Source organism: Streptomyces sp. NPDC047981 (assembly GCF_040653315.1).
GTDB lineage: Bacteria > Actinomycetota > Actinomycetes > Streptomycetales > Streptomycetaceae > Streptomyces.
Window position 1 is genome coordinate 1 of the sequence record NZ_JBEZNQ010000013.1, and the last position, 56,478, is coordinate 56,478.

51 protein-coding genes, 1 tRNA gene, 1 pseudogene and 1 riboswitch (1 of these 54 only partly in view) are annotated in these 56,478 nt (G+C 70.4%); of the genes and pseudogenes, 22 read left to right on the forward strand and 31 right to left on the reverse strand.

What is annotated here, in order from left to right:
- Window positions 1-138: 138 nt before the first annotated feature.
- Window positions 139-1,476, reverse strand: coding sequence for an MATE family efflux transporter (locus AB0E14_RS10375; RefSeq protein WP_362414615.1), 1,338 nt, complete (start codon window positions 1,474-1,476; stop codon window positions 139-141).
- Window positions 1,477-1,900: 424 nt separating this feature from the next.
- Here AB0E14_RS10375 and dnaB point away from each other — a divergent pair, with 424 nt between their 5' ends.
- Window positions 1,901-3,385, forward strand: a complete 1,485-nt coding sequence (gene dnaB / locus AB0E14_RS10380) for a replicative DNA helicase (RefSeq protein WP_362414617.1) — start codon at window positions 1,901-1,903, stop codon at window positions 3,383-3,385.
- Between the two features lie 52 nt (window positions 3,386-3,437).
- A complete protein-coding gene (locus AB0E14_RS10385; RefSeq protein WP_362414619.1) occupies window positions 3,438-3,959 on the forward strand; it encodes an HAD domain-containing protein in 522 nt (173 codons plus the stop codon).
- 11 nt (window positions 3,960-3,970) lie between these two features.
- Here the strand turns inward: AB0E14_RS10385 and AB0E14_RS10390 are convergent, their stop codons facing one another.
- Entirely contained in the window at window positions 3,971-4,615 is a 645-nt protein-coding gene (locus AB0E14_RS10390; RefSeq protein WP_362414621.1) for a DUF4232 domain-containing protein, read from the reverse strand.
- Window positions 4,616-4,879: 264 nt separating this feature from the next.
- On the opposite strand from AB0E14_RS10390, the gene AB0E14_RS10395 reads away from it, so the two are divergent.
- Entirely contained in the window at window positions 4,880-6,262 is a 1,383-nt protein-coding gene (locus tag AB0E14_RS10395; protein WP_362414623.1) for a serine hydrolase domain-containing protein, read from the forward strand.
- 63 nt (window positions 6,263-6,325) lie between these two features.
- Here the strand turns inward: AB0E14_RS10395 and AB0E14_RS10400 are convergent, their stop codons facing one another.
- The 4 genes from AB0E14_RS10400 to AB0E14_RS10415 all read right to left on the reverse strand — a co-directional run bounded on the left by AB0E14_RS10400 (window position 6,326) and on the right by AB0E14_RS10415 (window position 8,810).
- Window positions 6,326-6,778, reverse strand: coding sequence for a GNAT family N-acetyltransferase (locus AB0E14_RS10400; RefSeq protein ID WP_362414625.1), 453 nt, complete (start codon window positions 6,776-6,778; stop codon window positions 6,326-6,328).
- A 52-nt stretch (window positions 6,779-6,830) separates the two neighbouring features.
- Window positions 6,831-7,289, reverse strand: coding sequence for a MarR family transcriptional regulator (locus AB0E14_RS10405; protein WP_362414627.1), 459 nt, complete (start codon window positions 7,287-7,289; stop codon window positions 6,831-6,833).
- 124 nt (window positions 7,290-7,413) lie between these two features.
- Window positions 7,414-8,277 (reverse strand): GNAT family N-acetyltransferase, encoded by an 864-nt coding sequence (locus tag AB0E14_RS10410; protein ID WP_362414629.1) that lies wholly within the window; start codon window positions 8,275-8,277, stop codon window positions 7,414-7,416.
- 5 nt (window positions 8,278-8,282) lie between these two features.
- Entirely contained in the window at window positions 8,283-8,810 is a 528-nt protein-coding gene (locus tag AB0E14_RS10415; RefSeq protein WP_362414631.1) for a DUF2269 domain-containing protein, read from the reverse strand.
- Window positions 8,811-8,887: 77 nt separating this feature from the next.
- On the opposite strand from AB0E14_RS10415, the gene AB0E14_RS10420 reads away from it, so the two are divergent.
- Both AB0E14_RS10420 and AB0E14_RS10425 read left to right on the forward strand, forming a co-directional pair.
- The gene (locus AB0E14_RS10420) at window positions 8,888-9,541 is read left to right on the forward strand and encodes an HAD-IB family phosphatase (RefSeq protein ID WP_362414633.1); all 654 of its coding nucleotides are present in this window, start codon (window positions 8,888-8,890) and stop codon (window positions 9,539-9,541) included.
- Window positions 9,542-9,660: 119 nt separating this feature from the next.
- The gene (locus AB0E14_RS10425; RefSeq protein ID WP_362414635.1) at window positions 9,661-10,803 is read left to right on the forward strand and encodes a globin domain-containing protein; all 1,143 of its coding nucleotides are present in this window, start codon (window positions 9,661-9,663) and stop codon (window positions 10,801-10,803) included.
- Between the two features lie 20 nt (window positions 10,804-10,823).
- On the opposite strand, the gene AB0E14_RS10430 is transcribed toward AB0E14_RS10425, so the two are convergent.
- The 5 genes from AB0E14_RS10430 to AB0E14_RS10450 form a co-directional block, all read right to left on the reverse strand.
- Window positions 10,824-11,303 (reverse strand): NUDIX hydrolase, encoded by a 480-nt coding sequence (locus AB0E14_RS10430; RefSeq protein WP_362414637.1) that lies wholly within the window; start codon window positions 11,301-11,303, stop codon window positions 10,824-10,826.
- A 35-nt stretch (window positions 11,304-11,338) separates the two neighbouring features.
- The gene (locus tag AB0E14_RS10435; RefSeq protein WP_362414639.1) at window positions 11,339-12,235 is read right to left on the reverse strand and encodes a LysR family transcriptional regulator; all 897 of its coding nucleotides are present in this window, start codon (window positions 12,233-12,235) and stop codon (window positions 11,339-11,341) included.
- 226 nt (window positions 12,236-12,461) lie between these two features.
- On the reverse strand, window positions 12,462-13,634 hold the full coding sequence (locus tag AB0E14_RS10440) for a cystathionine gamma-lyase (RefSeq protein WP_362414641.1): 1,173 nt from the start codon (window positions 13,632-13,634) through the stop codon (window positions 12,462-12,464).
- Window positions 13,631-14,119, reverse strand: coding sequence for a low molecular weight protein-tyrosine-phosphatase (locus AB0E14_RS10445; RefSeq protein WP_362414643.1), 489 nt, complete (start codon window positions 14,117-14,119; stop codon window positions 13,631-13,633). The genes AB0E14_RS10440 and AB0E14_RS10445 overlap by 4 nt, the downstream gene beginning before the upstream one ends.
- A 9-nt stretch (window positions 14,120-14,128) precedes the next feature.
- Window positions 14,129-14,506: a phage holin family protein gene (locus AB0E14_RS10450; RefSeq protein ID WP_362414645.1), complete on the reverse strand. Its 378-nt coding sequence runs from the start codon at window positions 14,504-14,506 to the stop codon at window positions 14,129-14,131.
- Window positions 14,507-14,557: 51 nt separating this feature from the next.
- Between AB0E14_RS10450 and AB0E14_RS10455 the strand changes: the two genes are divergently transcribed.
- The 4 genes from AB0E14_RS10455 (at window position 14,558) to AB0E14_RS10470 (ending at window position 16,849) form a co-directional block, all read left to right on the forward strand.
- A complete protein-coding gene (locus tag AB0E14_RS10455) occupies window positions 14,558-14,875 on the forward strand; it encodes a cupin domain-containing protein (protein WP_362414647.1) in 318 nt (105 codons plus the stop codon).
- Between the two features lie 131 nt (window positions 14,876-15,006).
- On the forward strand, window positions 15,007-15,225 hold the full coding sequence (locus AB0E14_RS10460) for a DUF5326 family protein (protein ID WP_362414649.1): 219 nt from the start codon (window positions 15,007-15,009) through the stop codon (window positions 15,223-15,225).
- 281 nt (window positions 15,226-15,506) lie between these two features.
- Entirely contained in the window at window positions 15,507-16,277 is a 771-nt protein-coding gene (locus tag AB0E14_RS10465; protein ID WP_362414651.1) for a helix-turn-helix domain-containing protein, read from the forward strand.
- A gap of 137 nt (window positions 16,278-16,414) precedes the next feature.
- Entirely contained in the window at window positions 16,415-16,849 is a 435-nt protein-coding gene (locus tag AB0E14_RS10470; RefSeq protein WP_362414838.1) for an SsgA family sporulation/cell division regulator, read from the forward strand.
- A gap of 94 nt (window positions 16,850-16,943) precedes the next feature.
- Here AB0E14_RS10470 and AB0E14_RS10475 read toward each other — a convergent pair whose 3' ends face one another.
- On the reverse strand, window positions 16,944-18,377 hold the full coding sequence (locus AB0E14_RS10475; RefSeq protein ID WP_362414653.1) for a YibE/F family protein: 1,434 nt from the start codon (window positions 18,375-18,377) through the stop codon (window positions 16,944-16,946).
- A 38-nt stretch (window positions 18,378-18,415) separates the two neighbouring features.
- A riboswitch (TPP riboswitch) is annotated at window positions 18,416-18,563 on the forward strand.
- Here AB0E14_RS10475 and thiC point away from each other — a divergent pair.
- A complete protein-coding gene (gene thiC / locus AB0E14_RS10480; protein WP_362414655.1) occupies window positions 18,557-20,350 on the forward strand; it encodes a phosphomethylpyrimidine synthase ThiC in 1,794 nt (597 codons plus the stop codon). It overlaps the preceding riboswitch by 7 nt.
- A gap of 86 nt (window positions 20,351-20,436) precedes the next feature.
- Here the strand turns inward: thiC and AB0E14_RS10485 are convergent, their stop codons facing one another.
- The 3 genes from AB0E14_RS10485 to AB0E14_RS10495 form a co-directional block, all read right to left on the reverse strand.
- Window positions 20,437-21,297, reverse strand: coding sequence for a hypothetical protein (locus tag AB0E14_RS10485; RefSeq protein WP_362414657.1), 861 nt, complete (start codon window positions 21,295-21,297; stop codon window positions 20,437-20,439).
- Window positions 21,298-21,459: 162 nt separating this feature from the next.
- Entirely contained in the window at window positions 21,460-22,683 is a 1,224-nt protein-coding gene (locus tag AB0E14_RS10490) for a metallophosphoesterase (RefSeq protein WP_362414840.1), read from the reverse strand.
- Between the two features lie 223 nt (window positions 22,684-22,906).
- A complete protein-coding gene (locus AB0E14_RS10495; protein WP_362414659.1) occupies window positions 22,907-24,013 on the reverse strand; it encodes a LacI family DNA-binding transcriptional regulator in 1,107 nt (368 codons plus the stop codon).
- 396 nt (window positions 24,014-24,409) lie between these two features.
- On the opposite strand from AB0E14_RS10495, the gene hisC reads away from it, so the two are divergent.
- Window positions 24,410-25,510 carry a histidinol-phosphate transaminase gene (gene hisC, locus AB0E14_RS10500; protein WP_362414842.1) on the forward strand — a complete coding sequence of 367 codons (1,101 nt, stop codon included), beginning with the start codon at window positions 24,410-24,412 and terminating at the stop codon, window positions 25,508-25,510.
- Window positions 25,511-25,543: 33 nt separating this feature from the next.
- Here hisC and AB0E14_RS10505 read toward each other — a convergent pair whose 3' ends face one another.
- The gene (locus tag AB0E14_RS10505) at window positions 25,544-25,924 is read right to left on the reverse strand and encodes a cyclophilin-like fold protein (protein ID WP_362414661.1); all 381 of its coding nucleotides are present in this window, start codon (window positions 25,922-25,924) and stop codon (window positions 25,544-25,546) included.
- Window positions 25,925-26,129: 205 nt separating this feature from the next.
- On the opposite strand from AB0E14_RS10505, the gene AB0E14_RS10510 reads away from it, so the two are divergent.
- From AB0E14_RS10510 to AB0E14_RS10525, 4 genes are read left to right on the forward strand one after another with little or no spacing between them, the layout of a single operon-like run.
- Window positions 26,130-27,638, forward strand: a complete 1,509-nt coding sequence (locus tag AB0E14_RS10510) for a cytochrome ubiquinol oxidase subunit I (RefSeq protein ID WP_362414663.1) — start codon at window positions 26,130-26,132, stop codon at window positions 27,636-27,638.
- An 18-nt stretch (window positions 27,639-27,656) separates the two neighbouring features.
- Window positions 27,657-28,664 carry a cytochrome d ubiquinol oxidase subunit II gene (cydB, locus tag AB0E14_RS10515; RefSeq protein WP_362414665.1) on the forward strand — a complete coding sequence of 336 codons (1,008 nt, stop codon included), beginning with the start codon at window positions 27,657-27,659 and terminating at the stop codon, window positions 28,662-28,664.
- Between the two features lie 6 nt (window positions 28,665-28,670).
- A complete protein-coding gene (gene cydD, locus AB0E14_RS10520) occupies window positions 28,671-32,345 on the forward strand; it encodes a thiol reductant ABC exporter subunit CydD (RefSeq protein ID WP_362414667.1) in 3,675 nt (1,224 codons plus the stop codon).
- A 20-nt stretch (window positions 32,346-32,365) separates the two neighbouring features.
- Window positions 32,366-34,078, forward strand: a complete 1,713-nt coding sequence (locus AB0E14_RS10525) for a GAF domain-containing protein (RefSeq protein WP_362414669.1) — start codon at window positions 32,366-32,368, stop codon at window positions 34,076-34,078.
- Between the two features lie 111 nt (window positions 34,079-34,189).
- On the opposite strand, the gene AB0E14_RS10530 is transcribed toward AB0E14_RS10525, so the two are convergent.
- The 7 genes from AB0E14_RS10530 to AB0E14_RS10560 all read right to left on the reverse strand — a co-directional run bounded on the left by AB0E14_RS10530 (window position 34,190) and on the right by AB0E14_RS10560 (window position 41,002).
- On the reverse strand, window positions 34,190-35,047 hold the full coding sequence (locus AB0E14_RS10530; RefSeq protein WP_362414672.1) for a Cof-type HAD-IIB family hydrolase: 858 nt from the start codon (window positions 35,045-35,047) through the stop codon (window positions 34,190-34,192).
- Window positions 35,048-35,150: 103 nt separating this feature from the next.
- Entirely contained in the window at window positions 35,151-36,053 is a 903-nt protein-coding gene (locus AB0E14_RS10535; RefSeq protein WP_362414674.1) for an LLM class flavin-dependent oxidoreductase, read from the reverse strand.
- Window positions 36,054-36,118: 65 nt separating this feature from the next.
- Window positions 36,119-36,571, reverse strand: coding sequence for a hypothetical protein (locus AB0E14_RS10540; protein WP_362414676.1), 453 nt, complete (start codon window positions 36,569-36,571; stop codon window positions 36,119-36,121).
- 43 nt (window positions 36,572-36,614) lie between these two features.
- The gene (locus tag AB0E14_RS10545; protein WP_362414844.1) at window positions 36,615-37,157 is read right to left on the reverse strand and encodes an RNA 2'-phosphotransferase; all 543 of its coding nucleotides are present in this window, start codon (window positions 37,155-37,157) and stop codon (window positions 36,615-36,617) included.
- A gap of 134 nt (window positions 37,158-37,291) precedes the next feature.
- Window positions 37,292-38,263 carry a MerR family transcriptional regulator gene (locus AB0E14_RS10550; RefSeq protein WP_362414678.1) on the reverse strand — a complete coding sequence of 324 codons (972 nt, stop codon included), beginning with the start codon at window positions 38,261-38,263 and terminating at the stop codon, window positions 37,292-37,294.
- A 112-nt stretch (window positions 38,264-38,375) separates the two neighbouring features.
- Window positions 38,376-40,157, reverse strand: a complete 1,782-nt coding sequence (locus AB0E14_RS10555; RefSeq protein ID WP_362414680.1) for an SDR family oxidoreductase — start codon at window positions 40,155-40,157, stop codon at window positions 38,376-38,378.
- A complete protein-coding gene (locus AB0E14_RS10560) occupies window positions 40,154-41,002 on the reverse strand; it encodes a M24 family metallopeptidase (RefSeq protein WP_362414682.1) in 849 nt (282 codons plus the stop codon). Before AB0E14_RS10560 ends, AB0E14_RS10555 begins: the two co-directional genes overlap by 4 nt.
- Before the next feature lie 283 nt (window positions 41,003-41,285).
- On the opposite strand from AB0E14_RS10560, the gene AB0E14_RS10565 reads away from it, so the two are divergent.
- The 4 genes from AB0E14_RS10565 to AB0E14_RS10580 are packed head-to-tail and all read left to right on the forward strand — an operon-like array spanning window position 41,286 to window position 44,789.
- On the forward strand, window positions 41,286-42,254 hold the full coding sequence (locus AB0E14_RS10565) for an ABC transporter ATP-binding protein (protein WP_362414846.1): 969 nt from the start codon (window positions 41,286-41,288) through the stop codon (window positions 42,252-42,254).
- Entirely contained in the window at window positions 42,251-43,147 is an 897-nt protein-coding gene (locus AB0E14_RS10570; RefSeq protein ID WP_362414684.1) for an ABC transporter permease, read from the forward strand. Before AB0E14_RS10565 ends, AB0E14_RS10570 begins: the two co-directional genes overlap by 4 nt.
- Entirely contained in the window at window positions 43,144-44,055 is a 912-nt protein-coding gene (locus AB0E14_RS10575; RefSeq protein ID WP_362414686.1) for an ABC transporter ATP-binding protein, read from the forward strand. Before AB0E14_RS10570 ends, AB0E14_RS10575 begins: the two co-directional genes overlap by 4 nt.
- Window positions 44,056-44,069: 14 nt before the next feature.
- Window positions 44,070-44,789, forward strand: coding sequence for an ABC transporter permease subunit (locus AB0E14_RS10580; RefSeq protein WP_362414688.1), 720 nt, complete (start codon window positions 44,070-44,072; stop codon window positions 44,787-44,789).
- 52 nt (window positions 44,790-44,841) lie between these two features.
- On the opposite strand, the pseudogene AB0E14_RS10585 reads toward AB0E14_RS10580, so the two are convergent.
- A pseudogene (locus tag AB0E14_RS10585) lies at window positions 44,842-46,038 on the reverse strand (MFS transporter); the annotation flags it as partial.
- A 146-nt stretch (window positions 46,039-46,184) separates the two neighbouring features.
- Complete coding sequence (locus AB0E14_RS10590) at window positions 46,185-46,868, reverse strand: FadR/GntR family transcriptional regulator (RefSeq protein WP_362414848.1); 684 nt, start codon at window positions 46,866-46,868, stop codon at window positions 46,185-46,187.
- Between the two features lie 151 nt (window positions 46,869-47,019).
- On the opposite strand from AB0E14_RS10590, the gene lpdA reads away from it, so the two are divergent.
- The 3 genes from lpdA (at window position 47,020) to AB0E14_RS10605 (ending at window position 49,396) form a co-directional block, all read left to right on the forward strand.
- Entirely contained in the window at window positions 47,020-48,423 is a 1,404-nt protein-coding gene (gene lpdA / locus AB0E14_RS10595) for a dihydrolipoyl dehydrogenase (protein ID WP_362414690.1), read from the forward strand.
- A gap of 36 nt (window positions 48,424-48,459) precedes the next feature.
- Window positions 48,460-49,146 (forward strand): rhomboid-like protein, encoded by a 687-nt coding sequence (locus AB0E14_RS10600; RefSeq protein ID WP_362414692.1) that lies wholly within the window; start codon window positions 48,460-48,462, stop codon window positions 49,144-49,146.
- 165 nt (window positions 49,147-49,311) lie between these two features.
- Window positions 49,312-49,396: transfer RNA gene (locus AB0E14_RS10605), tRNA-Ser, on the forward strand.
- 49 nt (window positions 49,397-49,445) lie between these two features.
- Here AB0E14_RS10605 and AB0E14_RS10610 read toward each other — a convergent pair.
- The 6 genes from AB0E14_RS10610 to AB0E14_RS10635 all read right to left on the reverse strand — a co-directional run.
- Entirely contained in the window at window positions 49,446-50,276 is an 831-nt protein-coding gene (locus tag AB0E14_RS10610; protein WP_362414694.1) for an HAD family hydrolase, read from the reverse strand.
- Window positions 50,277-50,281: 5 nt separating this feature from the next.
- Window positions 50,282-51,571, reverse strand: coding sequence for a serine--tRNA ligase (gene serS / locus AB0E14_RS10615; protein ID WP_362414696.1), 1,290 nt, complete (start codon window positions 51,569-51,571; stop codon window positions 50,282-50,284).
- A gap of 574 nt (window positions 51,572-52,145) precedes the next feature.
- On the reverse strand, window positions 52,146-53,081 hold the full coding sequence (gene pheA, locus AB0E14_RS10620; protein WP_362414698.1) for a prephenate dehydratase: 936 nt from the start codon (window positions 53,079-53,081) through the stop codon (window positions 52,146-52,148).
- A gap of 74 nt (window positions 53,082-53,155) precedes the next feature.
- Window positions 53,156-54,424 carry an iron uptake transporter deferrochelatase/peroxidase subunit gene (gene efeB, locus AB0E14_RS10625; protein ID WP_362414700.1) on the reverse strand — a complete coding sequence of 423 codons (1,269 nt, stop codon included), beginning with the start codon at window positions 54,422-54,424 and terminating at the stop codon, window positions 53,156-53,158.
- Window positions 54,425-54,429: 5 nt separating this feature from the next.
- Window positions 54,430-56,424, reverse strand: coding sequence for a copper resistance protein CopC (locus tag AB0E14_RS10630; protein ID WP_362414702.1), 1,995 nt, complete (start codon window positions 56,422-56,424; stop codon window positions 54,430-54,432).
- Window positions 56,425-56,448: 24 nt separating this feature from the next.
- Window positions 56,449-56,478, reverse strand: partial view of a copper chaperone PCu(A)C gene (locus AB0E14_RS10635; protein ID WP_362414704.1) — the 3' end only. It continues 453 nt past the right edge of the window; 30 of the gene's 483 nt are visible here — the last part of the coding sequence; its start codon lies off the right edge, out of view — the gene reads right to left on this strand; it ends in the stop codon at window positions 56,449-56,451.

The window sequence follows — 56,478 nt, forward strand, 5'->3', positions numbered from 1 at the left end:
GGCGGAGCCGCCGTCGGACTCATCCAGGGCTTCTTCTTCGCCAAGGTCGGCGTGCCCGCGTTCGTCGTCTGCAGTCTCAGCAGTACGGAAGGGCCGCACCCCTCGGGTGCGGCCCTTCCGCCGTTTCACGTGAAACATTCACCGCGTGGCGCCGGTGACGATCCAGCGGCCGGAGCGCGAGCGCAGCCAGAGCGTCAGCATGCGGACTGCCATCATCAGCGTCATCGCCCACCAGAGCGCGGTCAGCCCCCCGCCGAAGACGGGGACGAGGAGTGCGACCGGGGCGAAGACGGCCAGAGTGAGCAGCATGGCCCAGGCCAGGTAAGGGCCGTCGCCCGCGCCCATCAGAACGCCGTCCAGGACGAACACGACTCCGGCGATCGGCTGGGAGACCGCGACGACGAGCAGAGCCGGGAGCAGCGTGTCCTGGACCGTCGTGTCGCCGGTGAAGAGCGGGATGAACAGGGGACGGGCCACCACGAGGAGGGCGCCCAGGACGACTCCGGAGACCACACCCCACTGGACCATGCGACGGCACACCTGTCGGGCGCCGTCGGCGTCGTTCGCGCCGAGATACCGGCCGATGATGGCCTGGCCGGCGATGGCGATCGCGTCCAGCGCGAAGGCCATCAGGCTCCACAGGGACAGGATGATCTGGTGGGCGGCGACCTCGGCATCGCCCATGCGGGCGGCGACGGCGGTGGCGATCATCAGGACCGCGCGCAGGGAGAGCGTCCGGACGAGGAGGGGGACACCGGCCTGGGCGCTGGCGCGTATCCCGGCGGCGTCGGGGCGGAGGGAGGCGCCGTGGCGCTTTGCTCCCCGGACGACCACGACGAGGTACACGGCGGCCATGGCGAACTGGGCGATGACCGTGCCCCAGGCGGAGCCCGCGATGCCCATGCCGGCGCCGTACACGAGGCCCACATTGAGCAGCGCGTTGGCCGTGAAACCGCCGATGGCCACGTACAGCGGTGTGCGGGTGTCCTGGAGGCCGCGCAGGACACCGGTGGCGGCCAGGACCACGAGCATGGCGGGGATGCCCAGGATGGAGATCCGCAGATACGTGGTGGCGTACGGGGCGGCCGTGTCGGAGGCTCCGAAGACGTCGATCAGCCAGGGGGCCGTGGGCAGCGTGGCGGCTACGACGGCGACTCCGAGGAGGAGCGCGAGCCAGATGCCGTCCATGCCCTGGCGGATGGCTGCCTTCAGGTCACCGGCTCCTACGCGGCGGGCTACGGCGGCCGTGGTCGCGTAGGCGAGGAAGACGAAGACGCTGACGGCGGTGGTGAGCAGGGCCGCGGCGATGGCGAGACCGGCGAGCTGGGGCGTCCCGAGGTGGCCGACAATGGCGCTGTCGACCATCAGGAACAGTGGCTCGGCGACGAGCGCGCCGAAGGCCGGCAGCGCGAGGGAGACGATCTCACGGTCGTGTTGCCGACGGACGGCCTTGGGGGCCGGGGGAGCCTGGGTCATGGACCAAATCTAATCTTCCACAGGTAAGAGATGCAACGTGGTTGTGATCCTTACTTGTGTGCGGTGTGGAGCTGCGGGTGTGCGCCGTTTGTTCTGATCTTGGTCCGGAAGGAAAAGTTTTTCTCCCCCACAGCCCGTGGACGGAAAACACGCAGGTCAGGGTGGTGTTGTGGGGTGAGCTATGAGTTTGTCCACATGGCTGTCCCCCGGTCCGTGCACAGGTTCGGCGGGGTTCTCCACAGCATCGGGGCCTTCACCCACAGGCCCTGTGGATAACCAGATTGGCTGACGGTGCCCGCGGGCCTAACGTGGTCCGGCGCCCGACGCGCCAGAAGCGGAGTCAAAGCCTCTTGTTTGTCCGAGCCGTGGCGTAAGAAAGAGTGGCACGGCTAGGTCCGCGGAGCGGACGGGAGGAGGTGGCTTGGTGAGCATTCCCGAGCCCTTGGACGACCCCTGGGCCGACAGCGGACCGAGTGACCGGCTCCCCGTCGCACGCCCGCGCGGCGAGGGCCGTGGGCGCGGACGGGGCCGTGAGGACCAGCACGACCGCGGCAGCGACAGCGGCCCGTGGGACGGCGGCCTGACCGGCTTCGAGCGCGTCCCTCCGCAGGACCTCGACGCCGAGCAGTCCGTCCTCGGCGGCATGCTGCTCTCCAAGGACGCCATCGCGGACGTCGTGGAGATCATCAAGGGCCACGACTTCTACAAGCCCGCCCACGAGACGGTCTACGCGGCCATTCTCGACCTGTACGCGAAGGGCGAGCCGGCCGACCCGATCACGGTCGGCGCGGAGCTCACCAAGCGTGGCGAGATCACCCGGGTCGGCGGTGCGTCGTATCTGCACACGCTCGTCCAGTCGGTACCGACCGCGGCCAACGCGGCGTACTACGCGGAGATCGTCCACGAGCGCGCGGTTCTTCGCCGCCTCGTGGAGGCCGGCACGAAGATCACGCAGATGGGATACGCGGCCGACGGCGATGTCGACGAGATCGTGAACTCGGCGCAGGCCGAGATCTACGCGGTCACCGAGCAGCGCACGACCGAGGACTATCTGCCGCTCGGCGACATCATGGAGGGCGCGCTCGACGAGATCGAGGCGATCGGCTCGCGCAGCGGCGAGATGACGGGTGTGCCGACCGGCTTCACCGATCTCGACCAGCTCACCAACGGGCTGCACCCGGGCCAGATGATCATCATCGCGGCCCGTCCCGCCATGGGTAAGTCGACGCTCGCCCTGGACTTCGCGCGGGCCTGCTCCATCAAGCACAACCTGCCGAGCGTCATCTTCTCCCTCGAAATGGGCCGCAACGAGATCGCGATGCGCCTGCTCTCGGCGGAGGCCCGGGTCGCCCTGCACCACATGCGCTCCGGCACCATGACCGACGAGGACTGGACCCGGCTGGCGCGACGCATGCCGGACGTCTCGCAGGCACCGCTGTACATCGACGACTCCCCGAACCTGTCGATGATGGAGATCCGCGCGAAGTGCCGTCGGCTCAAGCAGCGCGCCGGGCTCAAGCTCGTGGTCATCGACTATCTGCAGCTGATGCAGTCCGGTGGCAAGCGGTCCGAGAGCCGGCAGCAGGAAGTCTCGGACATGTCGCGAAACCTCAAGCTCCTGGCCAAGGAGCTCGAACTGCCGGTGATCGCGCTCTCCCAGCTGAACCGTGGCCCCGAGCAGCGCACCGACAAGAAGCCGATGGTCTCCGACCTCCGTGAATCCGGCTCGATCGAGCAGGACGCGGACATGGTCATCCTGCTGCACCGCGAGGACGCCTACGAGAAGGAGTCACCGCGCGCGGGCGAGGCGGACATCATCGTCGGCAAGCACCGTAACGGCCCCACGGCCACGATCACGGTCGCCTTCCAGGGCCACTACTCCCGCTTCGTCGACATGGCGCAGACGTGACGGCTGCCCGTACGGGCAGCTGTGGCCCTTACGGCCTCGCTATCGTGCCGGGGTGACCGACACGACAGAGCTCCCCCTGTTGTTTCTCGACGTCGACGGGCCGCTCATCCCGTTCGGCGCGGGAGCCCAGCAGTATCCGACGTATTCGGCGGAGCATGAGTCGGTCGACGCCGACGTGAATCCGCTCCTTGCCAGGATCAATCCCGCGCACGGGCCCCGGCTGGCGGCGCTGCCGTGCGAGGTGGTCTGGGCCACGACGTGGATGGCGGAGGCGAACGAGTGCGTCGCACCGCGCATGGGCCTTCCGCCACTCGCCGTCGTGAACTGGCCAGACCCGTCCTACACCGAGGCCGAGGACGAGGCTAACGGGCTGCACTGGAAGACGCGTGCCCTCGTCGCCTGGGCGGCGGGGCGCCCGTTCGTCTGGGTCGACGACGAGGTCACCGACGCCGATCGGGCCTGGGTCGCCGAGCATCACCCCGGCCGCGCGCTGCTTCATCGTGTCGACGCCCGTCACGGACTCACGGACGGTGACTTCGCCGTCCTCGAGTCATGGCTGCGGCAGCCGGCCTGACTGGTAGGGGGTCAGCCGACCTTGCCGAGGGGGGTGAGCTGGAGGGGGCGGTTCGGGGCGTCGGGGTTGTCCACCGGGAGGGTGCCCGCCGGCCAGTCGAGGGTGATGGACTTCGTCTCGTTCGGGGGCGTGACCAGGAGCTTCGTCACGCGGATGCCCGAGCCGCCGCTGGTGTTGACCGGGAACGTGATGTTGAAGGCGGCGGACTCGCCGTTCTTGATGACGTCGGCGCGGGGCTTGTCGCTCGTGCGGGACACGGACAGGGTGTCGCCCGCCGCCGTCTTGAGGTCGACGCCGGCGAAGCCCTTGATGGTGCAGTCGCGGCCGCCGCCGTTCTTGAACTGCACCGTGACCACGCCTTCCTCCTTGTCGATCGTGTTGTCGACCGCGGTGACCTCCAGCTCGTCGCTACGGCAGATGCCCGCCGCCTTCCCGGTCGAGCCGGTGCCCGCGGTGCTGCCCGCGGTCGGGGCGTCGGTCGGGGCGTCGGTGGGGGTGGCGGTCGAGGGCTTGGGGGCGTTGCTCGTGGTGCCGGCGGACGGGGTCGTGGGGGGCGCGTTCGTGGTTGCCGTGTCGCCGTTGCAGGCGGTCAGGGCGAGCGTGCCGACCAGCGTGAGACCGGCAAGGAGCGTCTTGGTGGTGTGCGTGATCTTCATGGGTTCCCCCGTACTGAGACTGTGGTGATCCGCAGCCGGTCGGCGTCCCCGTCCGGCTCGGCAACAGACAATCCGTCCCAGGAACACGGCGGCAAGCCCTGGCGCGTCATCAGGGACGCCGGGATGCCGAGACCGCGCTGACCTGCAGGAACGCCGCTGCCTGGGATGCCGCGCCGGGACGCGTCCGGGCGCCGGTCGGGCCGGTTTCGGCACGCGGCGGGAAATGTGGTCGACTCCCGCCCCCACGCGGCGTTGGATCGGTCCATGACCTCACCCTTCGAAGCTCTGCTTCCCAGTACCGAACGGGCCCTGCTGCACCGCGTCGCCGTCGCCCAGTCCGAGGGGCGCGCACCCTCGTTCGTCGGGGCCGTGGCCCGCGACGGGAAGATGGTCTGGAGCGGGGCCCGCAGCTGTGTCGACGGGCACGACCCGGACGCCGACACGCAGTACCGGATCGGCTCCCTCACGAAGGTGTTCACCGCCGTCCTGGTGATGCGCCTCCGTGACGACGGGCTGCTCGATCTCAACGACCCGCTGGAGAAGCACCTTTCGGGCACGGGCGTCGGGGAGGTGACCATCGCCCAGCTCCTCGGTCACAGCGCCGGTCTCGCCGCGGAGGCCCCCGCGCCGTGGTGGGAGCGGACGCCGGGGACGGTACGGCCCGAGTTGGCCGACGTGCTCGGCGAGGAGGCGTTCCGCCACCCGGTGGGGCGGCACTTCCACTACTCCAACCCCGGCTACACGCTGCTCGGTTCGCTGGTCGAGGCGCTCCGTGGAGTCTCCTGGGAGGAGGCGCTGCGAGGCGAGATCCTGGAGCCGCTGGGCCTGACGCGGACGAGCGTCCAGCCCGTCGCCCCGCACGCCGGCGGCTGGGCCGTGCACCCGTGGGCCGATGTGATGCTGCCCGAGCCCTCCGAGGACCTCGGACTCATGGCGCCGGCCGGCCAGCTCTGGTCGACGGCTGAGGACCTCTGTCGTTTCGCGGGGTTCCTCGCCCAGGGCGACGACCGGGTCCTCGGAGCCGCCTCGGTCGCGGAGATGCGTACACCCGCGGTGGCACCCGGGGCCGGGGACAAGGAGGGGGGCTACGGTCTGGGCGTCCAGCTGCTGCGTTGGGACGACCGGATGCTCATCGGCCACACCGGATCCCTGCCGGGCTTCGTCGCCTGCCTCTGGGTGAGCGTCGAGGACGGGATCGCGGCGGTGACGCTCGCCAACGCCACGTCAGGGCCGACGATGGCTGCCGTGGCGGGCGAACTCGTGCAGATCGTGGCGGAGGCCGAGCCCCGCTTCCCCGAGCCCTGGCGGCCGCTTCCCGCGGCGGAGGTGGACCAGGAGCTGCTGGAGCTGACCGGGCCCTGGTACTGGGGGACTTATGCGTTCGGGCTGCGTCTCGGTCCGGACCGGAGTGTGACCCTGGAACCGCTGCGCGGTCCTGGGCGGCGTGCGACGTTCCGGGCGCTGCCCGAGGGCGGCTGGGTCGGCCTCAATGGCTACTACCTGGGCGAGACCCTTCGAGCCGTACGGCGTCCTGACGGCTCGGTGAGCCACCTCGATCTCGGCTCCTTCGTCTTCACCCGAGAGCCCTACGAGCAGGGCGACGCCGTGCCGGGGGGAGTGGACGAGGCGGGGTGGCGCGGCCTCTGAGCCGCATGTTTCACGTGAAACACCGTGGCCGAGGACCGTGTCCCCGGCCACGGCCCTCCGCGATCACAGGGCCATCTTGAAACCCAGATGCGTGGCCTCGAACCCGAGCCGCTCGTAGAAACGGTGGGCATCGGTGCGTGTGGTGTCGGAGGTCAACTGGACGAGTTGGCACCCCTGGCGACGGGACTCCTCGACGGCCCACTCGATGAGCCGCGTTCCCAGGCCGCTGCCCCGCTCCTGTGCGTGGATCCGGACGCCCTCGATGATCGACCGGGTGGATCCACGGCGGGAGAGCCCGGGGATCACGGTGAGCTGGAGCGTGCCGACCACCATCGGGCCGCGCACGGCCACCACTAGGTGCTGGTGGGGGTCATGAGCCAGCCGCTGGAACGCGGCGGTGTACGGAGTGAGGTCGTCGGGGGACTCCCGTTGGGCGCCCAGCGGGTCGTCGGCGAGCATCGCGACGATGTCCGGCAGGTCGCCGGTGGTGGCGGGCCGTATCTCAAGATCGCTCATGAAGCGCAGCGTACGCCCCGACGCACGGCGACCCGGCCCGAGGACGCGGAGGTCAGGCGGGTACGTGAACGCCCTCGACCACGCGGACCAGGGGAGCCAGCTCCGGGTTCTTCGCCGCTTCGTCGAGGGCCTCGCGCAAGGCTGCGTCGTTGGTGGGACGGGCCTCCGCGAGCAGCTTCATGCCGGACTCGGTGACATCGGTGTAGATGCCGCGCCGGTCGGTGGCGCACAAGTAGCGGGTGAGGAGGCCTCGGTCCTCCAGGCGGGTCACCAGGCGGGTGGTGGCGCTCTGGCTGAGGACGACGGCGTCTGCGACCTGCTTCATCTGGAGGTGTCCGCCCGGGCCGCTGTGCTGGCGGCTGAGCACATCGAGCAGCGAGTACTCGCGCACGCTCAGCCCGTGCCGGGACTCCAGCGCGCGCCCGATGTGAGCTTCGATCCGGCCGTGCAGCAGGGAGAGCGCGCACCAGCCCTGGGAGAGGGCGGTGAGAGCGGGGTCGGTCGCGGTCATGGTCTCTCCTCGGTCCGGAGCGGCTCCTCCCAGGGTAGACGAAAAATGCAAAAGCCCGCGTGTGCAATTACTGGCGGCTCTCCGACGGCTCCGCCCCGCCCCGTGCCCGCCCGCCCACCCCGGGCTATCCCGCCGCGACGGTGAGAGGGGCGAACCTGCGGTTCCAGTCGCCCGGGAGGTCGGGCAGGGAGCGCACCATGACGGCGTTGAACGCGATCGGGGCGAGCCCGTTCGCCTTGAGCCAGCTCACCAGAGCCTCGTGGCGCACATCGATGTCCGTGCGGAGCGGGCGGTCCGTGGCGGCAGCCAAGGAGGCGACGAGGGCCTGGGCGGTTGCCGTGTCCCGGGCGATCAGGGGGCCGATGACATGGGTGTCCATGTTCGGCCAGGCCGCCGCGAAGCCGGTGATCTCGCCGCCTTCCTCGGCGACGCGGAGCTGGTCCGCGAAGGCCGGCAGGCGCGTGAGCATATGAGTGCGGTCCAGGCCGAAGACCTCGTTGTCCAGGCGCAGGATCGTCTGGAGGTCCTCGGCCGTGGCGGCGCGGGTGACAACCTCGGGCGCCGGCTCCGTCGCGGTGAACCGGCCGCGGAGCATCTCGGCTCGGCCGGTCTGGACGAAACCCAGCTGTTCGTAGAGGGGCTGACCGTTCGGAGTCGCGTGGAGCGTGAGCGGGGTGTCGCCGGCGCTCGCGATGACGTGGTGCATCATCCGGCGGCCCACGCCTTGGCGGGCGTACCGCTCGGCGACCAGCACCATGCCGATGGCGGCGAGTTCGGGCCCGTACGAGGTGACCACGCTGGCTGCCACGAGCCCCTTGCCGTCAGGGTCGTCGATGCCGTAGCCGGTTCCCGCCGTCAGCAGGAGGCTCCACTTGTGTTCCTCCCGTAGCCAGCCCCGGTCCTCGGAAAGGTCGGCGCAGAGGGTGACGTCCTCGGGAGTGAGGATCCGGATGGGGAGCTGGTCGAGCGAGGCGGGCGACGTCGGCATGAGGATCAGGCTGTCCGATGCAGTGATCGTTCGTCCACTGTTTTGCGGGAACTGACCGATCCCCGCAGGTGGCGGCCTCGGCGAGTCAATCCCCAGGGCTTCAGCACCGAGATCGCGGTCATGAAGAGGTAGGCCGCCGTCGACACGGTCGGAGCCGCCACCAGACTGGGGTCCGGCACGCCGGCCGTCGCCGCGTGCACGATCTCCGGCCGCAGGGCGAAGACGGTCGCGGCTGCGGTGGCCAGGGTGAGCCAGAACTTGATCCACACCCAGCGGTGCCGGGCCAGGCCCCAGGGCGTACCGAGGGAGAGGACCAGTCCGCTCACCAGAGTCACCACGGCGACCGGAGCGAGCAGCCAGTCCGCGAACACCTTCATCGCACGGTAGGCCGCCTCGGTGAGCGTGGGGTCGGCCGTCGTGTACGCGGTGATGCCGAGCGTCAGCAATCCCACACTGAGCCCGAGCCACGCCACGGAGACGGAGACATGGACGACGAGGAGAGCCCGCCGAGCGGGCCGCTTTAGATGTTTCACGTGAAACACGGTGCCGTCCCGCCCGGTCGTCCCGCGTCTGACGACGGGAGTAGCCGCACGTACTAGCCTCGGCGTACATGACGCGATCCATGGGCCGGGGCAGGCTGCACCTCTTCGATCTCGACGGCACGTTGATCCGGGGGTCGGCGGCCTCCGTGGAGATCTCACGCCAGCTCGGCCTGACCGAGGAGATCGACGCCTTGGAGCGGGGCTTCCTGGTGGACGGGCTGGCCCCCGACGAGTTCGCGGTCCGGGCCCACGCCCTGTGGACCGCTCTCACACCGGAGCACGTCACCGCCGCCTTCGAGGGCGCTCCTTGGCTCGCCGGCATTCGCGAGGTCTGGGCGGACATCCATGCCGAAGGAGGACGCTGCGCCGTCATCTCGCTCTCACCGGACTTCTTCGTCGAGCGGCTCCTCGGCTGGGGAGCCGACTCGGCCCATGGATCGCGCTGGCCCTCGGTGCCGTTCAGCCAGCCCATCCATCGGCCGGGCATCCTCGACGCGGCCGCGAAGGTGAGCATCACCCGCCGTCTCTGCGCGGAGTACGGGCTGGGTCTGGCGGACTGTGTGGCCTACGGGGACTCGATGTCCGACGCGCAGCTCTTCGCCGCCGTTCCCTTGACCGTGGCGATCAACGCCGACCACCACCTGGCCGGTCTGTCGCGCCATGCCTACACGGGGAGCGATCTGCGGGAGGCCTACGAGCTGGTCCGAAAGGATGCAGCCTAGTCCTGGTCGCGGGGTGAATGCCCGAGAATTCCACTTTCTGTCCGAACCCGTGGTCGAAGCTGTCAAGCTGCGACGACAAGAGCCGCAGGCGCGAGGCGAGGCACACGATGGAAGAGGCCGTGCACGACGACCGCGAGGCACTACCCCCGACAGCTCCGGGACCCTCCCCCGACGCGATCCTCATCCGCCGCACCCTGGCCGAGATCGCGCCCGTCGCCGACAAGGTGACCTCGTACTTCTACGCCTTGCTCTTCGTCCGCCACCCCGAGCTGCGCGACATGTTCCCCGTCGCCATGAACACCCAACGGGACCGCCTGCTCAAGGCTCTGCTGACGGCGGCCGAGCACATGGACAACGCCCCTGTCCTCACCGAGTACCTCCAGAACCTGGGCCGCGGGCACCGTAAGTACGGGACCCGCTCGACCCACTACCCGGCCGTCGGTGAGGCGCTGATCGGTGCGCTGATCCGGTACGCCACTCTGACCTGGGACGAGGAGACCGAGGCCGCCTGGGTGCGGACGTACACCACGATCTCGCAGATCATGATCGACGCGGCGGCCGAGAACGAGCGCCACGCGCCCGCCTGGTGGCACGCCGAGGTCGTCTCGCACGATCTGCGCACGCCGGACATCGCGGTGATCACGCTCCGCCCCGACCAGCCCTACTCCTTCCTGGCCGGGCAGTACACGACGCTGGAGACCCCCTGGTGGCCGCGCATCTGGCGGCACTACTCCTTCGCCTCGGCGCCGCGGCCGGACGGGCTGCTCTCGCTCCACGTCAAGGCGGTTCCGGCGGGCTGGGTGTCGAACGCGCTGGTGCACCACGCGCGCCCCGGCGATGTGCTGCGCCTCGGACCGCCGACCGGATCGATGACCGTCGACCACTCCACGGACAACGGCCTGCTCTGTCTGGGCGGGGGGACCGGCATAGCCCCCATCAAGGCCCTGGTCGAGGATGTCGCCGAGCACGGGGACCGGCGTCCGGTGGAGGTGTTCTACGGTGCGCGCAGCGATCACGACCTGTACGACATCGACACGATGATGCGGCTCCAGAAGACGTTCCCCTGGCTGTCGGTGCGGCCGGTCACCGAGGACCAGGGACAGCTCCCGGACGCCGTGCGTGAGTACGGCCCGTGGAACGAGTACGAGGCCTATCTGTCGGGCCCGCCCGGCATGGTCCGGCGCGGGGTGGACACCCTGCGGGGGATCGGCATACCGGCGGAGCGGATCCGCCACGACTTCCTGGCGGACCTCGCTTCCTAGACCCGGCTCGTGCCTCGCCGCTACCCGAGGTCCGGCGCGTGCATGGCGCGCACGCCCTCGATGTTGCCGTCCAGGTAGTGACGCAGGGAGAGCGGTACGAGGTGGACGGCCGCGATCCCCATCCTGGTGAAGGGCACACGGACGATCTCGTACTCGCCCACGGGTTCGTCGACTTCGGGCCCGTGCCGAAGCGAAGGGTCCATCGAATCGAGCCGGCACACGAAGAAGTGCTGGACCTTCACCCCCGAGACACCGCCGTCGACGATGTGCTCGACGGTGTCGACGAAGCAGGGGACCACATCGGTGATCTTGGCGCCGAGCTCCTCGTGCACCTCACGGTGCAGGGCCTCGACGACGGTGGTGTCGGAGGGCTCGACCCCACCACCCGGCGTCAGCCAGTAGGGATCGACCCCCGGCTTCGTGCGTTTGATGAGAATGAGGTCGTTTCCATCGAGCAGGATGGCGCGTGCGGTGCGCTTGACCACAGGTCGTTCGGTCATGGGAAGAAAATGGCCCGCCGTAGGTGTCCTGAAACTCACCAGTCGCCGGAGGCCCGCAGGAGCCACTCGTGGGCTCTCGCCAAATGCGGCAGCGCGAGCGTGCCGGCGCGGACGACCAGGAAGTAGGTCCGCAGCGGTGGCACCGGCGGGTCGAGCAGGGCCACGAGGCGGCCCTGTTCCAGCGCCTCCTCGCACAGGTAGCGCGGCAGGACGGCCAGCCCCGCCCCGGCGGCGGCGGTTTCCAGCACGGCCCGTAGATCGGGCGCCACGACCGTGGCGGTCGCGGCCGGCTTGCTCTCGAAGACGGCCGCCCAGTAGCGCGCGACAAAGGGCAGCGACTCGTGCACCTCCACCACCGGCAACTGCTCCAGGACCACGGCGCCTTTGCGCAGCAGCAGATCCGGCGCCAGTCGAGCGGCCCAGCGCGGCGCGGCGACCAGGACGTGCTCCTCGTCGCAGAGCGGCGTGGAGCCGAAGAGCCCTCCGCGCGGGCGGGCGGTGGCGATGGCGAGATCGTGGTGGCCGGCGGCGAGACCGTCGAGGATCTCCTCCGTCGTGGCGGGGAAGGCGGCCCGGACGGCGAGCCCCTGGGAGACCAGAGGGGTGAGGGCGGGCAGAGCGCGCGCCGCGGTGAACTCGGGAGGCCCGGCGAGATGGAGGGTGCGGGCCCGGTTCTGCTCGTCCAGACCGGTCTCGGCGATCTCCACGAGCGCGTCCAGATGCGGCGCGGCGCGGTGGGCGAGTTCGTCGCCGATGGTGGTGGGCGTGACCCCACGGGCCTGTCTGAGGAAGAGCGGTCTGCCCAACTGCCGCTCCAACGTGCGGATCTGGCTGGTCACCGCGGGCTGGGAGAGCCCGAGAAGCGCTGCCGCGCGGGTGAAGGAGCCGGCCCGGTGCACCGTGACGAAGGTGCGCAGCAGGGCGAGATCCATGTCCGCCCCCTCCCGGCCGGTGCGGCCGTTCGACTCAGGCGGTCGGCTGACGGCGCCTCAGGACCGTCCAACTATAAATAAGTCGATAGGTCTCTGTCGCTACCGTGATTGGACACTGACGCAGAGTCAACTAGCCTTGTTCAGGCGGTTGTCCGCACAGCCGACGCGGGGCGTTCCGAGCCATGAGGGGGGAGGCTCGGAGCGCCCCGACTCCGTGAGCTCCCGCTCAGCGGCCCGGAGCCGACTGCGTCGCGTCCAGGGCGCGCAGCACGTCCGCGATCAGGTCCTCGGGGTCCTCCGCCCCGACGGAGAAGCGGATGAATCCCTCCGGCACGGCGTCACCGCCCCACCTGCCGCGCCGCTCGGCCGTCGAGCGGACCCCGCCGAAGCTGGTCGCTTCCTCGACGAGCCGCAGCCCATCGAGGAAGCGCTCGGCACGGTCACGGTCGGGGAGCACGAAGGAGACCACGGAGCCGAAGCGGCGCATCTGCCCCGCCGCCACCGCGTGCGAGGGATCGCCCGGCAGCCCGGGGTACCGCAGCCCGGACACCTCCTCCCGCTTGGACAGCGCTTCGGCGAGCGCCAGCGCGGAGGAGCACTGGCGCTCGATGCGGAGCTGGAGCGTGGCGAGGGAGCGGTGGGCGAGCCAGGCCTCCATGGGGCCGGGGATCGCACCGACGACCTTGCGCCAGCGCCGTACCTCCGCCGCGCGCCGCGGATCGCGGCAGCTGACATGGCCGAGAAGGATGTCGCCGTGCCCGGTCATGCCCTTGGTGTCGCTCGCGACGGAGAAGTCCGCGCCGAGCTCGAGCGGCCGCTGGCCGAGCGGGGTGGCCAGCGTGTTGTCGACGGCGACCAGCGTCCCGCCCTCGTGCGCCGCGCGCACGAGGCGGCGGATGTCGCAGACGTCGAGTCCGGGGTTGGAGGGTGTCTCGATCCACAGCAGCCGCGCGCCGTCCAGTACGGACAGCTGGGCGTCGCCTCCCGTCGGAGCGGTGCGGACCTCGATCCCGTACGCCCTGAGCTGCTCGTGCAGCAGCGGAAGCGCCTGGTAGCCGTCATCCGGCAGGACGACCGCGTCCCCGCTCCTCAACTGGGAGAAGAGGACGGCGGAGATCGCGGCCATGCCGGACGCGAAGACGAGCGTCTCGACCCCCGGCTCCCCCGGCGCTTCCAGCTCACCGATGGCACGTTCCAGATGGGTCCAGGTCGGGTTCTCGTCCCGCCCGTACGTGTAGGGGCCGGTGGGGTCGCCCGGCAGATGGAAGTGGGCGGCGAAGACCGGCCCCGGCAGGGTCGGCTCGTACTTCACCGGCTCGGGGAGCCCCGCCCGTACCACCCGTGTCCCGTCGCCGACGGCGCCGAGGCCCTCGGCGCCGTCGATCGCGTCCGTGCTCATACCGCCCGCTCCTCCGCACTCTCACGTACGGCGGCGAGCAGTCCTTCGCTCGCCGCCTCCACCATGTCCAGGCATTCCTCGAAGCCCTCGGCCCCGCCGTAGTACGGGTCCGGCACGTCGAGGCCGTCGGCCGCCGGGTCGTACGAACGCAGCAGCCGGACCTTCGCCGCGTCCTCGGGCGTCGGGGCGAGCCGCCGCAGCTCCCGCACATGCCCCTCGTCGAGGGCGATGACCAGGTCGAGTACGGGGAACCAGGAAGCGCGGAACTGCCGGGCCGTGTGCTCCGAGGCGTAGCCGTGGTCCTCCAGAACGGCGACAGTACGCGGGTCGGCGGCGTGGCCCTCGTGCCAGCCCCCGGTGCCCGCGCTGTCCACCTCGACGGTGTCCGCCAGGCCGGCCTCTTCCACGCGGGCGCGGAAGACGGACTCGGCCATCGGCGAGCGGCAGATGTTGCCCGTGCAGACGAAACAGACGCGGTACGTCATCGGGCGCACTCAGTCCCCGTCGGGGAGCACGACATTGAGCGCCCAGGAGACGACGGAGATGATCAGGCCGCCGAGGAGCGCGGTCCAGAAGCCGTCGACATAGAAGTCCAGGCCGATCGTGTCGGCCAGCCAGGACGTGAGCAGCAGCATCAACGCGTTGATGACCAGCGTGATCAGGCCGAGGGTGAGGACGAACAGCGGAAGCGAGATCAGCTTGACGATCGGCTTCACCAAGAAGTTCACCAGCCCGAAAACCAGGGCGACGAGGATCAGCGTCAGGGCCTTGTCACCGGTGCTGTCACCGGTGAGGTCGATGTCCGGGACGAGCCAGACGGCGACTCCGAGGGCGCCCGCGTTCGCGAGCGTCTTGACTACAAAATTCTTCATGTGTCTGATCGTGGCAGACACGATCGGGCCAACGGCAGGGGCGAACGCACCATGAAAGCATTCCGACTGGACGAGCTGGAGGCGGAGCGCGCCGCCAACGACGGTGCGTATCTCCAGTTTCTGCGCGAGCGGAACATGTCCGTCGGTCTGTACGCGCTCGACGCAGGCTCGCTCGACCCGCAACAGCCGCACAGCCAGGACGAGGTGTACTTCGTCGTCAGCGGGCGGGCCGCGATCACGGTGGGCATGGAGACGACGCAGGTGGCGCGGGGCAGTGTGGTCTACGTGCCGGCCGGGGTGGCCCACAAGTTCCACCACATCACCGAGGACCTGCGGGTCATGGTGGTCTTCTCGCCGCCGGAGGGCTGAATTCCCCTAGGGGGTCGATCAGGGGAGAGCAAGGGCTCCGGGGCCTCCGTGGCGCAGGCGGCGCACCTAGCATCGAAGGTGTCCGGCGCAGAGCGCGCGGGACGGATTCTTCGGGAGATGAGGTAAGCGCGATGGCGGTACGAGAGATTCTCGCGGGGATGCCCTGGTGGGTGAAGTGGGTCGCCATACCCGTCATCGCCCTGTTCGTCTTCGGTGGCCTGATCATGAGTGTCGCGACGTTCGTGATCGGTCTGCTTTTCAAGGTGTTGATCTTCGTCGCTCTGGTCGGTGGACTGATCTACGTCGTACGGAAGTTCATGTCCTCCTCGACCTCACGCGAGGACTGGTAGCACGATCTACCCGCCGGTACAGGGGCGTCGGGCGGGCGTTAGCCCGCCCGAGGGACGCGGTCCTGGAAACCAGGGGCAGGCTTAGGAGCTGCCATTAGAGTGGAAAATCTCTGCCGCACCGGGGAAATCCGGCCACGCCTTCCGCGCTGATATTCGCGGATGTCCACCGTCCCGGGCGGGTCCGCCACCGGACCCCACCGGTTCCCGGGCCGCGGCGGGCGCGCGGGGGCGGCCCCCGCGGGCGGGTGCACGGCACCCGTCGTGACGCCTGGGGGTGACCTTTGGCCACGGCTACGCAGTCCGCTGCTCCTACGTTGATCGGCTCGGTGCAGCGGGCACTGAGACTCTTGGAGGCCGTGGGTTCCCACGAGGACGGGGCCCCTGCCAAACAGCTGGCGCGCGAGGCCGGCCTCCCGCTGCCCACCGCGTACCACCTGCTCCGCACCCTGACCCACGAGGGCTATCTACGCCGGGAGAAGGGTGTGTTCGTCTTCGGCGACGCGGCAGGTCGTCTCGCCGGTGGCGGAGTTCTGCAGAATCGTCGCACCAAGATCGAAGACTCTCTCGCGCACTGGCGCGACGAGATCGGGGTCCCCGTCTACTTCGCGATCTACCGCGAGGGCGAGATCGAGCTCGTCGCCGTCGCCGACACCCCCGCCGCACCCGCCGTGGACGAGTGGGCCGACTTCCGCGAGACGGGACACGCGCACGCGATCGGGCAGTGTCTGCTCAGCCAACTGGATTTGAAGAGTCGTCAAGACCACCTCGACCGCCATCCCGTGGAAGCCATCACTCCGTACACGGTGCGTAACCGGAGTGCCCTTTTGGATCGTTTGGGCGGAATGGGGCGAATGGAACCCCTGGTAGAGCGTCAGGAATATGCGCTCGGCACGGTCTGTGCCGCGATCCCCATCACTGCGGGGTCCACGGCGGCCGCCATGGCGATTTCCCTCCCCCTTCACCAGGCAGAACGGTTGCTGCCCGCAGTCGACCGGCTACGGAACGAGATCGGAATGCTCCTCAGTTCCTTCGCGTTCTCTATCAGTATCTGAAAAATCACTCCTTGTGATCTGCTAGCCGTTCCAGCACGATTGCGTCAAGAGGGCCATGGGGGATCATTCCTGGCCGTTTTGATCACGCTTTCAGCAGCCGTGTTTACACAACTGCTCCATCTACTGCGGGGTACATGATGCGAGAGTCGGTTCAGGCCGAGGTCCTGATGAGCTTCCTCGTCTCCGAGGAGCTCTCCTTCAGGATCCCGGTGGAGCTGCGTTACGAGACCCGGGATCCCTACGCGGTGCGAATGACGTTCCACCTTCCCGGAGACGCCCCTGTGACCTGGGCATTCGGCCGCGAGCTGCTGCTCGACGGGATCAACAGGCCGAGCGGCGACGGCGATGTGCACATCGCGCCGACCGACCCCGAGGGCCTTTCGGACGTCGCCATCCGGCTCCAGGTCGGCGGCGACCGCGCCCTGTTCCGGGCCAGCGCGCCGCCGCTCGTCGCCTTCCTCGACCGGACGGACAAGCTGGTGCCGCTCGGTCAGGAACGGACACTGGGCGACTTCGAGGACAACCTCGAGGCAGCGCTCGGTCGGATTCTCGCGGAGGAGAACGCCGGCTGACCGGTCGGCGCGCTCCGGCGCGCTGCGGGGCCGGCGGTCCCGGACGGATCCGGACGGACCCGGTCACCGGACGGCGGCCGGCAGCCGACCCCGGCTACTTCGCCCGGCGCCGGCGCCCGCCCCTGGATGAACGCTTCTCCAGCCCGCCGGCTCGGCCTCGGCCCAGCCCACCCGGTCCGCCCGGTGCGCCAGGTCCGCCCGGCCGGTCCGCCGAGACGACGAGCGCGGCGAGAGCGGTCGTGACCGGCACGGAGGCGACCAGGCCGATCGATCCCACCAGCGTGCGGACGATCTCCTCCGCGACCAGCTCGCTGTTGGCGACGGTCCCCACGCTGCTCTGCGCGATGGAGAAGAGCAGCAGCAGCGGCAGGGCCGCGCCGGCGTACGCGAGGACCAGCGTGTTCACCACGGACGCGATGTGGTCACGGCCGATCCTGATGCCCGCCCGGTACAGCCCACGCGGGCCCAGACGGGGATCGGCCTGGTGCAGCTCCCACACCGCCGAGGTCTGGGTCACCGTCACATCGTCGAGGACACCCAGCGAACCGATGATGATGCCCGCGAGCAGCAGACCGGACATGTCGATGTCCGGGTAGAGGCCGTGGATCAGGCCGGTGTTGTCGTCCGTGTTGCCGCTCAGCGAGGCCCAGCTGATGAAGAACGAGCCGAGCAGACCGATCAACAGCAGCGAGATCAGCGTCCCGAGCACCGCGACGGAGGTCCGGGCGGACAGGCCGTGGCACATGTAGAGCGCGATCAGCATGATCGCGCTCGACCCGACCACCGCCACCACCAGCGGATTCGACCCCTGAAGGATCGCCGGGAGGATGAAGAAGGTCAGCAGCAGGAAACTCACGGCGAGCGAGATCAAGGCCATCACCCCGCGCATCCGGCCGACCAGCACGACCGCCACGGCGAAGATCAGGGCGAGCACCGCCAACGGCACCTTGCGGTTCACGTCCGTCACCGAGTACTGCAGATCACGCGGAGCGTCCGGCGCGTACGCCACCACCACGCCCTGGCCCTCGTCCAGTTGGCGCGGCGCGTCCGGCTGCACGATCTCGGTGAACGTACGGCCCTTGTCCGGACCGCTCGTGACCTCGATCGTCGCCTTCTCGCACTCTCCCTGCTGGGCGTTGACCGCCTCGCGCCCCTGGGGGGTCGAGGTGTCGCCGGTCGGCGGGACCTGGGCGGCGTTCACATCCTGGCAGTCGACCTTCTCCACCGAGACGACCTTGCCCTGGTACGTCTGCCGGTCGAAGCCGACGCCGGTGCGCTCGTGCTCCGGAGCGCCGCCCGGCCACAGCACCACGAGCCCGACCACCACCGCCGTGGCGAACGGGATCAGGACAGCCGCGATGACCCTGCGCAGATGCCGGGAGACGGGCGCGGCCGGCCCATGACTGTGCGTATGGCCGTGCCCGTGACCCGCGTCGCCATGGGTGGCAGGGCCGTCATGACGGTCGGGTTCGGGGGTCTGCTGCTCGGAAGTCACCGACCGATCATCGCAAGAACGGTGGGGGCCCACTGTTCAGCACGGCCGGATTGACGCTAGCGTGGTGACACCTTTGCACACGCGGGAGCTCGGAGCACCGGGCTGAGAGGGCGCTGATCACCGTACACGCGTACTGGACGTACGTACGGGAAGAGGCTGCGCCGACCGCCGAACCTGTTACCGGGTAATGCCGGCGTAGGGAGATCGGTCTCATGACCATTCAGGATGCACGCACGCCTGCCACCAGCGAGAACGACGGCCAGGACGAGCGCAAGCCGGGCTGGCACAAGGGATACGTCGAGGGCTCGCGCCCCGACATCCGCGTGCCTGTCCGGCAGGTGCACCTCACCAACGGCAAGGACGTGACGCTGTACGACACGTCCGGTCCGTACACCGACCCCACCATCGACACCGACGTACGGCGGGGCCTGCCGCCGCTGCGCGAGAACTGGATCATCTCTCGGGGCGACACCGAGGAGTACGCGGGCCGCCCGGTCCGTCCCGAGGACGACGGCATCAAGCACACCTCGCCGCGGGGCGGCGGGCTGAAGAACCTCGACGCCGTCTTCCCGGGGCGGCCGCGGCTGCCGCGCCGGGGCCGCGGCGGCGAGGCCGTGACCCAGCTCGCGTACGCCCGCCGGGGCGAGATCACCCCTGAGATGGAGTACGTCGCGATCCGCGAGAACGTCTCCCCCGAGGTCGTACGGGAGGAGATCGCGGCGGGGCGGGCCGTGCTTCCGGCCAACGTCAACCACCCGGAGATCGAGCCGATGATCATCGGCAAGCGGTTCCTGGTGAAGGTCAACGCCAACATCGGCAACTCCGCCGTCACCTCCTCGATCGAGGAGGAGGTGGAGAAGATGACCTGGGCGACCAGGTGGGGCGCCGACACGGTCATGGACCTCTCCACCGGCCGCAACATCCACACCACGCGCGAGTGGGTGCTGCGCAACTCTCCCGTGCCGATCGGCACCGTGCCGCTCTACCAGGCCCTGGAGAAGGTCGACGGGAAGGCCGAGGAGCTGACCTGGGAGATCTACAAGGACACCGTCATCGAGCAGGCCGAGCAGGGCGTCGACTACATGACGGTCCACGCCGGCGTGCTGCTGCCGTACGTCCCGCTGACCGCCCGTCGCAAGACCGGCATCGTCTCGCGCGGCGGCTCGATCATGGCCGCCTGGTGCCTCGCGCACCACAAGGAGAACTTCCTCTACACGAACTTCGAGGAGCTCTGCGAGATCCTCGCGACGTACGACGTCACGTACTCGCTGGGCGACGGCCTGCGCCCCGGCTCGATCGCGGACGCCAACGACGACGCGCAGTTCGCGGAGCTGCGCACGCTGGGTGAGCTGAACACGATCGCCAAGCGGCACAACGTGCAGACGATGATCGAGGGCCCGGGGCACGTCCCGATGCACAAGATCAAGGAGAACATCGACCTTCAGCAGGAGATCTGCGAGGAGGCGCCGTTCTACACGCTCGGCCCGCTGACCACGGATGTCGCGCCCGCGTACGACCACATCACCTCGGGCATCGGCGCCGCGATGATCGCCTGGTGGGGTACGGCGATGCTCTGCTACGTCACGCCCAAGGAGCACCTGGGGCTGCCCAACCGCGACGACGTGAAGACGGGCGTCATCACGTACAAGATCGCGGCGCACGCCGCCGACCTGGCCAAGGGGCACCCGGGGGCGCAGGAGTGGGACGACGCGCTGTCGGACGCGCGGTTCGAGTTCCGCTGGGAGGACCAGTTCAACCTGGCGCTCGACCCGGACACGGCCCGTGAGTTCCACGACGAGACGCTGCCGGCCGAGCCCGCGAAGACCGCGCACTTCTGCTCGATGTGCGGTCCGAAGTTCTGCTCGATGAAGATCAGCCGCAGCATCACGGAGCAGTTCGGCGGCGACGCGGACGCCACCCCGGCGGAGATCGAGGCCGGGATGCTGGAGAAGTCCAAGGAGTTCGCGGCCTCCGGCAACCGCGTCTACCTTCCGCTGGCTGACTGAGTCCGCGCGAACGAGGCTGACCGACGGCATTCCGGGGGGAGTCGTCGGTCAGCCTTCGCCATGCCGCGGCGCTCCGCGCCGTCCCCTCACGCCGGGCCGGTGTAGTCCGGGCCGGTGGCGTCGGGACTGGTGAAGTCCGGGCTCGTGAAGTCGGGGCCCGTGTAGTCGGGGCTCGTGAAGGTCGGACGGGTCGTGGACGAGCCTTCGTTCGGGCTGGAGAAGTCCGGTCCGCTGTAGCCGATCTTCGGTATGCGGTCGGTGCGGGGCGCGGGCACGGGCGGCGGGGCCGACGGTCCGGGCGCGGCCAGGGCCTCGCGCAGGAACGGCAGGATGCCCCGTTCCAGCAGGGCGCGACGCCATGCCTCCCGGGCGCGGGACAGTTCGTCGTCCTCTTCCCGGTGGTGTGGATCGCTCGCGGCCACCTCCGTGGAGCGGTTGCGCAGTGCCGTGACCAGCAGCCCGACGGCGGCGCAGAACAGTCCGGCGGCGGCGACGGCCCCGAAGAACCAGCCGGCCGTCAGCAGGGTGTCGGCGACCGCGAGCGAGGGCGCGATGAGCTTGAGCACGGCCCCGACCAGCAGGAATATCAGCGCGGCGGGCCCGGCGAGGACCGGCGCGAGGACGGTGACGATCGCGACGATGCCCGCTCCCGGGCCGCCGCTCGCCCCGTCGCCGTCCGCCGTCAGGACGGCGCCCATCACGCTTGTACCGCTCGGTGACCGGGCCTCTTCGCGGACCTTCACGAAGTGGTCGTACTCGACCGCCGCCGCGGCGGTGATCAGGGCCGTCGCGTTCAGCGCCATCGTGCGCAGTTGGCCGGCCGTGAGCCGTTTCCCGATCTCGGCGAGATCCGGATGGTCGTACGCGTTGCGCAGTGCGTCGTCGAGGATGCGCTCGTACTCGGCACGATCCTCGGTCAGCAGGTGCGGAGCCACGTTCATGTGCATCCCCCGATGCTCCGTAGGGCCCGCGTCGACCGTGGAATTTACGGCCGGTCGGGCGGAAACGGAGGAGAGCCTGCTACGGATGGTCCGATCGTATTGCGGTTATGGCACAGGGTGACAGGGGGTTTCCCGAATTCGACTTCCCCGGATGCGGAGCGTTATGCGTCAGCCCTGCAGGGGGAGTTGGACGACCAGCAGCTTTCCGGCCATGGTCACACCGCCGTCCATGGCGATGGCCAGTCCCTCCGCGTACACGTGCGGACCGTCGACGCCCGGGCCGGAGCCGCCCTCGCCGTCCTCGGTGCCGACCTGGCCCAGGAGGTACGGAATGGGGCTGTGGCCGTGCACGACGCGGCTGCCGCCGTAGGTGGCGAGCAGCTCCTGGACCGCCTGGGGGCCGCCGTCGTCCCGGAAGGCGAAGCGCTTGGTGAACTTACGGAACAGGTCCCAGACCTCGTCCGCGTCGTTCCGGTTGAGGATCTCGTGGACGGTCTCGTTGACGTCCTCGATGGTGCTGCCGTAGTCCAGGTAGGCGGTGGTGTCGGAGTGCATCAGCAGGTGCCCGTCCTCCTCCACCACGGCGTCGAGCCGGGACATCCACTGCAGGTGGACGTCCTGGAGCCGGTCCATGTCGTGCTTCTGGCCGCCGTTGAGCAGCCAGGCGGCCTGGAAGGTGGCGGTGCCGGCGCCGGAGTTGACGGGGGTGTCCCCGAAGCGCTTGGCGCCGATCAGGAGCAGTTCGTGGTTGCCCATCAGGGCCTTGCAGTAGCCGCCCGACGCGGCGGCCTCCGCGGAGAGGCGCATGACCAGGTCGATGACGCCGATGCCGTCGGGACCGCGGTCCGTGAAGTCGCCGAGGAACCAGAGCCGGGCGTTACCCGCCGACCAGGCGCCGTTGTCGTCGATGAGCCCCTGCTCGCGCAGGGCGACGACGAGCTCGTCGAAGTAGCCGTGGACGTCGCCGACCACGTACAGCGGGCCGGGGCCCTCGCCGGCGGCCGGGGGGGGCGCGGGGGACGGGACCGGGTCCACGCGGACCTGGACGGTGTCCCCGCGGTTGATCACCGGGAGGTCGCGCTCGGTGGGGGTGTAGCCCTCGGGGAACTCGTCGTCCGGGAAGGCGTTCCCGGGGTGGCCGGGGACGGCCGCGGAGAGCGAGACCGGGGGCGTGAGCGGGACCGGGGAGGAGGCGCCGAGGCCGAGATTGAGCGTCGGGTCGGCGACGGGCCGCGCGATCTCGTCGAGGGCGCCGGGGTGCCCGGCCGGGGGCTCCTCGGGTCGGCCCTGCACGGGCACGCGGGCGTACGGCGGTACGCGGAAGTCACGCAATGTCGCCGTGCGCACCACGGGTTCCTGCCCGGCCCCCTGAGTCATCGACCCCTCCACCACCGTCGCGATGCCCTGCACATCGCGGACCGGCCTGGTCGGGGTGGTCCGCGGTGTCGTGCGCCCATCATAGGAATGAGGGTCCGCCTGTGTGACGCACCAGGGGTGGTGAATCCGGGTCCACTCCGGGTTCACCGGTTGTTTCGCCCGAATTGAGAAGGTCCGGACCAGGGTCGGAGCAGGGCCGGGCCGGAGTTTGTGCCCGGCACGGCCCCGGAGCCGACCCTCAGCCCTTCGCGGGAGACCGGGGCGGGCTGACCGTCGTACGCGGCGAACGCCTCTGGGAGGACGTCCGGACGATGAGTTCGGTCGGTATCACCTGCTCGACCGGTCCGTCGGTGTCGATCCCCTCGATGGCGTCGATGAGGAGCTGGACGACGGCCGTGCCGATGCGGCGCGGTTTGAGCGAGAGGGTCGTGATCGGCGGTTCGGTGTTGGCGTAGACGGTCGACTCGCTGCAGCAGACCAGCAGCAGGTCGTCCGGTACGCGCAGTCCGTAGCGGCGGGCGGCCGCCAGCAGATCGGTTCCGTTGGGGTCGAAGAGTCCGTAGACGGCGTCGGGACGGTCGGGGCGGGCGAGCAGCCGGTCGGCCGCGACGGCGCCCGCGCACGGATCGTGCGCCGGATAGGCCTCGTAGACGGGGTCCTGGCCGACCCGCTCGCACCAGTTGAGGTACGCGGTGGTGGACAGGCGGGTGTACGTGTCGGTGGTCGTACCGGTGAGGAGGCCGATCCGGCGGGCGCCGGCGGCGGCGAGGTGGTCGAGGAGGTCGAGGACGGCGGCTTCGTGGTCGTTGTCGACCCAGGCGGTCACCGGGAGGGTGCCGGCGGGGCGCCCGTCGGAGACGACGGGCAGGCCCTGGCGGACCAGCTCGGTGACGACCGGATCGTGGTCGGAGGGGTCGATGACGACGGTGCCGTCGAGGGCGACGTTCGACCAGACGTCATGGCGGGAGGTCGCGGGCAGGATGACCAGGGCGTAGCCCCGGGCGAGCGCGGCCGATGTGGCGGCTCTGGCCATCTCCGCGAAGTACGCGAATTCGGTGAAGGTGAAAGGTTCATCCCCGTAGGTGGTCACGGTCAGGCCGATGAGGCCCGACTTGCCGGTGCGGAGCGTGCGGGCCGCCGCGGATGGGCGGTAGCCCAGCCGGTCTGCGACCTCGCGGACGTGGCGGCGGGTGGCGTCCGGGAGCCGGCCCTTGCCGTTGAGCGCGTCGGAGACAGTCGTGATGGAGACTCCGGCGGCGGCGGCCACATCCCGGATGCCCGCTCGCCCCTGCCGGCTTCCCCGGGTCTGTGCCCGGCTCACCTGGTGCTTCCCTGCTGCTGTCATGGCGAGCCGATAGTAGGGCGAGGGCGGGTGGTTGGGACGCCCGCATATTCACTCGTTGACAGGCACGTTTCTGCATGGTCGAGAACCCTTAAAAACCTTTGAAGGCAAAGGAGTTAAGGGGTCTAGCAAGCGATCTATGGTTGTCGACCCGTATGGGCCTGCCCAGGAGTCCATGTCTCGAAGAGGTCTCAACTCACCTCTACGGGCGATGCGCGCCACGGCGCCCGCCACCAGCGCGCGCCACCCGGTCGCGCGCTCCCCCGGTTGTCCACAGCGTCCGCCATCCGTTGTCCACAGCCCATTCGCAGCGGAGGCGAATCCTCATAAGGTGAGGAGTATTGGTGGTACGGACGGTCGAGGAGGACCACAGTGAGCGCAGTGAACGACGCCGCAGGAGTGGGCGGAGCCGGCGGTACGGACGGGGCGGGCGGCCCGAAGCTGCGTTCCGTGCTTGACGGCATCCCCACCTACAAGCCGGGCAAGCCGGCCGCCGCCGGCGGTCCGGTCGCCTTCAAGCTGTCCTCCAACGAGAACCCGTACCCGCCGCTGCCGGGTGTCATGGACAGCGCGCTGGCCGCGGCCGGCGCCTTCAACCGGTACCCGGACATGGCCTGCACCGGCCTGATGAACGAGCTGGCCGACCGTTTCGGGGTGCCGCTCGCGCACCTGGCCACCGGCACGGGTTCGGTGGGGGTGGCACAGTCGCTGATCCAGGCCACCTCGGGCCCGGGCGACGAGGTCATGTACGCCTGGCGGTCCTTCGAGGCGTACCCGATCATCACGCAGATCAGCGGGGCGACCTCGGTGCAGGTGCCGCTGACCGACGGCGAGGTGCACGACCTCGACGCGATGGCCGAGGCGATCACCGACCGCACCCGGCTGATCTTCGTGTGCAACCCGAACAACCCCACGGGCACCGCGGTCCGCAGGGCCGAGCTGGAGCGGTTCCTGGACCGGGTGCCCTCCGACGTCCTGGTGGTCATCGACGAGGCGTACCGCGAGTTCGTCCGCGACCAGGACATCCCGGACGGCATCGAGCTGTACCGCGACCGTCCGAATGTCGCGGTGCTGCGCACCTTCTCCAAGGCGTACGGCCTGGCGGGGCTGCGGGTCGGCTTCGCGATCGCCCATGAGCCGGTGGCTGCGGCGCTGCGCAAGACGGCTGTGCCGTTCGGTGTGAGTCAGCTGGCGCAGGACGCGGCGGTGGCCTCGCTGCGCGCCGAGGACGAACTGCTCGGACGGGTCGGCTCGTTGGTGGCCGAGCGCGAGCGCGTCCACGCGGGGCTCGTGGCCCAGGGCTGGACCGTGCCGGACACCCAGGCGAACTTCGTCTGGCTGCGGCTCGGTGAGCGGACGCTCGACTTCGCGGCGGAGTGCGAGCGGCACGGCGTGGTGGTGCGGCCGTTCGCGGGTGAGGGCGTGCGCGTCACGATCGGTGAGAGCGAGGCGAACGACCTGTTCCTGAAGACGGCGGAGGGCTTCCGCCGGGAGGGCTGACGGGTCGGGCGTGAGCGTGCCGGGCGGCGGCTGTCAGCCCTCGGCGCGCTCGACGCGGATCGGGTCGCCGTCCCTGACGGTGGCCAGGACGCGGGGATCGCCGTCGAGCGAGCCCAGCAGGTTGCACGGGCTCGCGAGCCGACACTCGTCGCCCCGGGAGATCGGGGTGGGGCCGTAGGGGAGCGCGAGGGCGTCGCCCTCGGTCCAGAACGCGACCGTGCCCGGCTCCACCACCTGCCGTGCGTCGGCCTCGACGGCGGTGGAGACCGGAGTGTCGAAGTAGACCTCCTCGCCCCATGTACGGGCGGTGGAGATGATCGGGAGAGCCCCCGCGAGCGCCTTGCTCGTGGGGGTTTCGTCGAGGGTCGCCGTGGTGTGTCCGGCGGGCCAGGAGATGCGGATCCGAAGGGTCATGCCCCGGATTCAACAATATGTTGAAGGTCTTGGGAAGGGGTGACCTTCGGTAGGGGGACCCCCGGCTGAAGGTACGGATTTCGTATGAGCCATAATGCTTGTGAATGTGAACGCGTTCACAAGCGTGTCCCTGTTCCTCCCGTAATAGGTGGGATTAAAGGGGCAAACTGCCGATGTGACCACGGCGATGTAAGGAGAAGACGACGTGGACCTAGCTCTGGCGCCAGAGACTCTGGCGCGATGGCAGTTCGGCATCACCACCGTCTACCACTTTCTCTTCGTCCCCCTGACGATCTCCCTTGCCGCGCTCACAGCCGGCCTTCAGACGGCCTGGGTGCGGACGGAGAAGGAGAAGTACCTCAAGGCGACGAAGTTCTGGGGCAAGCTCTTCCTGATCAACATCGCGATGGGTGTCGTCACCGGCATCGTGCAGGAGTTCCAGTTCGGCATGAACTGGTCCGACTACTCGCGCTTCGTCGGAGACATCTTCGGTGCGCCGCTCGCCTTCGAGGCGCTGATCGCGTTCTTCTTCGAGTCCACGTTCATCGGCCTGTGGATCTTCGGCTGGGACAAGCTGCCGAAGAAGATCCACCTGGCCTGCATGTGGATGGTGTCGATCGGCACCATCCTCTCCGCGTACTTCATCCTGGCGGCCAACTCCTGGATGCAGCACCCGGTCGGCTACCGGATCAACGAGGAGCGCGGTCGGGCCGAGCTCACCGACTTCTGGCTGGTCCTGACGCAGAACACCGCGCTCACCCAGTTCTTCCACACCATGACGGCCGCGTTCCTCGTCGGTGGCGCCTTCATGGTGGGCATCTCCGCCTTCCACCTGGCCCGCCGGAAGCACATCCCGGTCATGCGGACCTCGCTGCGGCTCGGCCTGATCACCCTGATCATCGCCGGACTCGGCACGGCCATCAGCGGCGACCTGCTCGGCAAGGTCATGTTCAAGCAGCAGCCGATGAAGATGGCCGCCGCCGAGGCGCTCTGGGACGGCGAGGAGTCCGCGCCGTTCTCGATCTTCGCGTACGGCGATGTGGACAAGGGTCACAACACGGTGGCCATAGAGATCCCGGGACTGCTGTCCTTCCTGGCCAATGACGACTTCAACTCGTACGTCCCGGGCATCAACGACATCAACAAGGCCGAGCAGGAGAAGTTCGGGCCCGGTGACTACCGGCCCAACATCCCCGTCGCTTACTGGGGCTTCCGCTGGATGATCGGCTTCGGCATGGCCTCGCTTGCGGTCGGCATGATCGGCCTCTGGCTGACCCGCAAGAAGTTCCTGCTGTCGCCGGGGATGCGGACCGGTGAAGACGAAGTGCCGAATCTGGTGCTGTTCAAGCGGAAGGCGCTCAGCCCCCGCTTCGCCAAGTGGTACTGGATCGTCGCTCTCTGGACCACGGCCTTCCCGCTCATCGCCAACTCGTGGGGCTGGATCTTCACGGAGATGGGCCGGCAGCCGTGGGTCGTCTACGGCGTGCTGCGCACCAGGGACGCGGTCTCCCCCGGCGTCTCGCAGGGCGAGGTCCTCACCTCGATGATCGTCTTCACCCTGCTCTACGCGGTCCTGGCCGTGATCGAGGTCAAGCTGCTGGTGAAGTACGTCAAGGCCGGACCGCCCGAGCTCACCGAGGCCGACCTCAACCCGCCCACCAAGATCGGCGGGGACCACCGTGACCCCGACCGGCCCATGGCCTTCTCGTACTGAGGCTCAGGAGATCGAGGCATGGAACTCCACAACGTCTGGTTCGTACTGATCGCCGTCCTCTGGATCGGCTACTTCTTCCTGGAGGGCTTCGACTTCGGGGTCGGCGTCCTGACCAAGCTGCTCGCTCGCGGCCGCGCCGAGAAGCGGGTCCTGATCAACACCATCGGGCCCGTCTGGGACGGCAACGAGGTGTGGCTGCTCACCGCGGGTGGCGCGACCTTCGCCGCCTTCCCCGAGTGGTACGCCACGCTCTTCTCCGGCTTCTACCTGCCGCTGCTGATCATCCTGGTCTGTCTGATCGTCCGCGGTGTCGCCTTCGAGTACCGGGCGAAGCGGCCCGAGGAGAACTGGCAGCGCAACTGGGAGGAGGCCATCTTCTGGACCTCCCTGATCCCCGCGGTGCTGTGGGGCGTGGCCTTCGGCAACATCGTGCGCGGCGTGAAGATCGACGCCGACATGGAGTACGTCGGCACCTTCTTCGACCTGCTCAACCCGTACGCGATCCTCGGCGGCCTCGTCACGCTGGCTCTCTTCACCTTCCACGGAGCGGTCTTCGCCGCGCTCAAGACGGTGGGGGACATCCGGGCCCGGGCCCGGGCGCTCGCGCTGAAGCTCGGTCTGGTCACGGCCGTCCTCGCGCTGGGCTTCCTCATCTGGACCCAGGTGGACAAGGGCGACGGCTGGAGCCTGGGCGCCATGCTCGTCGCCGTCGTGGCGCTGGTCGGCGCCATCGGGGCGATCAAGGTGGGGCGCGAGGGCTGGTCGTTCGCGCTCTCGGGCATCACGATCGCCGCGGCGGTGGCGATGCTCTTCTTCACCCTGTTCCCGAACGTCATGCCGTCTTCGCTCAACCCCGAGTGGAGTCTTACCGTGACGAACGCGTCATCGAGCCCGTACACCCTGAAGATCATGACCTGGTGTGCAGCGATCGCCACTCCGCTGGTGCTGCTCTACCAGGGCTGGACGTACTGGGTGTTCCGCAAGCGGATCGGCACGCAGCACATCGCGCCTGACGCCGCTCACTAGTGGGGGATGTTTCACGTGAAACCGATCGATCCGCGTCTGCTCCGGTACGCCAGGGCCACCCGCTTCTTCCTCGGAGCGGTCGTGGCGCTCGGCCTGGCGGGGGCGGCGCTGGTCGTCGCCCAGGCCATGCTCATCGCCGAGGTCGTGGTGGGCGCCTTCCAGAAGGGTCTGTCGGTTTCCGATCTGACCACGCCCCTGCTGCTGCTCGCCGGAGTGGCGGCGGGGCGGGGGCTGGTCTCCTGGCTGACCGAGCTGGCCGCCCATCGGGCCAGCGCGGCGGTCAAGTCCGAACTGCGGGGCCGGCTCCTGGCCCGGGCGGCCACGCTGGGCCCGGGCTGGCTCAGCGGCCAGAAGGCGGGTTCGCTCGCCGCCCTCGCGACGCGCGGAGTCGACGCGCTCGACGACTACTTCTCGCGCTACCTCCCGCAGTTGGGGCTCGCGGTGGTCGTGCCCGTGGCGGTGCTCGCCCGGATCGTCACCGAGGACTGGATCTCGGCGGCGATCATCGTCGTCACCCTGCCGCTCATCCCGCTCTTCATGGTCCTCATCGGCTGGTACACCCAGGCCCGGATGGACCGGCAGTGGAAGCTGCTGTCCCGGCTGTCGGGCCACTTCCTCGACGTTGTGGCCGGCCTTCCGACGCTCAAGGTCTTCGGCCGTGCCAAGGCGCAGGCCGAATCCATCCGCGTCATCACGTCCGAGTACCGGCGGGCGACGATGAAGACGTTGCGCATCGCCTTCCTCTCCTCCTTCGCCCTGGAACTCCTCGCGACGCTCTCGGTGGCGCTGGTCGCGGTCACGATCGGCATGCGGCTGGTCCATGGTGAGCTCGACCTGTACACCGGACTGGTCATCCTCGTCCTGGCTCCCGAGGCCTATCTGCCCATCCGCCAGGTGGGGGCGCAGTACCACGCTGCTGCGGAGGGGCTGGCCGCCGCCGAGGAGATCTTCGAGGTCCTGGAGAACCCCGCGCCCGAGCACGGCACGGCCGCGGTGCCGTCCTCGACCCGTATCGAGCTGGAGAACGTGACCGTTCGTCACGCGGGCCGTTCCGAAGCTTCCTTGGACCGGTCCTCGCTGGTGGTGGAGCCCGGTGAGACGGTCGCGCTGGTGGGGCCGAGCGGCGTCGGCAAGTCGACGCTCCTCGACGTGGTGCTGGGGTTCACCGCTCCGGAGGCCGGCGGCTCGGTCCGTGTCGGCGGCGCGGAACTCGGCTCGCTGGACGTGGAGGAGTGGCGGTCGCGGATCGCCTGGGTGCCGCAACGGCCGTATCTCTTCGTGGGCACCATCGCCGAGAACATCCGCCTGGCCCGCCCGGACGCCTCCGACGAGGCGGTACGGCAGGCCCTGCGGGACGCCGGTGCGGACGGCTTCCTCGATGCGCTGCCGGAGGGTGTGGACACCCTGCTCGGCGAGGACGGCGCGGGTCTCTCCGCCGGTCAGCGCCAGCGTCTCGCGCTGGCCCGCGCGTTCCTGGCCGACCGGCCGGTGTTGCTCCTGGACGAGCCCACGGCAGCGCTGGACGGTGAGACCGAGGCGGCGGTGGTCGACGCGGTCCGTCGGCTCGCGGCCGGCCGCACGGTCCTGCTCGTCGTGCACCGCCCGGCCCTGCTCGCGGTCGCGGACCGCGTGGTCGAACTCGGCTGGGCCGGCGCTCCTGACGAGTCGGTGCCGGCCGAGCGGGGCGGGTGGGAAGAGCCCGCCGCTGCTACGGGTCCCGCTGGTTCTGACGGCTCTGTCGGCTCCCCCGGGTCCGCCGGTGAGGGCGTGCCTGCCGCGGCGGGCCCCGTCGAGGGGGCCGACGCGGCAGGGGGCCGGTCGGTCTTCGGGCGCATCCGCGCCATGGCCGGAGCGCTGCGAGGCCGGATGGGACTCGCTCTGCTGCTCGGCAGTCTGGCGCTGGGATCGGCCGTGGGGCTCATGGCGGTGTCCGGGTGGCTCATCTCCCGCGCCTCCGAACAGCCCCCGGTGCTCTACCTGATGGTCGCCGTCACGGCGACGCGGGCGTTCGGCATCGGCAGGGCCGTGTTCCGGTACGCCGAGCGGCTCGTCTCCCACGACGCCGTTCTGCGGATGCTCGCGGAACTGCGGGTCGCCGTCTACCAGCGCCTCGAGCGCATCGCCCCCGCCGGTCTGCGCCGCAGCAGGCGCGGCGACCTGCTGTCCCGGCTCGTCCAGGACGTCGATGCGCTCCAGGACTACTGGCTGCGCTGGCTGTTGCCCGCGGGCGCGGCCCTCGTCGTCGGTGTCGGTTCCGTCGGGTTCACCGCCTGGCTGCTGCCCGAGGCCGGGGCCGTCCTCGCCGTGGGCCTGCTCGGTGCCGGGGTGGCCGTGCCGCTGCTGAGCGGGGCGATCGCCCGCCGCGCCGAGCGTCGGCTCGCCCCCGCCCGAGGCGCCCTCACCGTCACGGTCGTGGACCTGCTGCGCGGCTGCGCGGAACTGACGGTCGCCGGAGCGCTGAAGGACCGTATCGACCGGGCCCGCGGGGCCGACCGTACGCTCACGTCCATCTCCTCGCGGCAGGCCGTCGCGACCGCCATCGGGGCCGGGCTCTCCGCGCTCGCCTGCGGTCTGACGGTGGCCGCCGCCGCGCTCGTCGGCGTCCAAGCGGTCCGTGACGGCCGCCTCGACGGTGTCACGCTCGCCGTGCTCGTGCTGACCCCGCTCGCCGCCTTCGAGGCCGTCACAGGACTGCCTCTCGCCGTCCAGTACCGCCAGCGGGTCAAGCGCAGCGCCGAGCGGGTGTACGAGGTGCTGGACGCACCCGTCCCCGTACGAGAGCCCGAGCGACCTGTCGCAGCCCCGTCGCACCCCTTCCCACTGGAGGTCGACGGTCTCTCCGCGCGCCACGCGGGCCGTCGGACCGCCGCGCTCAGCGACTTCGCCCTGACCCTTGAAGCCGGGCGGCGCGTCGCCGTCGTCGGCGCGTCCGGATCGGGCAAGACCACGCTCGCCCAGGTGCTGCTGCGCTTCCTGGACGCCGAGTCCGGTTCGTACCGGATCGGCGGAGTGGAGGCGGCCGAGCTCGACGGGGACGACGTCCGCCGACTCGTCGGGCTCTGCGCCCAGGACGCCCACATCTTCGACAGCTCCATCCGCGAGAACCTGCGGCTCGCCCGCACCGGCGCGAGCGACGACGAGCTGCGTGCGGCGCTGGGCCGGGCACAGCTCCTGGGCTGGGTGGAGAGCCTGCCGGAGGGTCTGGACACCCTGGTCGGCGAGCACGGCTCGCGGCTCTCCGGCGGCCAGCGGCAGCGCCTCGCGCTCGCCCGCGCCCTCCTCGCCGACTTCCCCGTCCTCGTCCTGGACGAGCCGGCCGAACACCTCGACCTGGCCACGGCGGACGCGCTCACCGACGATCTGCTGCGGGCCACCGAGGGGCGTACGACGGTCCTCATCACCCACCGGCTGCACGGCCTCGACGCCGTCGACGAGGTGGTGGTCCTGGACGCGGGCCGCACAGTGCAGCGCGGGCCGTACGCGGAGTTGGCGCGGGCCGAGGGGCCGCTGCGGCGGATGCTGGAGCAGGAGCACGAGACGGACCTGCTGCTCGCGCCGGGAGGACCGGTGGGGCGGACCGCGGCAGGACCGGTGGGGCGGACCGCGGCAGGGGCGGTGGGACGGACCCCGGGGCAGACGACGAGCGCGACATCGGAGCGCCCGACTTTTCTCGCCAAATAGGACTTACTAGGCTCAAGCCCATGACCGCCGCCGTGCCCGATCTCCCGGACCCCCTGGAAGCCGCCACCCAGGCCACCCGCAGCCTCCAGGGGCTGTCCACGGAGCTCACCGCGCGCGTGCCGCAGCTCCTGGAGGCCATGCGCTCGGTCGGTACCGGGCTCGAACTGCACTCCACGCTCGACCGGATCTGCGAGACCGCGGCCGAGCTCGCCGGTTCCCGCTACGCGGCGATCGGTGTCGTCGACGAGGAGGGCAAGGGCCTCTCCGACTTCGTCACCTTCGGTGTCGACGAGGAGACCGCCCGTCGGATCGGCCGGCGACCCGACGGACACGCGGGGCTGCTCGGTGCGCTGATCCGCGACCCGCAGACCATCCGCCTCGCCGATCTGTCCACCGACCCCCGCTCCGCCGGGTTCCCGCCCGGACATCCGCCGATGCGGACCTTCCTCGGGGTTCCGATCAAGGTCCAGGGCGAGACCTTCGGCAACCTGTACCTCGCGGAGAAGATCGACGGCGGCGACTTCAACGACTACGACGTGCACATGGTCCGCGTCCTGGCGACCGAGGCGGGTATCGCCATCGGCAACGCCCGGCTCTACGAGGCGGCCCGGCAGCGCGAGCGTTGGATCGACGGGTCCGTGGCCGTCACCACCGCCCTGCTCTCCGGCGGTGACGCGGACGACGCCCTGACGGTGGTCGCCGAACAGGCCCGCAGGCTCGCGGACGCGGCCGCCGGGATCGTCCTGCTGCCGGCGGAGGACGGCGGCCTGGAGATCGTCGCCGTCTCCTCCGACGTGCCGAGCAAGTCGCTCGGCGTCGTGATTCCGCCCGAGAGCGTTGTGGTGGACCGGCTCCTGGAGGGCGAGGCGGTGTTCGTGGACGACGCCTCGACCGACCCGCGCATGATCAGCCGTGTGGCCGCCGAGTACGGCCCCAGCATGCTGCTGCCCCTGCACAGCGGCGGAAGGGTGCTCGGGGCGCTCGCCACACCACGCGCGCGTGGCGCCCGGCCGTTCACGGAGGCCGAGCGGACGCTCGGGACACAGTTCGCCTCGCAGGCGGCGCTCGCCCTGATGATGGCCGAGGCCCAGCGCGACCGGGAACGGCTCGCCGTCTACGAGGACCGCGACCGGATCGCCCGCGACCTGCACGACCTGGTCATCCAGCGGCTCTTCGCCACCGGGATGATGCTGGAGAGCGCCCAGCGGAAGTCGATCGTGCCCGCGGTACGCGAGGGCGTCGGCAAGGCGGTCGACGAACTCGACGTCACCATCCAGGAGATCCGTACCGCGATCTTCGCCCTCCAGCAGGGGCCCGCCGAGGCCCCCTCCGGGCTGCGCACCCGCGTGCTGCGGGAGATCAACATGGCCGCCGTGCCACTCGGCTTCAAGCCCGCGCACCGCTTCCTCGGTGCGATCGACTCGACGGTCGGCGAACTCACCGGCAAGAACCTCATCGCGGCGCTGCGCGAGGCGCTGTCCAACGCCTTCCGGCACTCCCAGGCCACCAGGATCGAGGTCGTGGTCGACTCGGGCGTGGAGCTGCCGGACGGCACCGCCGGCGTCCGGCTCTCGGTCGCGGACGACGGCGTCGGCATCCCGGAGGGCGGGCGACGCAGCGGACTGCGGAACCTGGCGCGACGCGCGGAGTCGCTGGGCGGGTCGAGCTGGTGCGGACCGGGCATCGGCGAGGACGGCGGCGGTACGACGGTGGTCTGGCAGGCGCCCCTGTAGGCGGCCACCGGGGTCGCCCTGGAGGGGCCCGGGCCTCGCGGGGCCCGGAGGGCACGGCCTCTCTGCGGGCCCCGAGGGTACGGGCTCTGCGGGGCCTGGAGCGGGCCCGGTTCAGTCGTCGAGGGTGCCGGCGAGGATCCGCTCGATGACGGTGGCCACGCCGTCCTCGTTGTTGTCGACCGTACGACCGGAGGCGGCGGCGACCACGTCCGGGTGCGCGTTGCCCATCGCGTAGGAACGGCCGGCCCAGCTGAGCATCTCGATGTCGTTCGGCATGTCACCGAAGGCGACGACCTCCTCGGCGGAGATGCCGCGTTCGGCGCAGCAGAGGGCCAGGGTGGAGGCCTTGGAGACGCCGGGCCCGCTGATCTCCAGGAGGGCGGTCGGGCTGGAACGCGTGAACGATGCCAGATGGCCCGCGGCCGCCCGTGCCGTGGCGAGGAAGGCGTCGGGGTCCAGGTCCGGGTGCTGGGCGAGGAGCTTGAGGACGGGGGCGGCGGCACCCGGCTCCTCCTCGAAGAGCAGCTTCTCGGCGGAGGCGACGGTGGCACCCGGGTCGAGGAAGAACGGCGGGTACAGCGGCTCGTAGTGGATGCCTGTCGTCAGTTCGACGGCGAACGAGGTGCCGGGGGCGGCCTCACGCAGCGCCGCCACGACGTCGAGCGCCACGTCCCGAGGCAGCGGGCGTACCTCCATGAACGTGCCGCCGGAGTGCAGGTCGACGACGGCCGCTCCGTTGGCGCAGATCGCGAGGCCGTGGCCGTGGACATGGTCGCTGACGACGTCCATCCAGCGGGCCGGGCGTCCGGTGACGAAAAAGACCTCGATGCCGGCCCGCTCGGCCGCGGCGAGTGCGGCGACCGTGCGCTCCGAAACGGACTTGTCGTCGCGCAGCAGGGTGCCGTCGAGGTCGGTGGCGATGAGTCGGGGGGCCGGGGCGGCGCGGCGCGCGGAGTGGGGTGAGGTCACCGATCCATTGTTCCGCACTTCGTGCACGGGCGTGCGAAGGGGCGCACATCTGAGAGGACGGTGCTGCCTCCTCCCAGACGTGCGTCGGACGATCGGTGGCTCGTCAGGCGAGCTGGGCGAGAGCCTCGGTGGCGATCTGCTCGAAGACGCGCTGGTCGGCGGCGAAGTCCGAGTCGGGGATCGGCCAGTGGATCACGATCTCGGTGATCCCGAGCTCCTTGTGCCGTCCAGCGAAGTCGACGAAGGCGCCCAGGGACTCCAGGGGCCGTCCTCGGTCCGGGGTGAAGCCGGTGAGCAGGATCTTGTCCAGCTCGGCGACATCCCGGCCGATCTCCGCGCACGCCTTGCCGAGCTTCTCGATCTGGCCCCGGATGGCCGCCACGGACTGCTCGGGCGTGCCTTCCTCGTACAACTTCGGGTCGCCGGTCGTCACCCAGGCCTGGCCGTGGCGGGCGGCGAGCTTCAGACCGCGCGGCCCGGTCGCCGCGACGGCGAAGGGCAGGCGCGGGCGCTGGACGCAGCCGGGGATGTTGCGGGCCTCGACGGCGGAGTAGTGCGTACCCTGCTCGGTCACGGCGTCCGTGGTGAGCAGCCGGTCGAGCAGCGGTAGGAACTCGCCGAAGTGATCGGCCCGCTCCCTGGGCGTCCACGCCTCCTGGCCGAGCACGGTCGCGTCGAAGCCCTCGCCGCCGGCTCCGATGCCGAGGGTGACCCGGCCGTTCGAGATGTCGTCGAGGGAGATCAGCTCCTTGGCGAGCGTCACCGGGTGGCGGAAGTTGGGCGAGGTGACCAGAGTCCCGAGGCGGAGCCGCTCGGTGGCCGTCGCGGCGGCGGTGAGCGTGGGCAGGGCGCCGAACCAGGGTCCGTCGCGGAAGGTCCGCCAGGACAGGTGGTCGTAGGTGTAGCCGGCGTGGAAGCCGAGCTCCTCGGCACGCTGCCAGCGCTCGCGGCCGCCGTCGTGCCAGCGGTGGACGGGAAGGATCACGGTGCTCAGGCGCAGGGTCATGGACCCGAGCCTACGGCGGGCCCGGTCGCCTCCGTCGGACTCGGCCCTGGCGATGGGCGTCCCCGTCAGCGGACCCGTCCGCTCATCCAGGGGGTGAGTGTGCCGCGCAGGACGAGTTCTTTGTACGTCTCGTCGCCGGGCAGGGGCACGATCAGCCACCAGCCGGGCGGGAAGAACTTGCCCTTCACGTGGGCCAGGCCGCCGTGGACGGAACGGACGAAGGCGGGGACGGCGTCGCGGGGGATGTCCGCGAACTCCACGCCGTCGACGTCGATCTTCGCGTCGTCCTCGGGGAAGAGCTGGACGGTCATGGCGGGGCTGCCGCCGAGCTCGACGAAGGCCTCGTGCGGGAGCGAGCCGTCCGCGTCGAGCACGGTGAAGGCGCCTGCGGAGGTCCGGCGGGAGGTCTGGTCGGCACCGATGTCGTCGGTGACCTTCATCTCCAGGCCGAACTCGCGGGCGGTCTCGCGGAGCGCGGTGACGGCCGATTCTGTGGTGGGCAGGTGGGGGTGGGCCATGGGAACGATCATGCCCGAGGGTTCCGGGCTGGGCCCGCCGGATTCAGCCGGGGAAGCGGAGGAACTCCGGGGGTACGGCGTCGGTCAGCCAGACGCCGTTGGCGCTGACGTGGAAGACGTGGCCTGCCTGGTGCATCGCGCCCGCGTCCACGCTCAGGACCACCGGGCGGCCCCGCCGTGCGCCGACGCGGGTCGCGGTCTCCCGGTCGGGGGAGAGGTGGACGTGGTGACGGGCCATGGGGCGCAGGCCCTCGGCTCGGATGGCGTCCAGACTGGCGGCGACCGTACCGTGGTAGAGGTACGCGGGCGGTTGCGCGGGCGGCAGATCGAGGTCGACCTGGACCGTGTGGCCCTGGCTGGCCCTGATCCGGTCGCCGTCGATGGCGAAGCGCTTCTTGTCGTTGGCGGCGACGACGTGGTCCAGCTCGGCCCGGGTGATCGGGAAGCCGTGGTCGCCGGCCGCGCGCAGGAGGGCGTCGATCTCGGTCCAGCCGTTCGGATCGAGGACGAGGCCGATCCGCTCGGGTTGGTGCCGCAGGTGCTTCGAGAGGTACTTGGACACCTTCACGGTGCGTCTCTCGTCCATGGGTGGGTTCATGGCGCCAGCATGACGGAGCGCGGATCCCGCGACCAATGATTTCGGTTCGGATGTTTGATCCACAGCCAACTTGAGTTATCCACAGGGGAATTGGCGATTCTGTGGACAACGTCCGCCCGCTATCAGATGACTTGGTCTATTGATCCTTTTTCAGGGCCATTTGAGGAGAGTGCATCCAATGTCCTTGCCTGTACCTCTCTTTCGGTGGCGGCAGTGACGAAGGCCGCCACGTTCTCCGCGCCAACCAGCCGCTGAACCGACCGAATCGTCCCGGCCGGGAGGGTCACCGGGCGCGGCTCGTCGCCCCGCAGGGGCGGGGGTGCGGAGGACAGATGGTGCTGGAGGTGCCGGGTGGCGAACAGGCGCATCGCACGGGCGAGTTCCGCGTCCACGGTCTGCTGCGCGAGGGGCCGCAGCCGGCGCACCATCGCCGCCGCCTCGGCGGCATCGGCGTCCGTCGGCGGCCGGTGTTCCAGATAGCGGGCGAAGACGTGCTCGGTCGTGAACTCCAGGAAGCGCGAGGCGATGTGCTCGACCTGGACGCGAAGTTCCCTCAGGTGCCCGGAGATCGCGGTCAGGGGAACGCCCGCCTCGTACAACTCGGCCGCGACAGCCAGCTCTTGGGGGCTCGGGACCAGGAACTCGTCGTCCCGGTCCGGGATCCGCTCCAGGACGCCGAGCTCGATCGCCTCTCTGATCGCGTCCTCGTCGGGCTTGCCGCCGAAGGTGGCGTCCAGCTCCGCGCGGGAGATCCGGTCGGCCTCCTCGTCCGTCCACGGCCCGTCGACCTCGGCGACCAGACCCAGCACGCCGCCGAGCCCGCGCCCCGCGTCCCAGGCCTCCAACAACTCCTTGATCGAGGCCAGGGTGTAGCCGCGGTCGAGCAGGTCGGCGATCTGCCGGAGCCGCGCCAGATGGGTGTCCCCGTACACGTTGGACCTGCCGCGGCGCTCGGGGCGGGGGAGCAGACCGCGGTCCTGGTAGGCGCGGATCGTCCGGACCGTGGCACCGCTGTGGTGGGCGAGGTCCTCGATCCGGTACTCCACCGGGGATCCCTGCGCCGAAGGCGCCCCTTGTGCCGTCTGCTCCGCCACGCCCACTCCCAGCCGCTCGCTCCTGCCGCCCCCGATCGCGTTCCGCGTCGCGCTCTCACGCACGGGTCGGCCCGCCACGGATCGTACGGTCCCTACGCCGCCCGTACGCCCCTCAGGCGGGCGGCTCGAGCCGGGCTATCGCGCGCAGGGCCCTGGGCGCGATGCGGGACAGCGCGTGGGCGCCGCGCGCCTCGGGGGTGACGGGGACGACGGCCTCGTTGCGCACGACCGCCCGAAGGATCGCGTCCGCGACCTTCTCCGGAGGGTAGTTGCGCAGCCCGTACAGCCGGGAGGCCTTCTTCTGGCGGCGGCTCTGCTCCTCCTCGCCTACTCCCGCGAAGCGGGCGGTCGCCGTGATGTTGGTGTTCACGATCCCCGGGCAGATCGCGGAGACACCGATGCCCTGGCCGGCCAGCTCGGCGCGCAGGCACTCGCTCAGCATCAGCACGGCGGCCTTCGACGTGCTGTAGGCCGGCAGGGCGCGGGAGGGCTGGAAGGCGGCGGCGGAAGCGGTGTTGACGATGTGGCCGCCCTGGCCGCGCTCGGCCATCTGACCGCCGAAGATCCGGCAGCCGTGGATGACGCCCCAGAGATTGACGTCGAGGACCTTCTTCCAGTCCTCGCTGGTCGTCGCGAAGAACGAGCCCGAGAGGCCGATCCCCGCGTTGTTGACGAGGACGTCGACGACTCCGTACTCGCTCGCGACCTTCGCCGCGAGCTTCTCCATGGCCTGCTCGTCACTGACGTCGACGGTCTCCCCCCAGGCCTCCGGGGCGCCGATCAGCCGGGCCATCTCGGCCGTGCGGACCGCGCCCTCGCCGTCCCGGTCGACCGCGACGACCCGCGCGCCCGCCTCGGCGAAGGCGAAGGCGGTGGCCCGGCCGATACCGCTGGCCGCGCCCGTGACCAGGACCAACTGGCCGCCGAACCGTTCGGCGTACACGGGGTCGGCCGTGCTCTTCGCGGCCGTGACCGGGGCCTTGGCCGCCGGGTCCTCGTTCGCCCGCACGAAGTCGCCGATCCAGGCGGCCAGCTGGTCGGGCCTGGTGCGTGGGACCCAGTGCTTGGCCGGCAGCGAGCGTCGGGTCAGCTCGGGGACCCAGGTGGCGAGGTCGTCGTAGAGCCGCTCGGAGAGGAACGCGTCACCGGTGGGCGTGATCAGCTGCACGGGAGCGTGGGCGTAGGCGTCGGCGCGGGGCCGGCTCAGCCGCGGGCGGACGTTGTCCCGGTACAGCCAGGCGCCGTGCGCGGCGTCGTTCGGCAGCGACGGCGTCGGATACTCCCCGGCCGGGACCTTCTCGACCCGCTCCAGAAGCCTCGGCCACCGCTTGCCGAGCGGTCCGCGCCAGGCCAGCTCGGGCAGGACGGGGGTGTGCAGCATGTACACGTACCAGGACTTGGCGCCCTGGCCCAGGAGCTGGCCGACCCTGCGCGGGGTGGGCCTGGTCATGCGCTGCTTGATCCAGTGCCCGAAGTGGTCCAGGGAGGGGCCGGACATCGAGGTGAAGGAGGCGATGCGGCCTTCCGTTCGGGGCACGGTCACGAACTCCCAGGACTGCACCGAGCCCCAGTCGTGCCCGACCAGGTGCACCGGCCGGTCCGGGCTCACCGCGTCGGCGACGGCGAGGAAGTCGTCCGTCAGCTTCTCCAGGGTGAACCCGCCCCGCAGCGGGGTCGGCGCCGTGGACCGGCCGTGGCCCCGGACGTCGTACAGGACGACGTGGAACCGCTCGGCGAGCCGGTGGGCGACCTCCGACCAGACCTCCTTGGAGTCCGGGTACCCGTGCACCAGGAGGACCGTCGGACGGTCGGCGGCGCCCAGCTCGGCGACGCACAGTTCGATCCCGCCCGTCCGGACCCAGCGCTCCCGCGCCCCCGTCAGTCCCGCGCTCATACCGCCCCCTCCTCGTTCCAGCGCCGCACGTGCGGCAGGTCGTCGTCCAGCCAGAAGGCGCTCTGCTCCGGGTCCTTCGAGTCGGTGACCACAAGGATCTCCTCGAACTTCGCGCCCGTACCCCGGAAGCCGAGGTGCGGCTCGACCGCCCACAGCCCCGGCTGGGGCGGGTGGTCGGAGAACGTGTACGGCGACCAGAGCGGCGACCAGCCGTCGCGGTGGCCGTGGATCGCGTCGCTCGCGAGGCCCTTGAGCGACTGGGTGCCGAAGCCGAAGAGCGTCGGCGACCAGCGGCGCTCCCTGACCCGGTCGATCTTGTGGGCGATCACGCCGAAGGGGTACGCGCGGTGCCGGTTGGCGTAGCCCTGGCGGACCATGAGCCGGTCCACGTCCTCGTAGATCTCCCGCAGCGAGCGGCGCTCGCGGACCTCGGTCAGGATCAGCTCGCGGTGCGCCTTCAGATCGGTGAGCAGCTTGTCGTGGACCGGGTTGAGGCCCAGGCAGCCGGAGTAGCCGATGTCCGCGGTGTAGCCCTTGAAGACGGGCGCCATGTCGAGGATGAAGGGCATCCCCGCTTCGAGGCGCCGGTTCGTGGGGAAGAACTGCAGCGGGATCTTGAAGTCGACGAAGGCCGTGCGGTCGCCGAACCAGGCGAAGGGACGGTGGAACCAGTCCCGTACACCCCGCTCGTGCAGCCAGTCGCGCTGCATCTTCGCGGCCTCGCGCTCGGTCACACCCGGTCGCAACTGCGCCGCGACGGCTTCCGCGCACGCGTACGACAGGCGCTGCACTTCTCTGAACCCGCGCAGTTCCGCGGTCAGTTCGCTTGCCACTGCTGAGGTCATGCCACCCGTCCGTCCCGTGAACATACGTGTGCGCTACGTGCCCGTAACGTGACACTGATGAATGTGACAATGGCTGACGGCTGCGTCAAGGGGTGTGCAGGAGCCCCTGTGGAAAACCAGCCGCGCGGGACCCGGCGCCGGACCGGCGACGGGCCCGGCACGGGGTCGGCGAAAGACTTTGGTCTCGACTCCCCTACGGGCTTGTACGTCTGGAGTCGGATACGGATCGAGCCGTTGGGCTGACGACTGCTGTGGCGCACACCACTACCGTCGAAGCGTGACTGTGATCGCTACCGAAAGCCTCAGCAAGCGGTTCCCCCGGGTGACCGCTCTTGACCGGCTCTCCCTGGACATCGGGCCCGGTGTGACCGGACTTGTGGGTGCCAACGGAGCCGGCAAGTCCACGATGATCAAGATCCTGCTCGGTCTGTCCCCCGCCACGGAGGGTCGCGCCGAGGTCCTGGGTCTCGACGTCGCCACGTCCGGCGCGCAGATCCGCGAGCGCGTCGGCTACATGCCCGAGCACGACTGCCTCCCGCCGGACGTCTCGGCCACCGAGTTCGTCGTCCACATGGCGCGGATGTCCGGCCTGCCCGCCGACGCCGCCCGTGAGCGGACCGCCGACACCCTGCGCCACGTCGGCCTGTACGAGGAGCGCTACCGCCCGATCGGCGGCTACTCGACGGGCATGAAGCAGCGGGTGAAGCTCGCCCAGGCGCTGGTCCACGACCCGCAGCTGGTCCTCCTCGACGAGCCGACCAACGGCCTCGACCCGGTCGGCCGCGACGAGATGCTCGGCCTGATCCGCCGGGTCTGGACCGACTTCGGCATCTCCGTCCTCGTGACCTCCCACCTCCTCGGCGAGCTGGAGCGGACCTGCGACCACGTCGTCGTCATCGACGGCGGGACCCTGCTGCGCTCCAGCTCCACCAGTGACTTCACGCAGATCACCACGACCCTCGCGGTCGAGGTGACCGACTCCGACACCCACCCCGACGGCACGGCCGCGCTCCGCACGGCCCTCGCCGCGGCGGGGGTGACGCTCCACGCGAGCGAGGAGGAGGGACTGCCCGGCGCCGGCCACATCCTCCTCGTGGAGGCGGCGGGCGAGGAGACGTACGACCTGGTCCGCGACACGGTCGCCGACCTCGGCCTCGGCCTCGTCCGGATGGAACAGCGTCGCCACCACATCGCCGAGGTCTTCCGGCCCGACGCGCAGCCGCAGCAGCAGGAGGAGGTGTCGGCGCGATGAGCACCCCGGCCCCCGAGACCACGCAGATCCACAACATCGGGTACCGCAACTACGACGGCCCCCGCTTCGGCCGCGCCTACGCGCGCCGGGCGCTCTTCTCGCAGTCCCTGCGCGGCTCCTACGGACTCGGCCGCAGCGCCAAGTCCAAGGTGCTGCCGATGATCCTCTTCACCGTGATGTGCGTCCCGGCGCTGATCATCGTCGCCGTGGCGGTCACCATGAAGAGCAAGGACCTGCCGGTCGACTACACCCGGTACGCGATCATCATGCAGGCCGTGATCGGGCTCTTCCTGGCCTCCCAGGCCCCGCAGTCGGTCTCCAGGGACCTGCGCTTCAAGACCGTCCCGCTGTACTTCTCGCGCCCCATCGAGCGCGTCGACTACGTCCTTGCCAAGTACGGCGCGATGGCCTCCGCGCTCTTCATCCTGACCGCGATCCCGCTGCTGATCCTCTGGATCGGCTCCCTGCTCGCGAAGATGAACTTCGCCGACCAGACGGCGGAGTTCGGCCAGGGCCTCGCCTCCGTCGCCCTCCTCTCGGTGCTCTTCGGCGGCATCGGCCTGGTCATGGCCGCGCTCACCCCGCGCCGCGGCTTCGGCGTCGCCGCCGTCATCGCCACCCTCGTGATCTCCTACGGCGCCGTCTCGACGCTCCAGGGCATCGCCTACAGCACGGACAACGCCGACGCCATCCAGTGGCTCGGCCTGTTCTCCCCGATCACCCTGATCGACGGAGTGCAGACCGCCTTCCTCGGCGCGACCACCGCCTTCCCCGGAGGGGACGGGGTCGGACCCGGCGCCGGCGCCGGAGTCGTCTATCTGCTGGTCGTCCTCGCGCTCATCGCCGGTTCGTACGGAGTGCTGATGCGCCGCTACCGAAAGGTCGGGCTGTGACTGTCCTGAACATCGACCACGCCTCTCGGTGGTTCGGCAACGTCGTCGCCGTCAACGACGTGACGATGACGATCGGCCCCGGCGTCACCGGACTCCTCGGCCCCAACGGTGCCGGAAAGTCCACCCTCATCAACATGATGGGCGGCTTCCTCGCCCCCTCCACCGGCACCGTCACCCTCGACGGGCAGCCGATCTGGAAGAACGAGTCGGTCTACACGCAGATCGGCGTCGTCCCGGAGCGAGAGGCGATGTACGACTTCCTCACCGGCCGCGAATTCGTGCTCGCCAACGCCGAGTTGCACGGACTGGGTGCCAAGGAGGCCCAGCACGCGCTCGCCACGGTCGAGATGGAGTACGCGCAGGACCGGAAGATCGCCACGTACAGCAAGGGCATGCGGCAGCGCGTGAAGATGGCCTCGGCCCTCGTCCACGAGCCGTCCGTGCTGCTGCTCGACGAGCCGTTCAACGGCATGGACCCGCGCCAGCGCATGCAGTTGATGGATCTGCTGCGCCGGATGGGTGCGGCGGGGCGCACGGTGCTCTTCTCCTCGCACATCCTGGAGGAGGTCGAGCAGTTGGCCTCGCACATCGAGGTGATCGTCGCCGGCCGGCACGCGGCCTCGGGCGACTTCCGCAAGATCCGCCGGCTGATGACGGACCGGCCGCACCGCTACCTCGTCCGGTCCAGTGACGACCGGGCGCTCGCGGCGGCCCTCATCGCCGACCCCTCGACGGCCGGCATCGAGGTCGACCTCGCCGAAGGCGCCCTGCGCGTCCAGGCGGTGGACTTCGGACGGTTCACGGAGCTGCTGCCCCGGGTCGCCCGGGAGCAGGGCATCCGACTGCTGACGGTCTCGCCCTCGGACGAGTCCCTCGAATCGGTCTTCTCGTACCTCGTAGCGGCCTGAAAGGAGCCTGACCGATGTACAACCCCACAGTCGCCCGGCTCACCTACCGGGCCCTCCTCGGCCGCAGGCGGGCGCTGATCCTCTTCGCGCTGCCCGCCCTCCTGCTGCTGATCGCCGCCGCGGTACGGCTGTTCAACGGCGCCGACGACCAGGTCGCGGCCGATGTCCTCGGCGGTTTCGCGCTCGCCACGATGGTGCCGCTGATCGGCGTCATCGCCGGAACGGGCGCGATCGGACCGGAGATCGACGACGGCTCGATCGTCTATCTGCTCTCCAAGCCGGTGAAGCGGCCCTCGATCATCTTCACCAAGCTCATCGTGGCGATCGCCGTGACCATGGCCTTCTCGGCCGTTCCCACGTTCATCGCCGGCATGATCCTCAACGGCAACGGCCAGCAGGTGGCGGTCGCGTACACGGTCGCGGCGCTGGTCGCCTCCATCGCGTACAGCGCCCTCTTCCTCCTCCTGGGCACCGTCAGCCGGCACGCGGTGGTCATCGGCCTTGTCTACGCACTGGTCTGGGAGTCCCTGTTCGGCTCCCTGATCGACGGGGCGAAGACGCTCAGCGTGCAGCAGTGGTCGCTCGCGGTCGCCCAGAAGGTCAGCGGCGAGGGGCTCGTCACCTCGGACGTCGGCCTTCCGCTGGCCGTGTCGCTGCTGGCCGGCGTGACGGTCCTGGCGACCTGGTACGCGGGCCAGAAGCTGCGGACGCTGAAGCTGGCGGGCGAGGAGTAGTCGAGTCGAGGGGCCTCGGGAGGGGCCCCTCGGGCCGTCGCTCGCGGGAGGCTCAGACCTTGCGGTCCCTGGCCGCCAGGAGCCCGACTCCCAGGGCCGCCGCGCAGACGCACAGCACCAGGGCGATCGGCACGGTCCACGAACCGGTCGCCTGGTGCACCGCCCCCGCCGCCAGCGGTCCGGCGGCCGCCAGCAGGTAGCCGACGGTCTGGGCCATCCCCGAGAGCCGGGACGCCGTCACCGCGTCCCCCGCCCGGAGCACGATCAGGGTGAGGGCGAGACCGACCGCCCCGCCCTGCCCGACACCGAGGAGCGCGCTCCACAGCCAGGCGCCCTGCACGGGCGCGGCCAGCAGACCCGCGTACCCCGCCCCGACCAGCGTCGTGACGAGGACGACCAGCGGACGCTGGCTCCGCATCCGGCCGGCGAGCAGCGGCACCGCGAAGGCACCCGCCACCTGGGTCAGGTTGTTGAAGGCGAAGATCACGCCCGCCGTCGAACGGCTCATGCCGTGGTCCGTGAAGATCGTCGGCATCCAGGCGATCAGGACGTACGTCCAGAGGGACTGCAGGCCCATGAAGAGGGTCACCTGCCAGGCGAGCGCCGACCGCCAGACGCTCCGTGTCGAGGGCGCGGCGGTGGTGCGTGTCCCGTGTCCCGTACGACTCACCCGGCGCGTAGCGCCCTTGGCCATCAGGACCTGCGGCAGCCAGGCCGTCGCCGCGAGCGCCGCAAGCAGCGACCAGAACGCGAGCGACGCCTCCCAACTCCCGCCGAACGCCTCCTCCAACGGCACCGAGGCCGCCGCGACGACCGTGGCGCCCGCGATCATCGCGCCCGTGTAGAGCGAGGTCATCGACGCGGCCCGGTCGGGGAAGTCCCGCTTGATCAGGCCCGGCATCAGCACATTCAGCAGGGCGATCGCGGTACCGACCAGGACACCCCCGCCGTACAGCGCGTACACCGACGGCAGGACCCGTACGAGGATGCCGGCACCGAGCAGCACCAACGCCCCCATCAGCACCGCTTCGACGCCCAGGCGCCGCCCCAGCCACGGCGCGACGAGCGCGCCCGCGCCGAGGAAGAGCACCGGCACGGACGTCACCAGCGAACTGGCGGTCGACGACAGACCGAACTCCGCCGCGATCTCGCCCACCAGCGGCGCCACGCTCGCCAGGGCCGCCCGCATGTTGAGCGAGGCCAGCACGATCGCGGCCATCAGCAGAAGCGGGTGGGCGAGCCGCGCCCGTCCCCCCGCCGTCCCACGGCCTGTGGACGCTCCCTCCGCCCACCCGCCGCGGACGGAGCCGGCCTCGGCACTGGCCCTTACCGCGACGTCCCCGTCGGCGGCACCGGGCTTCACCGCGACGTCCGTGTCGGCCCCGGCACCGGCCCTCACCTCGACTCCCCCGTCAGCGCCGCCACCGTCTCCATCGGTACGCGCAGCAGCTCCCGCGCGCCCGCCTCAGCGGCCTCCGGGTCGCCCGACTCGATCGCCGTGACCAGCGCCTCGTGCGCGTCGATGTCGACCGGCGGCATCTCCCGGTCGCCGAGCGCCTCCACGAGGACCTCGTGCACCTGGGTCGAGAAGAACCGGTACACCTCCATGAAGGCCGCGTTGTGCGTGGCGGAGACGACGGCCAGGTGGAAGGCGAGGTCGGCGTCCGCGTCGCGGTCGCCCTCCTCGCGCAGCGTGGCGAGCGCGGCCCGCAGCCGCAGCAGGTCGTGTGTGTCCCGCCGTACCGCCGCCAGGCGCGCCGCCTCCGCCTCCAGGGCCACCCGCAGCTCCAGGACGTCGCGCGCGCCCGCGTGGCGCACGCCGCGCAGCACGGCCGCCGGGTCGGCGGTCGACCGCACGAAGGTGCCGTTGCCCTGGCGCGGCTCCAGGAGCCCCGCGTGGACCAGGACCCGGATCGCCTCGCGGACCGTGTTGCGGCCGACGCCCAGCTGCTCGGCGAGTTCGTGCTCGGTCGGGATGCGCTCACCGACCGGCCACTCGCCCGCCGCGAGCTGCTCGCGCAGCTGCTCGACGACCGAGTCCACCAGGGAGGTCCGCCCCGCCGCCTTCAGCGCCGCCATCACCACTCCGTTCACCTTCACCAGCCCAGTTGCCCGGTCATCCTACAAGTTATCCACCGACCGCACCGGCTCCCGGGGCCGCACCGCAGGCGCCGGACTACTGTGGGCCCGTACGGGACACGAACACCCTCACCACCCTCGGGAGTCAGTCATGTCAGACCGCTTCGACGTCGTCGTACTCGGAGCTGGCCCCGGCGGCTACGTCGCCGCCATCCGCGCAGCCCAGCTGGGCAAGCGGGTCGCGGTCGTCGAAGAGAAGTACTGGGGCGGTGTCTGCCTGAACGTCGGCTGCATCCCCACCAAGGCGCTGCTGCGCAACGCCGAACTCGCCCACATCTTCAACCACGAGGCCAAGACCTTCGGCATCAAGGTCGACGGCACGGTCTCCTTCGACTACGGCGAGGCGTTCCGCCGCAGCCGCACGGTCGCGGACGGCCGGGTCAAGGGCGTCCACTTCCTCATGAAGAAGAACGGGATCACGGAGTTCGACGGCCGGGGCACGTTCCTCGACGCGCACACGATGCAGGTCGCCAAGTCCGACGGCACCACGCAGACGATCACCTTCGACAACTGCATCATCGCCACCGGTGCCACCCCGCGGCTGCTGCCGGGCACCGCCCTCAGCGACCGCGTCGTCTCCTACGAGCAGCAGATCCTCGCCGAGGACGCCCCGAAGTCGATCGTCATCGCCGGCGCCGGCGCGATCGGCATCGAGTTCGCGTACGTGCTGAACAACTACGGGACCAAGGTCACCATCGTCGAGTTCCTCGACCGGATGGCCCCGCTGGAGGACGAGGAGGTGTCCAAGGAGCTCGCGAAGCAGTACCGCAAGCTCGGCATCGACGTCCTCACCTCCACCCGGGTCGACGCCATCGACGAGTCCGGCCCGCAGGTCCGCGTCACCGTCACCGCCAAGGACGGCACGCAGAAGGTCCTGGAGGCCGACAAGGTCCTGCAGGCCATCGGCTTCGCGCCGAACGTCTCCGGCTACGGCCTGGAGAACACCGGTGTCGCCCTCACCGAGCGCGGCGCGATCGACGTCGACGGCCGCTCCCGTACCTCCGTGCCGCACATCTACGCCATCGGTGACGTCACCGCGAAGCTGATGCTCGCGCACACCGCCGAGTCCATGGGTGTCATCGCCGCCGAGACCATCGCGGACGCCGAGACGATGGAACTCGACTACGTGATGATCCCGCGTGCGACGTACTGCCAGCCGCAGATCGCCAGCTTCGGCTACACCGAGGCGCAGGCGCGGGAGAAGGGCTACGACGTCAAGGTCGCCAAGTTCCCGTTCATGGCGAACGGCAAGGCGCACGGCCTCGGCGACTCGACCGGCTTCGTCAAGATCATCGCCGACGCCCAGTACGGCGAGATCATCGGTGCCCACCTGATCGGCCCCGATGTCACCGAGCTGCTGCCCGAGCTGACGCTGGCCCAGCAGTGGGACCTGACGGTCAATGAGGTCGCGCGGAACGTCCACGCCCACCCGACCCTGGGTGAGGCCGTGAAGGAAGCGATCCACGGTCTCGCGGGGCACATGATCAACTTCTGAGTGGTTTCTCCCGGCCCGGGGTGATAGGCACGGAATGTGCCGAGCGAACCCCTCCCCGCCGCCGTACCGGGTGGCGAACCGTCCCGACCGCTCAGGTCGTGGGTGCGTTCGTCACCCGGTACGCATCTGTGGCTGCTCGTCATCGCGATCACCAGCCTGGTCATCGCACTGTCCTCCGACGGCCTGGAGCACTACCTCCTCCACCGCAACAGCAGCAACCTCTACCAGCTCTCGCACCACCCGGTGCGGGCCCTGGTCGGCAGCGCGTTCTGGATCGCCGACCCGGCGGACTTCCTGCTGTACGCGGTGCTGTTCGAGGTCTTCCACGCGCCGGTCGAGCGCTGGCTCGGCACCCTGCGCTGGTTCGCCGTGGTCGCCACGGCGCACATCGCGGCGACGCTCATCAGCCAGAAGGTCGTCCTGGAGGCGATCCAGGACCACGACGTGCCGCGCAGCATGGCGCATGTCGTCGACATCGGGGTCAGCTACGGTCTTGCGGCCTCGATCGGCATCCTGACGTACCGGATCCCACGGCCGTGGCGGTGGTTCTACCTGGCGGGGGCGGTGGCCTTCTTCGCCGTGCCGCTGTGCACGAGTCATACGTACACGGATCTGGGGCACGCGATCTCGCTGGCCATCGGGCTCGCGTTCTGGCCTCTGACCAGGGGCGTCGGCCCGCGCGGTAAATCATTGGCCTACGAAGCTCCGCCGCCCGCACACTAGTTGTGCGGGAGACACCCGCCACGAGGCCGGGGAGGAGCACGACGATGACCGACACCAGTTCGAGCCGGAGTTCGAGTCCGTCGAGCTCCCTGCAGGGCGGCGCCCCCTAGCGCCGCCGGGGCGGCCGCTTCGAGCGCGCGGGTTCTCCGCGCGGGCCGCCCACCCGGAGGATTGGCCGAGTGGTAAGGCAGCGGCTTGCTAAGCCGTCGTCGGGGTCACCCCCGCGCGCGTTCGATCCGCGCATCCTCCGCGCAGCCCAACGACCCGCCCGCGCAGCCGCGACGACCCGCCATGGACGCCTACGTCGCGCTGTCGGACAGGCCCTGGCCCGCGAGCAGGCGCTCCAGGACCACCGCGATGCCGTCGTCCTCGTTCGAGGTCGTCACCTCGTCCGCGACCGCCTTCAGGTCGTCGTGCGCGTTCGCCATGGCCACGCCCCGCGCCGCCCAGCCGAACATCGGGATGTCGTTCGGCATGTCGCCGAAGGCGATCGTGTCCGCGGCCTTCACGCCGAGACGGCGGGCGGCGAGCGAGAGGCCGGTGGCCTTGCTCAGACCGAGCGGGAGGATCTCCACGATCCCCGGGCCCGCCATGACCACGTCCACCAGCCCGCCGGCCGTCTGCCGGGCGGCGCCCGCCAGCTCGTCGTCGGAGAGCGTCGGGTGCTGGATGTAGACCTTGTTCAGCGGCGCGGCCCAGAGCTCCGCCGGGTCCTCGAACGGGACGTACGGCAGCGGCCCTTCCTGCACCCGGTACCCGGGGCTGATCAGCACCTCGCCGTCCAGCCCGTCGCGGCTCGCGGCCAGCGCCAGCGGGCCCACCTCGGCCTCGATCTTCGACAGCGCCAGACCCGCGAGCTGCCGGTCCAGGGTCACCGAGGTCAGCAGCCGGTGCTCGCCCGCGTGGTAGACCTGCGCGCCCTGTCCGCACACCGCGAGGCCCTCGTAACCGAGGTCGTCGAGGATGTGCCGGGTCCAGGGGACGGCCCGGCCCGTGACCACGATGTGTGCGGCCCCCGCCGCCACCACGGCGGCGAGGGCGTCACGCGTACGGTCCGAGACCGACTCGTCGGCGCGCAGCAGCGTGCCGTCGAGGTCGGTCGCGACGAGCTTGTACGGGAACGGGCTCACGGGGCTCACTTGGAGATCGGCTCCAGGACCTCGCGGCCGCCCAGGTACGGCCTGAGCACCTCCGGCACGTGCACCGAGCCGTCCGGGAGCTGGTGGTTCTCCAGGATCGCCACGATCGTGCGGGGCACGGCGCACAGGGTGCCGTTGAGCGTGGCCAGCGGCTGGACGACCTTCTTGCCGCCGCGCTCGTCGCGCATCCGCACGGACAGGCGGCGGGCCTGGAAGCCGTCGCAGTTGGACGCGGAGGTCAGCTCGCGGTACTTGCCCTGCGTCGGGATCCACGCCTCGCAGTCGAACTTGCGCGAGGCGGAGGCGCCGAGGTCGCCGGTGGCCACGTCGATGACCTGGAAGGGCAGTTCGAGGCTGGTCAGCCACTGCTTCTCCCACTCCAGGAGCCGCTTGTGCTCGTTCTCGGCGTCCTCGGGAGCGACGTACGAGAACATCTCGACCTTGTCGAACTGGTGGACCCGGAAGATGCCCCGGGTGTCCTTGCCGTACGTGCCGGCCTCGCGGCGGAAGCACGGCGAGAAGCCGGCGTAGCGCAGCGGGAGCTTGTCGGCGTCGATGATCTCGTCCATGTGGTACGCGGCGAGGGGCACCTCGGACGTGCCGACGAGGTAGTAGTCGTCGCGCTCCAGGTGGTACACGTTCTCCGCGGCCTGGCCGAGGAAGCCGGTGCCCTCCATCGCGCGCGGGCGGACCAGCGCGGGCGTGAGCATGGGGATGAAGCCGGCCTCGGTCGCCTGCGCGATCGCCGCGTTGACGAGGGCCAGCTCCAGCAGGGCGCCGACGCCCGTGAGGTAGTAGAAGCGCGAGCCGGAGACCTTGGCGCCCCGCTCGACGTCGATGGCGCCCAGCGCCTCGCCCAGCTCCAGGTGGTCCTTGGGCTCGAAGCCCTCGGCCGCGAAGTCGCGGATGGTGCCGTGCGTCTCCAGGACGACGAAGTCCTCCTCGCCGCCGACCGGCACGTCCGTGTGGACGATGTTGCCGAGCTGGAGCAGGAGGGCGCGCGCGGTCTCGTCGGCCTCGTTCTGCTCCGCCTCGGCGGCCTTGACGTCGGTCTTGAGCTGCTCGGCCCGCTGCAGGAGCTCGGCGCGCTCCTCGGGGGAGGCCTTGGGGATCAGCTTGCCGAGCGCCTTCTGCTCGGAACGCAGTTCGTCGAAGCGGACGCCGGACGACCTGCGCCGCTCATCGGCGGAGAGCAGGGCGTCGACGAGTTCGACGTCCTCTCCACGGGCGCGCTGGGAGGCGCGAACACGGTCGGGGTCCTCACGGAGCAGGCGAAGGTCAATCACCCCACCAGGCTACCGGTGCGGGCTCGCGCCACCCCACCCGATATAGCCGTGCGTGTCGCTTTGCCCGAATTGCCGGTATTGGGAAATGCTCTCCCTATTCGTCAATAAACGGTACAGGGACCCCCGAAAAGGGGCGGATCGGTGTGCACTCCTTGACCGAACCGCCCTGTGGATCAAGGGACTTCCAGGGGACTCCTCCGGACTTCTCCACAGTCGGGGTGGGGCTCGCAGAGTTTTCCACAGGCTGTGCGGAACTTCTGTGGATGGTGAACGAATTCCTGGGCGTATTGATGATCAAACCTGCTGCGCACACTCGTCCGAGTGGGAATTCCTCGCTCTATAGAGTTGATCAATGGAACGAGGGTGACGCGGGCTGATCTGCGCCCTGTGGGTGAACGGATGCCGACTGGGGCGATTTGTCGACCTTGGCCGACCGCCGTATCGACTTGTCCCCAGGGTGGTCCGAGCGCCTGTGGATAACTCTGTGTGGGAGTCGAAAATATGCAGGTAGGACTAAAGGTCCGTGCCTGTGGAAGACCGCCCCCGGCAGTGGGGGCGGTGGGGCACGATCGGGTCAGGCCCGACCGTCCTGGGCCCTCGCCAGCCAATCGGAGGCCGCCATGAATTCCGCGTCCGACGTCCCACGCCGCAGCGCGGCCACATCACCCACCGCGATGCCCGCCCGCGGATACGAGCCGAGGAACCGCACCTTCGGGCAGATCCGCTTGAGCCCCATCAGCGCCTCGCCCACGCGCCGGTCCGAGATATGGCCCTCGGCGTCCACGGCGAAGCAGTAGTTCCCGATACCGGCCCCCGTCGGACGGGACTGGATCAGCATCAGGTTCACCCCGCGCACCGCGAACTCCTGAAGCAGCTCGAGGAGGGCACCCGGATGGTCATCACCCAGCCACAGCACCACCGACGTCTTGTCCGCCCCGGTCGGCGCCGAGGGCCGGGCCGGCCGGCCCACCAGGACGAACCGCGTCTCGGCGTTCTCCGCGTCGTGGATCTCCGTGACCAGGGCCTCCAGGCCGTACGTCGTCGCCGCGAACTCGCCCGCGAAGGCCGCGTCGAACCGACCCTCCTGCACCAGCCGCGCGCCGTCCGCGTTCGAGGCCGCCGACTCCCACAGGGCGTCCGGCAGATGAGCCCGCAGCCAGTTCCGCACCTGCGGCTGCGCCACCGGGTGCCCGGTGACCGTCTTGATCTCGGCGAGCGTCGTCCCCGGCCGCACGAGCAGCGCGAAGGCGATCGGCAGGAGCACCTCGCGGTAGATCATCAGCGGTTCGCCGGAGGCCAGCTCGTCCAGGGTCGCCGTGACCCCGCCCTCCACCGAGTTCTCGATCGGTACGAGAGCGGCGGCCGCCTCTCCGTTGCGCACCGCGTCCAGGGCGGCCGGGACGGAGACCATCGGGACGAGCTCCCGGGTCGCGGCCTCGGGCAGCGTACGCAGCGCGGCCTCCGTGAACGTGCCTTCGGGACCGAGATACGTATACCGGGTGGCTGACATACGGTCACCCTAATAGGCGCGGGCGTCCTCGGGTGCGCCGTCGCAGGAGGCCGGGCACCCCCGCCGAGACGGCCTCAGGACTCCAGAAGCCGCTGACCCACGTATTCGCCCTCCGCGGCCCCGCCTGGGACGGCGAAGAGACCGCTCGCCTCGTGCCGGACGAAGGGCGAGAGGGCGTCGCCCCGGTCGAGCTTGCGCTGCACGGGCACGAAGCCCCGGAGCGGATCCGCCTGCCAGCAGATGAAGAGCAACCCGGCGTCGGGTGTGCCGTCGGGGCCGATGCCGTCGTGGAAGGAGAAAGGACGCCGGAGCATCGCGGCCCCGCCGTTCTGTTCGGGGGCGGAGATCCGGGAGTGGGCGTTGTCCGGGATGACGAGCTTGCCGTCGGCGCCGGTCTTGTTCAGGTCGAGCTCGGTGGTCTCGCTCCCGCCCGTCAGAGGCGCGCCGTCGGACTTCCGCCGGCCGATGACCTTCTCCTGCTGGTCCAGCGGGAGCCGCTCCCAGTCGTCGAGCAGCATGCGAATCCGGCGGACGACGGCGTACGAACCGCCGGCCATCCACTCCTGCGCCCCCGAAGCCCCCTGGGGGACGAAGATCCGCCGGTCGAAGTCGGGTTCCGAGGGCTTCGGGTTGCCCGTGCCGTCGACCTGGCCCATGAGGTTGCGCGCGGTCATCGGCTTGGCGGTGGCGCCCGCGGAGCGGTTGAAGCCGTTCATCTGCCAACGGACCTTGGCGGCGGCCCCGGCGTCCTTCTGCAGGGCGCGCAGGGCGTGGAAGGCGACCAGGGCGTCGTCGGCGCCGATCTGCACCCAGAGATCGCCCTCGGAGCGCTGCGGGTCGAGCGCGTCGGAGGAGAAGGCGGGCAGCGCGTCGAGCTGCGTGGGGCGGCGGGCCGTGAGTCCCGTACGGCCGAAGAAGGAGTGGCCGAAACCGAAGGTGACCGTGAGGGAGGAGGGTCCGGCGTCGAGGGCGATGCCGGTGTCGTCGGCCGAGGGCTCGCCGGCCATCAGGGCCTTGGCCGTCGTCGACCAGCGGCGCAGCAGCGCGGCGGCTTCCTTGCGGCCCGCGCCCGGCGCGAGGTCGAAAGCGATCAGATGGCCACGTGACTGGAGAGGAGTAGTGATCCCCGCCTGATGTTTCCCGTGAAACAACGCCTCCGTCGCACCGACCGACGTCAGCGCGGTCGCGTCGCTCGCGCCGGAGGCCGAGGAGCCGGAGTCGGCGGCAGCCGCGTACACCCCGGCACCGCCGGCGGCACCGAGCGCGATGCCGGCCGCGCCCGCCGCGCCGACCGTGCCGAGGAGCCGCCGCCGGGAGATCTCAAGGTTGTCGTCGTTGCTCACGAGGCTCAGCCGATCTTCACGTTCTTGTCGATGGTGGTCTGGTCGATGTCGGAGGTGCGGACCGTGACCTGGATCTGCCACTCGCCGGCCATCGGGATCTGCACCCCACTGGCGCTCCAGTGACCGGCCTGGATGCGGTCGGGGACGACCGGCAGCGGGCCGATGCTCTTCGCCTTCAGGGTGAAGGCGACCTTGAGCTCGGGAACGTCCAGCGGGCGGGAGTCAGGGCCGTCGATGAAGACGTGCAGCGCGTTGGCGCCCGTCCGCCCGGGGTCGAGGCTGAGACGTACGGTCCCCTTGCCGTTGACGCCCCCGGTGTCGAACGGCAGCCGGACGTCCACGGGCCGCTCGGGCACGGCGGTCGAACCGGACGCGGACTGCGAACGCCCCGCCTCCTCCTGCGTGCGGCCGGGTTCGGTCGAGGTCAGGACCGTCGTCACGGCGAGCAGGACCACGGCGACCACGGCCTCGGTCATTACGGAACGGCGCAGACCGGTCCGCTCGGGGTCGGCGTCGCGGTCCCGCTTCGTGCGCGCGGTGGCGACGGCCACCCGCTGCCGGGCGAGCTGAGCGGCCCGCACGGGGTCGATCTCGGCGTCCGCGTCCGGGGACTTCTGGGGTTCCTCGGCCGTCTCGGCCGTCTCGTCGGTCTCACCCGCGTCAGCTGCCTCAGCCACCCCGTCTGTCTCGTCAGCCTCGTCGCCCTCGGCAGCCTCGTCGGTCTCAGCCGTTGCGGCCGTCTCCGAGGTCTCCGCCGGTGCTCCCAGGCGCTGGGTCCAGCGGCGGGATATCCAGGCGATGCCCAGCAGGACGGCCACGAGGCCGATCTTGACCAGGAGGAGCTGTCCGTACGACGTGCCCGTCAGGGCGGACCAGGAACCGACCTGCCGCCAGGACTGGTACAGCCCGGTCGCCGCCAGGACGACGACGGAGCCGAAGGCGATCTTCGAGAAGCGTTCCACGGCGGCCCGCTCGATGCCGGGTGCTCGGTACAGCGCGACGAGCAGCGTGGTGAGGCCGCCCAGCCAGGCGGCCACCGCCAGCAGGTGCAGGAGGTCGACGGGCATCGCGATCCCCGGCTGGATGCCGGTGGAGGCGTGCTCGGCGAGGGCCCAGGTGCCCGCGATACCGGCGGCCACGACCGTGCCGCCGATCGCGAGCCCGAAGGTGAGGTCCTTCTTCTCCTTGGGGTCCGTCCGCTTGGTGTACGCCCCGAAGAGCACGGCGACGAAGAGCGCGGCCGCGCCGAGCAGCATCAGCCGGGAGACGAGCGCGGCACCGGTCTTCGTCTCCAGGACGGCCTTGAGCCCGCCGAGGTCGAAGGCGTCGCCGAGTTCGCCGGAGCCGGTGTACGGGTTGCGCAGCAGCAGCATCACCAGCGTGGCCGCGGTGAGCGTGAGCCAGCCCCGGACAACGAGCCGCTGGATCGGCCGGACGCTCGCTCCGCGCGGCCAGCAGGCGAGGACGAAGGCGCTGCCGCCGACGAGGACGGTGAAGGCCGCGTACGAGAGATAGCGGGCGATGCCGTAGAGCGCGCCGACCACACCGCCGCCGGCGTTCTGCTCGGGGAGGGCGACAGAGGTCTCCGACGGGGCGCCGACGGAGAAGGTGAAGGCGCCGGCGATGGGGTGGCTGTCGGCCGAAACGGCCTGCCAGGCCACGGTGTACGTACCTTCGGGCAATCCGGAGCGGAGGCCGACCCCGTACCGGACGATGTTGCCGCTGCACAGGTCGCGGAGTTCCCCGGTGTCGACCCGGTTCCCGGCGGGGTCGAGGACCCGGATCGAGTCGCCGCCCATGGCGACCTGCTCCGAGAAGGTGAGGTTGACCTCCTTGGGGGCGGTGGCGACCACCGCCCCGTCCTGCGGGTCGCTGCCGGTCAGCGCGGCGTGCGCGGACGCGGGGGCGGCGCCGGCGAGCAGCACGCCGAGGAGGGCGGCGGCGACGAGCAGCAGCCGGGCCAGGGCGGTTCCGAGGCGCGGGGCGGTGGTGGTGGGCATGTGTGTGTCAGTCCCTCAAGTAGCTCAGTGCTGCTTCGGGTTGTGGGTGGCGGC

Bases quoted from the DNA above. Each gene is read 5' to 3' on its own strand.
- AB0E14_RS10375 (WP_362414615.1), bottom strand. From the start codon at position 1,476: ATGACCCAGGCTCCCCCGGCCCCCAAGGCCGTCCGTCGGCAACACGAC.
- AB0E14_RS10390 (WP_362414621.1), bottom strand. From the start codon at position 4,615: ATGAAGATCACGCACACCACCAAGACGCTCCTTGCCGGTCTCACGCTG.
- AB0E14_RS10395 (WP_362414623.1), top strand. From the start codon at position 4,880: ATGACCTCACCCTTCGAAGCTCTGCTTCCCAGTACCGAACGGGCCCTG.
- AB0E14_RS10400 (WP_362414625.1), bottom strand. From the start codon at position 6,778: ATGAGCGATCTTGAGATACGGCCCGCCACCACCGGCGACCTGCCGGAC.
- AB0E14_RS10405 (WP_362414627.1), bottom strand. From the start codon at position 7,289: ATGACCGCGACCGACCCCGCTCTCACCGCCCTCTCCCAGGGCTGGTGC.
- AB0E14_RS10410 (WP_362414629.1), bottom strand. From the start codon at position 8,277: ATGCCGACGTCGCCCGCCTCGCTCGACCAGCTCCCCATCCGGATCCTC.
- AB0E14_RS10420 (WP_362414633.1), top strand. From the start codon at position 8,888: ATGACGCGATCCATGGGCCGGGGCAGGCTGCACCTCTTCGATCTCGAC.
- AB0E14_RS10430 (WP_362414637.1), bottom strand. From the start codon at position 11,303: ATGACCGAACGACCTGTGGTCAAGCGCACCGCACGCGCCATCCTGCTC.
- AB0E14_RS10435 (WP_362414639.1), bottom strand. From the start codon at position 12,235: ATGGATCTCGCCCTGCTGCGCACCTTCGTCACGGTGCACCGGGCCGGC.
- AB0E14_RS10440 (WP_362414641.1), bottom strand. From the start codon at position 13,634: ATGAGCACGGACGCGATCGACGGCGCCGAGGGCCTCGGCGCCGTCGGC.
- AB0E14_RS10445 (WP_362414643.1), bottom strand. From the start codon at position 14,119: ATGACGTACCGCGTCTGTTTCGTCTGCACGGGCAACATCTGCCGCTCG.
- AB0E14_RS10450 (WP_362414645.1), bottom strand. From the start codon at position 14,506: ATGAAGAATTTTGTAGTCAAGACGCTCGCGAACGCGGGCGCCCTCGGA.
- AB0E14_RS10455 (WP_362414647.1), top strand. From the start codon at position 14,558: ATGAAAGCATTCCGACTGGACGAGCTGGAGGCGGAGCGCGCCGCCAAC.
- AB0E14_RS10460 (WP_362414649.1), top strand. From the start codon at position 15,007: ATGGCGGTACGAGAGATTCTCGCGGGGATGCCCTGGTGGGTGAAGTGG.
- AB0E14_RS10470 (WP_362414838.1), top strand. From the start codon at position 16,415: ATGCGAGAGTCGGTTCAGGCCGAGGTCCTGATGAGCTTCCTCGTCTCC.
- thiC (WP_362414655.1), top strand. From the start codon at position 18,557: ATGACCATTCAGGATGCACGCACGCCTGCCACCAGCGAGAACGACGGC.
- AB0E14_RS10485 (WP_362414657.1), bottom strand. From the start codon at position 21,297: ATGCACATGAACGTGGCTCCGCACCTGCTGACCGAGGATCGTGCCGAG.
- AB0E14_RS10495 (WP_362414659.1), bottom strand. From the start codon at position 24,013: ATGACAGCAGCAGGGAAGCACCAGGTGAGCCGGGCACAGACCCGGGGA.
- AB0E14_RS10505 (WP_362414661.1), bottom strand. From the start codon at position 25,924: ATGACCCTTCGGATCCGCATCTCCTGGCCCGCCGGACACACCACGGCG.
- cydB (WP_362414665.1), top strand. From the start codon at position 27,657: ATGGAACTCCACAACGTCTGGTTCGTACTGATCGCCGTCCTCTGGATC.
- cydD (WP_362414667.1), top strand. From the start codon at position 28,671: ATGTTTCACGTGAAACCGATCGATCCGCGTCTGCTCCGGTACGCCAGG.
- AB0E14_RS10525 (WP_362414669.1), top strand. From the start codon at position 32,366: ATGACCGCCGCCGTGCCCGATCTCCCGGACCCCCTGGAAGCCGCCACC.
- AB0E14_RS10535 (WP_362414674.1), bottom strand. From the start codon at position 36,053: ATGACCCTGCGCCTGAGCACCGTGATCCTTCCCGTCCACCGCTGGCAC.
- AB0E14_RS10540 (WP_362414676.1), bottom strand. From the start codon at position 36,571: ATGGCCCACCCCCACCTGCCCACCACAGAATCGGCCGTCACCGCGCTC.
- AB0E14_RS10545 (WP_362414844.1), bottom strand. From the start codon at position 37,157: ATGGACGAGAGACGCACCGTGAAGGTGTCCAAGTACCTCTCGAAGCAC.
- AB0E14_RS10555 (WP_362414680.1), bottom strand. From the start codon at position 40,157: ATGAGCGCGGGACTGACGGGGGCGCGGGAGCGCTGGGTCCGGACGGGC.
- AB0E14_RS10560 (WP_362414682.1), bottom strand. From the start codon at position 41,002: ATGACCTCAGCAGTGGCAAGCGAACTGACCGCGGAACTGCGCGGGTTC.
- AB0E14_RS10570 (WP_362414684.1), top strand. From the start codon at position 42,251: ATGAGCACCCCGGCCCCCGAGACCACGCAGATCCACAACATCGGGTAC.
- AB0E14_RS10580 (WP_362414688.1), top strand. From the start codon at position 44,070: ATGTACAACCCCACAGTCGCCCGGCTCACCTACCGGGCCCTCCTCGGC.
- AB0E14_RS10590 (WP_362414848.1), bottom strand. From the start codon at position 46,868: ATGGCGGCGCTGAAGGCGGCGGGGCGGACCTCCCTGGTGGACTCGGTC.
- lpdA (WP_362414690.1), top strand. From the start codon at position 47,020: ATGTCAGACCGCTTCGACGTCGTCGTACTCGGAGCTGGCCCCGGCGGC.
- pheA (WP_362414698.1), bottom strand. From the start codon at position 53,081: ATGTCAGCCACCCGGTATACGTATCTCGGTCCCGAAGGCACGTTCACG.
- AB0E14_RS10630 (WP_362414702.1), bottom strand. From the start codon at position 56,424: ATGCCCACCACCACCGCCCCGCGCCTCGGAACCGCCCTGGCCCGGCTG.